Source organism: Streptomyces sp. NPDC093586 (genome assembly GCF_044764905.1).
Taxonomy (GTDB): domain Bacteria; phylum Actinomycetota; class Actinomycetes; order Streptomycetales; family Streptomycetaceae; genus Streptomyces.
On record NZ_JBIWJA010000019.1, the window covers coordinates 1 to 56346 of the forward strand.

Here is a 56346-nt window from a genome sequence, read left to right on the forward strand (position 1 = left end):
GACCGCTGCCGGACCCGCGGCAAGACCCACACCCAGGCCCTCCTCCGCCTGGCCCGGCAACGCATCAGCGTCCTGTTCGCCATGCTCCGCGACGGGACCTTCTACGAAGCGCGCATCCCCGCAGCAGTCACCACATGACCAGCTCGGCTTGACGAAAGACATAGAGGCACCCTCCCAGCGCCGTGTCCTCGGTCCACGCGCACATCAGCAGGCTTCGCTCCGCCCTGGAACCCGGCCGCGGGCGGCAGAAGCAGCCCCAGGTGCTCCGCAGCACCCCCACCGGGTACGCCCTGTCCTTCCCGCCTGAACCGCTGGACTCCATGCGCTTCGAACAGTCCGTGCGCCAGGCGCAGGCGCAGGCGCAGGCGGACGCCGGCCGCGTCGGCGAAGCCCTTCGGGAGACCGAGTGCGCGTTGGCCATGTGGAGGGGCACTCCGCTCGTCGACGCCCGCGTCCACCACTTCGTGGAGGGGGAGAGCGGACGCCTCCAGGGCTTGAAGCTGTCGGCCGAGGAACTGCGTACCGCCTTGCTGCTCCAGGAGAACCGGATCATCGAGGCGGTCACCGGCGCGGAACGGCTCGTCGAACGCGATCCCCTGCGCGAGGCGTCCTGGATCGTGCTCATGCGCGCCCTGTACGCCGCGGGCCGCCCCGCAGAGGCGCTCCGCCGGTACGAGGAGGTACGCGCCCTGCTGGCCCGTGCCCTCGGTCTCGACCCGGGGCCCGAGTTGCGTGAGACGCAGCCGGCCGTTCTGCGTCACGACACGGTGACACTGCGTCGACCTCCTTGCCGTGTCCGGGTCGCCCCGCACGGCGCCCACGGCGTGCTCCCGGAGCGGCCGGCCGGCGTCCGGCCGGACCTGCCGGGCCGGGAAGGTGAACTCGGACGGCTGTCCGAGCTGCTGCGGGGAGCCGCAACCGGCCGCACCAGGTGGGCCGAGGTGTCGGGGGAACCGGGGGTGGGGAAGCCGCGGGTCGCCGAGGAGGTGGCACGGCAAGCCTCCGACACCGGCTGGCACGTGCTGCGGATCTGGTGCGCCGAGGGGAGCTCTCCGGGCGCCCGGGTCCCGGAGCGGCAGCTGCAGCAGCTGGACGGTCAGTTGCGGAGGCCGGCCGGACGCGCGTGCGTCACAGGCCCCACGCTGTGCGTCGTCGAGGACGTCCATCTGGCCTCGGACGACGTGCGGAGGCTGCTGGTCACGTACGCGCGGACGCTGCGCGAGGCGCCGCTCGCGGTGGTATGCACGGTGGCGGACGAATCGGGGCCCGCCACCGAGCGGTTCCTGGCCGAGCTGGCGGGACGCGGTGCTGACGTGATACCGCTCGCTCCCTTGACGGTGGCCGCGGTGCGGCGTGTCGTTTCCGCGGCCACGGACGGCCCTGTGCCCGAGGACGCGGCCCGCAGACTGCACGAACTGAGCGGTGCTAATCCCTTCCTGCTGAACCAGGTGCTCACGCATGCCCGGAACCTCGGGGCAGCCCCGCACTCCGGCCCTTCCTGGTCACGCGTGCCGCCGGCCGTGCGGAGCGTCGTCAGGGCCCGGCTCGCCGAACTGTCGCCTGCCGCGCGGCAGGTCGTCGATCGCGCGGCTGCGATCGGTGACCGGCCAGACATGCGCCTCGTGACCCGGCTGGGCCGAATGCCGCTCGACGAGGCGCTGAGACTGGCGGACCAGGCCGTCGCGGTACGGCTGCTGGCCTGGTCCGAGGAGGCGTCCCCGGACGACGGCCAGGGCTACCGCTTCCCGGCAGGCGTGCTCCGGTGGGCGGTGCTCGGTGAACTGAGTCCCGCACGCCGCCGGACCCCGCACGCCGATGCCGTCACCGCCCGGGCGGTGACCGCGCGGCCGGCGCCGCGGGGCGGATCCGGGCAGCGCCCGCCGGAGCAGCTCGTGTGCCGACGGCCTGCCGAAGTCGAGGCGCACGAGGAGATGGCCGGACAGCCCGCCCGGGGTGCCGGCGAGCAGGCCGCTGACGTGGACGGTGCCCTGCTGGAAGCGATGATCGGGGAAGACCGGGCCGCCGAGGTGTTCGACTGGCTTCGGGCGCTGCCGTTCGCCGGGTACGGCCGCCGGGGCCTGTTCCTGCACGAGCGGGTGAACGAGGCCCTGGACCAGGGACTTTGCCGGCGGGACCTCGACGGCAACGAACGGGTGCATGTTCGCACCGGTCACCGTCTGCTCCAGCGGGCCAGGACCGCTCCCGGGACGGAGGCGATGACCGCGCGCGGAAGGACCGGTCGGGTGACCGTCGTCCCGCTGGGACAAGGCCGCCGGACGCGCCGGCCCGCGCCTTCCCGGCGGGAGGCGCTGTCCCACCCGGCGGCCCGCGGCGGCCGGGAGCGGTCAGTGGGCCGCCTGCCGCCGCTTGCGGTAGTTGGCCACCTTGTGCCGGTTGCCGCACTCGGCCATGCCGCACCAGCGACGATTGGCGGACCGTGAGAGGTCCACGAAGAGACGGGTGCAGTCCTCGTTCGAACATTCCCGTACGCGGGCGAAGTCGGCGCCGCCCAGCAGGCCGACCGCGTCCCGGGCCACCGCGCCGAGCACCTCGTCGACGCCTCCTGTACGGGTGAGGCGACCGTCCTCGTCGAGCTGGTGCCTGGGGAGCGGAAGCCGGGCCGCTTCGTTCACCTCGGCGAGCGCTTCGCGCACCTCGCTGTCCGAGGCCGGCGTCAGGGGCCACGCGCGTACCAGCGTGTACACGGCCTCCCTGAGACGGCAGGTCCTCGACAGGGCGCGTGCGTCCAGCGGACCGGGCGCATCGAGCAGCGTGGCCTGGTGGATCCAGCGGCACAGCTCTTCCGGGGAACGCAGCAGTTCGATGCGCCTGCTGCGTCGCCACAGCAGGGTGCCCGCGAGGTCGAGGGACACCCGCCCGCTGACGAAGACGAAGTCATCCACACCTTCATGGTGCCAGGTGGTCTCCGGTGCCGGCGTCACCGCTCCCGCCCGCCCAGCGCTTCGGCGACGCGGCCGAGGATCTCCTCCAGCACCTGCTGCGAAGTGGCGAAGTTCAGCCGCAGGAACCCCTCGGCATGCGGACCGAAGGGGGTGCCGCCGTCGAGCAGGACCCTGCCCTCCCTGAGCACCTTCTCCACCGGCGGTTCGTCCGGGCCGAGCGGCCGGATGTCCAGCCACGCCAGGTACGTGGCCTCGGGAAGGTGGTGGCGGACCTGCGGGAGCCGGTCGCGCAGCACGTCGTGGACGCGCCGGCGGTTGCGGTCCAGCACGGTCAACAGATCGCGCTGCCAGGTGTCACCGTGTTCCCACGCGGCCAGGGTGGCGATGACACCGAGCGGTGAGACGGTGCCGTACAGGTCGGGCGGTTGTGCGTCACGGAGCGCCAGGAGACGGTCCGGGCCGTAGTGCGTCACGGCACAGCGGACGGCGGCCAGGTTGAACGCCTTGGTCGCGGACGTCAGGGTCACCGTGCGGCGCGCTGCGTCGTCGGACAGGCTCGCGAAGGGGAGGTGCCGGTGCGGGGCGTAGGTCAGCTCGGCGTGGATCTCGTCGCTGATGACGAGCAGATCGTGCCGTCGGGCGATGGCGGCCACCTCGGCGAGTTCGTCGCACGTCAGCACCCGCCCGGTGGGGTTGTGCGGGTTGACCAGGACCAGCGCTGTGCAGGCGGACCGCTTCACCGCGGTGTCCAGGGCGGCGAAGTCCATGCGCCAGCCGTCATCGGTGTCCTCCATCGGGATGGGCACGACCCGCCGGTTCATCGTCCGCAACGTCGCCAGGAAGGGCGGGTAGTTGGGGACCTGTACGGCCACAGCGTCCCCGGCCGACGTCGCGAGGTGAAGGACGAGTTGCAGACACTGGATGAGGTCGGTCTGCTCGCGCACCCGGTGCGCCGACGCGGCCCATCCATAGCGCTCGGCCATCCGTTCGGCGAAGGCGGTGCGCAACGGACTGCCGTCCGGCCAGTCCGGATAACCGAGATCGCGCCGGTCGACGGCCTCGTGCAGTGCGGTCACCACCGGCGGCGGCGTGGGGAAGTCCATGTCGGCCACCCACGCCGGCAGGACGTCCCGTTCCGGGCGGTGCCACTTCACGCTGCCGCGAGCGCGCAGCCAGTCGAGGCCGAGATCGTCGAAGCCGGGAACGTCCCGAGCCGGTGCGGCGGTCATGCCGGACCCCCCGTTCGCAGTAGATCGCGGGTGATCTGCACCTGCCCATGATGCTGGGCCAGTTCCTCCAGTACGTGCAACTGGACGCCCCGCACGCTCAGGGGACGGTCCGGCCCCTCGAACTCGGCAGGTGGTGTGTTGCGCGGCGACTCGGACGGCGGTACCTCACGCAGGTCTGCCCCCAGACGCGCGAAGAGCGCGTCGACCTCCCGGCGCAGGTGTCGTGCGTCCCCCTTCGCCGTGAACTCGGAGGGACGGTCACGGTCGACGCGACGCCCCGCGACGACGTGGCCCAGCCAGTAGTCGGCCACGCCGACGCAGTGGTACGCGATGGCGTAGGGGGAGTTGGCACCGGGCAGGTCCGGCGCGGTGTTGCCGAGGTCGTCACCCAGTTCCTCCAGCGCGCCGAGCATCCCGTCGAAGGCGCGCCGAAGGAAGTACAGGTACTCGTCGTGCTCGTGCACGATGCCTCCCTGTCAGTCGGAGGTATCAGCATCATCAACGATTCAACACCTGTCAATAGGGTGTTCTATAAGCGGGATGAATCATTCTCAGAGAAGTAAAGCTGGGCAAATGGGAATTCAGGGAACTGCTCTGTAACCCGCTTGAAGGGTGTCCATGAGTGAGCGATCGACCAGATGGATGACGTCGATCGCGCAGAAGCGGGCGTGTTCTGTGACAGCTGTGTGCCGGAGCCGTCGTGAAGCCGCCATCGCATCGAACTGATCCGTAGACGCTCCCGTCGTGCTGATCGAAGGGGCGATCACGCAAGGGCGCGGTCACGCGCTCGCCAACCGAGGAGACATCTCGCGAACCACCGTTTCCGTACCGCCTTCACCGTTTCGGCCGCGGTCGGTGCCGGGCTGCTGATGACGGCCGGCCAGGAGGGCCCCGGTGCCGCTGACGCCACCCCGGCGAAGACCGTCGCCGATTCGGCGGCGACGTCTCCTCCTGCGCCGGCGCCCAGCGCCGGCAAGACCGGTGGTCCGGGCGGCCAGGAGAGCCGGACGAGCGGAACCACGGCGGGCACCTCCCGGTGCGGTGGCGCCACCGGCGGCACGGGCCCGGGTCGGGGCTCCGGCGACGGCGGTGCCGGCGACAAGACAGGGTACGGCCAGAGCTGCGGGTCCAATGACCTGCGCTGGTCGGCCACGTCGATGACCCAGGCCGGCGGTTACAACCGGATCAGTGTCAGCGCGAAGCCCGGTATCACCGCGCCCGCGGTCGCCACCATCCACCTCCCCCGGCGGGTGCCCGCGATGATCCACGGCTCGTGGATCCCCGACTTTGCCCTCTGACGCGCACCCGGCCCACCGCGCACACACCGACTCGCACCGACTCGCACCCGACAAGGAGCATCTCCATGGACGACTTCCGCACCCGTGCCACCGCCGGCCCCGCCATCGCCTCGACCGTCATCGCCTCGACCGTCACCGAGGCGGTGCTGCCCGGTGTCGTCGACCCGGACGGCATCCAGGTCCGCACCCGCCCGGCCCGGCCGGCCGGTCCCGGCCGGGTCGGGCCGGCGATGGAGGCCGCCGGGCACAGGAGGATCAGCTGGCAGCAGACCAGCAGCACGGCCAGGATCTCCAGGACGGGGCCGGCCGGCCCGGTGTCGTCCAGCCCCGGTGCAGGGCCAGCAGGCCGGACCCGCGGCGCGCCGCCGACACCGTGCGCGCCGAGGCGGCCGGGCGCACGGTGACCGTGTCGCCGGACGCACGGGGCGGCCCGTGCCGTCGGGACGGGCCGCCCCTCGTCGTCGTGTCAATCTACGGCTTGAGTATCCGGTCGTACGTCGCGGCCGCCATCATCAACTGGCCGTAGCCGTTCGGGTGGGCCGCCATGGAGCCCGCGGCCGGAGCCAGGGACTCGATGAAGCGGCGGTCGCGGGGCTGGCACATGTCGTGCCCGACGGTGGGTGCGTAGGTGTCCGCGTAGGAGACGCCGGTGCCGCCGGCGGCGGCCCGGCGGGCCAGCGCGCGGTTGAGCTTCAGCGTCGTGTCCCGGAGGAAGGCGAAGTCCTGCCGGGCGAACGGCACTTCGGCGCACCCCACACCGTTGTCGGGGAAGAGGGCCGGATACCCGACCACGACGATCTTCGCGTCCGGGCTGCGCCGCCTGATGTCGGTGATCACGTCGCGGACGCGTCCCTCCACCGTGTTGATGCGCTCACCGAGCACGTCCTTGCCGGTGGTGAAGTACCTCTTGCACGGACTGCCGTCCGGGTCCGAGGACTTCACCAGCGCACAGGTGGCGAGCACGTTGGTGAAGCCGACGTCGTTGCCCCCGATGGTCAGGGTGACCAGCTTGGTGTTCGGCGTCAGCGCGTTGATCTGCGGCGGCTTGGAGCCCTGGGCGTTCCAGATGCTGCGTGTCGTGGCACCGCTGCACGTGACGTCCTTGAACGCCCGGTTCTTGCCCGCGGAGGTACCGGCGACGATGGAGGGGTAGCTGCCCGTGGTCCGGTCGCACTCGGCGTCCTTCACTCCCGGGAGGCCGGCCCCCGAGGCGTAGGAGTCGCCCATGGCCACGTAGTTCGGACCGTCGGCGGCCTGGGCCGGCGCCGCGAGGGAGAACAGGCTCGCTCCGGCCACGGCGGTCACCGCGGCCGCCCGGCACACGCCGGACATCCGCTTCGAGTTCTGCGTCATCATGTCCCTGAGGGTCGGTGGGTTGGATGAGCCGGTCTCCGCGGACGCGGTCCGGCGCGGACGTCCCGGCACCCGGGGCTCGTCCGTAGGGGACAACGGGGGATCCGGGGTGCCGGTTCACCCGGCACGGAGGGCGGCGCGCGACTCAGCCGAGGACACCGCGGGCGGTCAGGGCGCGCTTGAGCGCACGCATCGCGTAGTGCGTCCGGGACTTCACGGTGCCGGGTGGCACGCCGAGGAGTCGCGAGGCGTGGAGCACGCTGCGCCCGTTGAAGTACGTCTCCCGCAGCACCTCGCGCTGCTGTTCGGTGAGGTCGTCGAGTGCCTCCCTGACGACGTGCGCGGTCAGCAGCCGGTCCGTGCCGTCACCCACCGGGACGACCACGCCGTCCAGTTGCCGGTGGTCGCCGGCGCGTACCGCCCGGGCCCGGCGTTCGTCGATCACCAGGTTCCTGACGACCCGGAACAACCACGGCCGGATCCCGTCCGGGGTGAGGCCGAGGGAGCCGCTGTGCCGCCAGGCCCGGACGACGGCCTCCTGAAGCAGGTCCTGGGACCGGTGCCAGTCGTTGCCCAGTTGCCGGGCCGCGAAGGACAGCAGATCCTTCCCGTGCGCGGCGTAGACGTCGCGCACGAACCGTTCGGCGTCCTCGACCGGCCCAGCCGTCCGCTCCCTGTTCATGTGACTCTCCCAGCCCTTCGCGGTGACGCGCGTCCGACGCGCTCACCTCTCCATCGGTCCCGGGGGCCCGGACGGTTCACACCGTGGGGAACAGAGAGAAGGCGGGGAACAGGGAGAGGTGATCAGACGAGTCGCTTGCGGCCCCACACGGACACGAAGGCCGTCAGGCCCGCCGTCAGGGCCAGCAGGATGCCCGCGCCGAGCCGCTGCATGCCGCTCATCCGGGAGATCGGCAGGTACTCCACGTTCCGGCCCACGACGTCCGCCGCGCGCAGACACGCCTCGTGCGCCTGGTCGTTCGCCGAGTCCGCGCAGGCGCTCCAGCCCAGCCGGTCCCCGCCCCCGGTCAGGTAGGACTGGCCGACCTGGTACGCGCCGTCCGGCAGCACCGGGAAGGAGCCCTCGGCGGTGACGCCCTGACGGGTGGTGACGGTGACCGGGGCGCCCAGGCTCAGCCGGAAGTGGCTCCAGACGAGCTGCACGGCGACGGCGAAGGCGAAGGTGACCACCATGGACGCCGGCGTGCGGCGCAGCGCCACCCCGATCGCCACACCGCCGACGAAGGTGAACAGGGAGAGGGCGACGAGCACCGGTCCGGTGGTGTCGAACGCGTCCCCCGAGGTCCAGTCCAGCACCGTGGCGGTGCCCTTGACCGGGCTCCACCACCAGCCGAACGCCACGGACAGGGCGACGGTCGCCACCACGATCACCGAGCCGGTCACACCGAGCTTGACGGCCAGCCAGCGGGTGCGGCTGACGGACTGGGCGGTGACCAGCTTGGCGGTGCCGTTCTCCAGGTCGCCCGCGAACAGCGGTGCGCCCGCGAACAGCGGTGCGCCGACGAACACGCCGAGCAGGACGGGGACCAGCCCGGGCGCCAGGGCGACGGGCCGGAAGTCGGACGCGTACGTCTGCAGTCCCTGGCCCAGGTCGTCGACGGTCCTGGCCGGCCAGCCGTGGCCGGTGAGGAAGTCCGTCAGCAGGACCCGCCGGTGGACGATCCATACCAGGCAGAGCGCGGAGGCGCCCAGCACGGTCCAGCTCGCGGTGCGGTGCTGCCGCCAGACGAGCCAGGTCAGTCCGCTCAGCCGGGGGAACCGGGAGGGTGAAGCTGCCCCGGCATCACCGGCACCAGCCCGCAGCCACTTCGAGGTAACCCGAACGTGTCACCGCAAACCGGCCAGGAGCATGAGCGGCTCGCTGTCGGCACATGCCGCCACGTGCCCGGTCGATCGGGGGGTAGGACACGGCCACGGTCACGGCCAAGGCCAAGGCCAAGGCCGGCGAGAGCATGCGGGGGTCCGCGACACCGGGCGCGAACGGAGGCGCGCGCGGTGATCCGGTCCGGCGGCCGACCGCGGCCCACCGCAGGCGGCCCCTGCTCCGTTTGCCGTCCGCGCGGTGGGGGACCCGGCCGACCATGAGCACTACGCCGCACCGCCCCCGGATGAGGCAGAACCGCGTCCTGTGGCTGCTGGACCGCCTGGAGCGGGAGCCCAGGGCCGACGCGCTGATCGCCGCGGTCCGCACGAGGGTGCAGGCCCTGCCCCTCGGCGACGGACGGGACCTCCTGCACGGCAAGGGGCTGGGGCACCCCGCACACCCCCTGATGGTGCAGGTGCCGATCGGCAGCTGGCTGTCGGCGGCGGTACTGGACCTGTACCCCGGCCGCACCCGCGGAGCGGATCTGCTGGTCGGCGTCGGTCTGGCCTCCGCCGCGCCCGCGGCCCTGGCGGGCTGGGTCGACTGGGCGGAGCTGCACCCTCAGCAGCAGCGGGTCGGCCTGGTCCACGCCCTCGCGAACTCGGCGGCCGTCGGCCTGTACGCCGCCTCGCTCACCTGTCGCGTCAAGGGACGCGGCGCGGCGGGCCGGGCCTACGGCTTCCTGGGGCTGACGGCGGTCGCGGTCGGCGGCATGCTGGGCGGCCACCTGGCCTACCGCCAGGCGTCCGGCGCCAACCACGCCGAAGAGGTCCCGCACGTCGTCACCCAGGGCTGGCACCGGATCGGAGCCGTGGCGGAGTTCCCGGTCGACCGACCGGTGCGGCGCAGCGTGGACGACGTCCCGGTCCTGGTCGTCCGGGAGACCGGAGGGGCGGTCCACGCCCTGGCGGAGCGGTGCAGCCACCTCGCCGGGCCGCTCTCCGAGGGCACGGTCAGCGACGGATGCGTCCAGTGCCCCTGGCACGGCAGCGTCTTCCGGCTCTCGGACGGCTGGAACGTCAGGGGCCCGGCCACCGCACCCCAGCCGGCCTTCGACACCCGGATCGCCGACGGCCACGTCGAGATCCGCCTGCGTCGGCAGGACCGGGACGGGCAGGCGCCGGACGAGGGGGAGACAGAGCGGCGGCACACGGTGACCGAAGGTCACGGACACGGCAGCTGACGACCGTCTCGCGGGACGACCGCACGGGCTGCCGCGGCGGACCGGAAGGACGTACCCGGCAAGGACGTACCCGGCAGGGCACGGCCGGCCGCCGGCCGCGGGTCAGCCGCTCCGGCCGCGCGCGTCGGCGCCACGCCGCCGTCCGCGCCGACGGCCGTGCGAGGGGACGCAGGGCATGGGGAGCCCGATCCTCACGTCCCGGACGCCTTCCGAGAAGTGCGCCACGGGTCCGTCGAGCGGCGCCTCTCCGAGGCCCGCCGCGGCGGTCAGCGTCTCCTCCAGGACGGCGACGGTGGCGTGGGCCAGCGGCCACGGCTCGTGCTCGACGGGCGTCTCCCAGAGCATGCCGAGCCGACGGGTGTACGCCCGCCAGCGCGAGGTCAGCCACACCTCGCGCTCCGTCGGCTCGATCGGGTCGCCGCGGCGGACGAGCAGACGGTAGGAGGCGTCGCCGTTCCCTCTCGTACCGGAGTAGGAGACGGTGTCCCCGTCCGTGGAGACGTCCAGGGCGCCCGGATGGTACGGCGCACCGATGGCGCGGGCCGCCACCATCGGGGGGAAGGCGACCTCGACGGACAGGAACCAGAGCCCGTCGCGCCCGTCACGGTGTCGGACGTAGGTCCGCAGGTTGGTCTCCGCGAACGTCGGGAGACCGGGCAGCGCGGCGGGGACGCCGGGCGGGCGTACGTCCGCCATGACGAAGGGCGTGAACCCCACCCACGCGGCGCCGTCGTACTCGTCCACGGCCAGTTCATCGGGCAGCAGCGCCTGTACGGCCTCCGGCCGGTAGGGCCAGTGGACGAACGTCTGCGTCAGCCAGCCGGCCCGCAAGGCGGGCAGGCGCACCCGCCGTTCCGCTCTGTACGCCACCACGGGGGGCGGGTCCCCACGCATGATCGGGGGAAACGCACGGGTGGGAACCCGAGGGTGCCGCCGGCCGCGGCAGCGGTCCGTGTCAGGGCATGGTGCTCTGGGCGAGGATCAGGTCGGTGACCGCGGGCAGGCCGCCTTCGGCAAGGGCGGCGCGTTGCCGGTCCGCGCCGGTGCCGCCCCGCAGGAGCCGGTGGACCAGGGCCGTCACCTGCCGGCTGTCGCCGGACGCGTCGAGTGCGGGGGCGACGTGGCGCAGCAGCTCGTACAGCATCTCGCCGGCCCGGCGTTGCCGGCCACCCGGATCGACCAGGGTGCCGCTCAGTCCGTGGCGGGCGGCGTGCCACATGCTCGCCTGCAGCAGTTCCTGGTCGCAGTCGAGCGCGGGAGCACCGGCGGTGACCTCCGCCAGCGCGGTCTCCACGAGGGCCCGGACCAGGCCCGTGAGCATCACCGCGTCGTCCGCGCGCAGCTGCACGTCCAGGCACCGGACCTCGATGGTGGGGTACCGGGCCGAGAGTCGGGCCTGCCAGTACAGCTGACCGGTGTCCGAGATCAGACCGCTGTCCAGCAGTCGCTGCACGCGCCGGTCGTGATCGGCGATGTCGGCGAAGTGCGGGGGCATGCCGCTGACCGGCCAACGGCTGAAGATCACGGTGCGCCAGCTGGCGAAGCCGGTGTCGTGGCCGTCCCACAGCGGAGAGTTCGCGGACAGGGCGGTGAGGGCCGGCAGCCACACCCGGATCCGGTTCAGGACCTGCACGCCGGTCTCCCGGCTGGAGACGCCGACGTGGACGTGCATGCCGTTGACCAGCTGCTCCGCCACGAGCTGAGGGGCCTGGACGAGCATGGCCCGGTACCGGGCCTGGTCGGTGACGGCCACGGGGCGGCCGTGGCGCAGCGGGGGCGTCGCACAGGCCGCGATCCGGCAGCCGTGCGTCTCGGCGGCCGCCCCGAGGGCGTGCCGCAGCCGCAGCAGGTGCCCCCCGACCTCCTCCAGCGTGCCGCACACCGGCGTGGCCACCTCGACCTGCGCCTGCAGCAGCTCGCACTGCACCTCCCGGTCGGCCACGAGGTGCCCCAGGCCCGCGGCGGCACGCACCTTGTCCCCCAGGGGCGCCGGCAGACCCGTGACCGGGTCGAGCAGCAGGTACTCCTCTTCCACACCGATCGTCGTCATCGATCGCCTTCGGTTCCGCCCGGTTGCCGGGCCGGACATCGATGCGTCCGGCCGGTGCGTTCTCATGGCGAAGGCCGTCCTGGAGGGGGGCCTTCGCGGTGACCGAGTGCCGCAACCACATCGCGGCAAAACATGGCATATCTACACGGGGTGCTCATAGGGGAAAGGCCGCTCGTGCGGTGCGCGGCGCTGCGGCACGGTACCGCGCCGGCGGACGCCGGCCGGTCCCGGCTGCCCGTCCGGAGCCTTCATCCCTCCAGCAGATCACTGACGTAGTCGCGGAGCCGGGGAGGAAGGCCGCCGACGACGATCTCCCGCAGAGGCGAAATGTGGTCGACGTCGACATGGCCGGTGGAGGTGAGTTCGATGACGGCGTGCAACTCGGCCTCCAGGGCGGAGTCGTCCCTCTCGGAGGCGGCGGTCGCCGCCGGCAGTGTCGCCAGGGCCGAAGCCTGGGCGGGCGTGTACGCGCCCACGTGGTCGGTCACCTCGTCGGCCGCGCGTTCTCGTGCCGGTGCGTCGACGGCCAGGATCATTCGCGCCGTGCTGATGAAATCGTGAGACTCCAATGTGAAACACCCACTCGTCACTGGTGCGGAAGCGGGAACCGGGCCGGCCGGCGTGGCCGCGGGTGCAGGTCGCGTGGCGGCTCGCCGGCCTCGGATCGCGGTGGTCACAGTCGGCGGAGGACGGAACTCAGGGTTTCGATCTCCTGCGCGGAGAGCTTATCGGTGAAGTGGCGGCGCACCGCGGCGTCCGGGCCCGGGTGCACGGTGGTGACGGCCTGGCGTCCGGTGTCGGTGCGCACGGCGGGGTTCAGCCCCGGCCGGCGGGGGAGTCGGCGGTGTGCGCCGACGGCGTCGCCGCGGGACGGCGGCGGACGCGCAGCAGGTGGACGCCGGCTCCGGCGGCGGCGAGCAGCGCGACGAGGGCCGCCGCCACGAGAGCGCGGCGGTAGCCGTGGGCCAGGGCCGCGGGGCCGGGGACGGCCCGGCCGGCGGCGGGGCTCGCGAGGGTGGTGAGGGCCGCGAGCCCGAGGGCGCCGCCGACCTGCCGGGAGGTGTTGATCAACCCGCCCGCGATGCCGGCGTGCCGGGGCTCCACGTCCGCGACACCCAGCGCGGTCAGGGGGACGAAGGCCAGGCCCAGACCGGCACCGATGAGGACGGACGGGCCGAGCAGGTCGGCGAGGAAGGTCCCGTCGACGGGAAGCCGGGCCAGCCGCAGCAGTCCGGCCGCGAGCACGAGGAGGCCGGGCAGGAGCGTGCCCCGCAGCCTCCCCGCACCCCAGGACGCCGCCATCAGGGCCGCGGCGAGCGGCACCTGGGTGAGGCCCGCGTCGAGGGGCGGGTAGCCGAGGACCTTCTGCTGGTAGAGCGGGAGGAAGAAGAACGTGGCGACCCAGACCGCTCCGAGCAGCAGCATCAGGACGTTGCCCGTCACGGCCGAACGGTCGCGCAGCAGGGCGGGGGGCAGCAGCGGATCCCGCGTGCGCCGCTCGACGGGCATGAGCATCAGCAGCAGGAACAGTCCGGCCGCCGGGGCGGCGAAGTCCGGCACCGGCAGTCGGCCCCTGGCGCCCAGGCCGAGGACGAGGCGGGTGAGTCCGGCCGTCACGACGAGCGCGCCGGGTATGTCGAGGCGGGCGGTGCGCCCCCGCTCCCCCCGGCTCAGGAGCAGCGGGGTGGCCGCGATCGCGGGCAGGGCGAGGAGCGCGCTGACGGCGAAGACGGCCCACCAGCCCAGGGCGCCGGTGAGCACACCGCCGAGCAGGACGCCCGCGGCTCCGCCCGCCGCGGAGGCCGCTCCCCAGACGCCCAGGGCTTTTCCGCGACCGGGCCCCGGGGGCCAGTGGGCCAGCCACGTCACCGTCGAGGCCGGCGACCTGACCGAGGTGCCCGAGCCGGCCGACTCCGCCGAGGCGGAGACCTTCGTGGTCAACGGCATCACCGCCTGGCAGATGCTCCACCGCCTGGCGAAGGTCCGCCCCGGCCGCACCGTCCTCGTGCACGGCGCGAACGGCGGCGTCGGCTCCACCCTGGTCCAGCTCGCCCGCATCGCCGGCGCCCGGGCCGTCGGCACCGCCTCCGCCAAACACCACGACGCCGTCCGGGCCCTGGGCGCACTCCCCGTCGACCACCGGACACCCGACCTGGAGGAACAACTGCGCGGCCACGCCCCACAGGGCTACGACGCGGTCTTCGACCACGTCGGCGGCGAGGGCATCGTCGTCTCCCACCGCCTGCTCGCCGCCAAGGGCACCCTCGTCTCCTACGGCACCGCCTCCACCCGCGACATCCAGGGCTCCTCCAGAACCCCGGTCCTCAAGCTGCTCGCCCGCCTGACGCTGTGGAACGCCCTCCCGGACGGCAAGGGCGCCCACTTCTACACCATATGGGCCGGCCGGCGCAGGCTCGACACCTTCCGCGCCAGACTGCACGCCGACCTGACCCAGGTCCTCACCCTGCTCGCCGACGGCCGGCTCACCCCCCAGGTCGCCGCACGCGTGCCGCTCACCGAGGTCGGCGAAGCGGTACGGCTCGCGGAATCCGGCACCGTGGTCGGCAAGGTCGTCCTGGTGCCGTAGACACCCAGGGCCGCGAGGCTGCTGCCCCCGACTCCGCCGTCTCATCGTGATGCCTCTCCGCGCCGGGGGCGGACCGGCGACCGCCGCCGGCGCACGACACGTCACAGCGGTGAACGGCATGCCCCGGGCCCCGATGTGCCGGATCCGCACCGTGTCGCCGTGCCGCCTCCGTCTTGGGTATCCGGTCGTATGTCGCGGCCGCCTCGAGTCGTGCGTCATCACGTGTCTGAGGGCTGGTGGACTGGACGGGCCGCTCTCCGCGGACGCGGTCCGGTGTGGCCGCCCCGGTACCCGGGGCTCGTCCGTGGGGGACGACGGGGGCTCGGGGCGCCGGTTCACCCGGCACGGGCGAAGCGCGCGGCTCGGCACAGCGAGCCCCGCGAACGGACGAGCGGCCGCCCACCGCGAGGAGCCTTCCGGGGAACACGGCGGGCGGCCGCTTCGGCAGCCGCGGTCCCAGGTGCGGGAGAGCACGTCGGGCTGCCGCTTCGGAGGCTGGGCAGCGGCCGTCACCGCGGCGCCACAAGACCGGCCGGGCAGTGGTGACGTGCGGGGGCACCACCGCCCGGGCAGGATGAAAGCCTGCCGCTGAGGTGATGTCAGTAATCGACGCGGTCGGACTTGGCCAGCCACGCGTCGAACGGCGCCGTGCGGTGCGGCAGGTCCAGGTGCTCGATCCACGTCGGCCACACCGCCTGGGGCTTCTTGTCGAACAGGTCGTAGAACTTGCGGTCGTCGAAACCGGCCACCGCGGCATCGTGCCGGTCGGCGGAGTAGACGATCCCGTCGACGCGCGCCCACAGCGCGGAGGACAGACACATCGGGCACGGTTCGCACGAGGTGACGAGGACACAGCCCTCGAGCGAGAAGACGCCCAGTTCCCGGCAGGCGGCACGCAGCGCGCTCACCTCGGCGTGCGCCGTCGGATCGAGGGTCGCGGTGACCTGGTTGTTCCCGACCGCGACGATCTGTCCGTCCTTGGCGACCAGCGCGCCGAACGGGCCGCCGCCGTTGCGCACGCTGTCGGTGGCCAGGCTGATCGCCTTCTCCATCCAGGCGTGCTTGAGGTCCTGGACGCTCGCTTCTTGGGTGTGCGCGGTCACGGTCACTCCTTCTCGGAAACGGTGGGGATCTCCCCGTAAGCCCTGCCCATGCGGGACACCGCCGCACCTGCCGGCCCTCGAGGGCGGCGTGCGAAGGGCGGCTCGTGCGAGAAGTACACAGCCTGCCGAGGAGGGTCGGCCAGGGGTGGAAAACATGAAAACCCCGCAGGCGGAGACCGGCTCTTCGTAGAGTCCTACAAGGCCGGTCCGCCGTCGTCCCTGTGGGTTGACTCGAGGTCCGGGCCGGCCGGCCCGGGACGCCCGCCCCGCTCAGCGGCGGTCCCGTTCGAAGGTCATGAGCAGGTCCGCCGCGACACTCACCGCGATCGTGGCGGGTTCCTTGCCGGTGATCCCGGCCAGTCCGATCGGGGTCTTGATCCGGTCGATGGTGGCGGCGTCGTGGCCGCCCTCGGTGGCCAGGCGGTGCCGGAACCGCGCCCACTTGGCGGCCGAGCCGATCAGGCCGATCGAGCCGAGGCCCTCGGTGCGCAGGGCGGCGTCGGCCAGGGCGGCGTCCTCGGCGTGGTCGTGCGTCATGATCAGGACGTGGGTGCCCGGCGCCAGCTCCTCGAGCACCTCCTCCGGCAGCAGTGGCGTGTGGTGCACGTGGACCCGCGCCACCGCGTCCGCCAGCACACCGAGCCGTTCGTCGGTGAGCATGTCGGGCCGGCTGTCGATCAGGTGCAGGTCGAGGTGGTGGCGGGCCAGGACGCGGGCCAGCTCCAGGCCGACGTGACCGACGCCGAAGACCGCCACCGCCGGCACCACCGGCAGCGGTTCGAGCAGGACGGTGACGGCTCCGCCGCAGCACTGCACGCCGTGCCGGTTGGTGACCTTGTCGTTGAGCTTGAACTCCATCAGCTCCGGTTCGGCACCGGGCGTGCCGATCAGTTCGCGGGCCCGGTCGATCGCGACCGCCTCGATGTTGCCGCCGCCGATCGACCCCCACGTCCCGGACCCGCCCACCACGAGTTTGGCACCGGCCTTGCGGGGGGCGTGACCGCGCACGGCCGCGACGGTCACGAGCACGCCGGCTTCCCGGCGGTCCCGCAACCGCGCGACCGCGGCCACCCACGTCATGTCAGGCATTGCTCAGGGCGTCGCTGCCGGCGGGGACCTCGCGGGCGTCGCCGTCGCCCCGGGTACCGCCCCTGCGGGCGGCCTCGATCGCCCAGTAGACGGCCTCCGGGGTCGCCGGGGAGGCGAGCTCCAGGCTGATCCCGGCCGGTCCGAACGCCGCGGCGGCCTGCCGCAGCGCCTCGCGCACCGAGAACGCCAGCATCAACGGGGGCTCGCCGACCGCCTTGGACCCGTACACCGCGCCCTCCTCGGTGGCGTTCTCCAGCAGCGTGACGTTGAACTCCTCGGGCATCTCCGAGAAGCTCGGCAGCTTGTACGTGCTCGCCGCCTGGGTCAGCAGCCGGCCGCGGTTCGGGCCGTCGCCGGTGTCCCAGCGCAGGTCCTCCAGCGTCAGCCAGCCCGCGCCCTGCACGAACCCGCCCTCGACCTGACCGATGTCGATCATCGGGGACAGGCTGTCGCCGACGTCGTGCACGATGTCCACCCGCCGGATGCGGTAGGCGCCGGTGAAGCCGTCCACCTCCACCTCGGTCGCGGCGGCGCCGTGGGCGAAGTACTTGAACGGCGAGCCCCGGAAAGACTTCGCGTCCCAGTGCAGCCCCTCGGTGCGGTAGAAACCGGCCGCCGACAGCTGCACCCGCTGGAAGTACGCGGTGCGCACCAGGTCGTCCCAGGCCAGCTCAGTGTCGCTGCCCAGGGCGCGCGCGACGCCCTCGACGATGCGTACGTCCGAGGCGTTGGCGCCCAGTTGGGAGGCTGCCACCCGGAGCAACCGTTCGCGCAGCTGCTCACAGGCGTTCTTGATCGCACCGCCGTTGAGGTCCGCGCCGGAACTCGCCGCGGTCGCCGAGGTGTTGGGCACCTTGTCGGTGCGCGTCGGGGCGAGGCGCACCTTGTGCAGCGGGATGCCCAGCGTGGTCGCGGCCACCTGCATCATCTTGGTGTGCAGGCCCTGGCCCATCTCGGTGCCGCCGTGGTTGATCAGGACCGAGCCGTCCTTGTAGATCAGCACCAGCGCGCCGCCCTGGTTGAAGGCGGTGAGGTTGAACGAGATGCCGAACTTGATGCCGGTGAGCGCGAGGGCCCGCTTGGTGTGCGGGTGCGCGGCGTTGAAGGCGGCGATCTCCCGCCTGCGGTCGGCGATGCCGGCGTCGTGCTTGACCTGCTCCCAGACGGTGGAGATCCGCTCGGGCTGCGTGACCGGCTGCCCGTACGGCGTCGTCTGGCCCTGGCCCGGCCGGTAGAAGTTGCGCTCGCGCAGCTCCATGGGGTCCAGGCCGAGCAGCGGCGCGCAGCGGCCCATGATGTCCTCGATCACCAGCATGCCCTGCGGTCCGCCGAAGCCGCGGAAGGCGGTGTTGGAGACCGTGTTGGTCCTGGCGATGCGGCCGGCGACGCGCGCGTTGGGGATCCAGTACGTGTTGTCGATGTGGCACAGCGCGCGGGCCAGCACCGGCTCGGACAGGTCCAGGCTCCAGCCGCCGTCCGCGGTCAGGGTGGCGTCCAGCGCCTGGATGCGGCCGTCGGCGTCGAAGCCGATCCGCCACGTGGCGTGGAAGCCGTGGCGCTTGCCGGACATGGTCAGGTCCTGGGTCCGGTTGAGCCGGAACCGGACCGGCCGGCCGGTGAGCCTGGCGCCGAGCGCGGCGACGGCCGCGAACCCGTGCGGCTGCATCTCCTTGCCGCCGAAGCCGCCGCCCATGCGCAGGCACTGCACGGTCACCTCGTGACTGGGCAGGCCCAGCACGTGCGCGACGATCTCCTGCGTCTCCGACGGGTGCTGGGTGCTGCTCTGGACGAACACCTGCCCGTTCTCGTCGACCTGGGCGAGCGCGGCGTGCGTCTCCAGGTAGAAGTGCTCCTGGCCGGCGAACTGGAACTCGCCGGTGAACACGTGCGTCGATTCGGCGAAGCCAGCGTCGACGTCGCCGGCCTCCATCACGGGCCGGGCACCGTGGTAGCTGCCGGCCTCCATCGCGTCCTGCAGCGTGACCAGGGCGGGCAGTTCGTCGAGTTCCACCTCGACGGCCGCCGCACCGAGCCGGGCCGCCTCCAGGGTCTCGCCGAGCACCCAGGCGACCGCGTGGCCGTGGAACATGACCTCGTCGGGGAAGAGCGGCTCGTCGTGCTTCATGCCGGCGTCGTTGACGCCGGGCACGTCGGCCTTGGTCAGGACGCGCACCACGCCGGGCACGGCGAGCGCGGGTTCGGTGCGCAGCGCGGTGATCCGGCCGTGGGCCTTCATGACCTGCACCGGGTAGGCGTGCAGCACGTCCTTGGTGCGGTGGACCAGGTCGTCGGTGTAGAGCGCGGCGCCGGTGACGTGCAGGGTCGCGCTCTCGTGCGGCATCGAGACACCGACGACGGGCTTCTCGGGACGCTCGGACAGATGGCTCATGACGACACCGCCTCGGTGGTGGTCTGTGCGTACAGCTTCAGCAGGCTCTGGCCGAGCATCGCGGCGCGGTAGCCGGCGCTGGCGCGGTGGTCGTCCATCGGCGTGCCCTGGGCCCGCAGCACCCGCGCCGCGGCCTCGACGGTCTCCGTCGCCCACGGCTTGCCCTCCAGGGCCGCCTCGGCGGCGAGGGCGCGGATCGGGGTGGCGGCCACGCCGCCCAGGCCGATGCGCGCCTTGCGGACGACGCCGTCCTCGATGTCGAGCGCGAAGGCGACCGCCACGCTGGAGATGTCGTCGAAACGCCGCTTGGCGATCTTGTGGAAGGCCGTGACGGGCGACAGCGGCAGCGGGATCCGCACCGCGCGGATCAGCTCGCCCGGACGGCGCACGCTCTGCCGGTAGCCGGTGAAGTACTCGGCCAGCGGGACCACCCGCTCACCGTCGGCGTCGGCGAGCACCAGCGACGCCTCCAGCGCGAGCAGCACCGGCGGGCTGTCACCGATGGGGGAGCCGGTCCCCAGATTCCCACCGAGGGTCGCGCTGTTGCGGATGAGCCGGGAGGCGAACTGAGGGAACAGCTCCGCCAGCAGCGGGACGTCACCGTCGAGACGGCGCTCGATCTCGGTGAGCGTCAGTGCCGCACCGATCTCGATGTGGCCGGACCCGACGCGCAGCTCCCGCAGTTCGGGCAGCCGGTCGACGGCGACCAGGCAATCCGCGCGGCGGGAGCGGATGTTCACCTCGACGCCCCAGTCGGTGCTGCCCGCGACCACCACCGCGTCGGGCCGCTCGCGCAGCAGCCGGACCGTCTCGGCCAGGGTGCCCGGCCGCACGAACACGCTGCCGTCCTGGGCGTATTCGGTGGCGACCGGCTCGGGCGGGGACTGCTCGCGGCGCCGCGCCAGCGGGTCGTCCTCGGCGGGCGCGCCGACGGCGAACGCGGCGTCGCGGATCGGGCGGTAACCGGTGCAGCGGCACAGGTTCCCGCTCAGCGCGTGCAGGTCGAAGCCGTTCGGACCGTGCTCGGCGTCGGCGCCGCCGGCCGCGTCGGCGTCCGTGGGGGCGTGCGCGCAGCGGTCGGGCCGGTAGTACTCGGCGGCCATGCTGCAGACGAACCCCGGCGTGCAGTAACCGCACTGGGAGCCGCCGCGCACCGCCATCTCCTCCTGCACCGGGTGCAGCACGGGCGGCGTACCGGGCTCACCGGCGGTGGCGAGGCCCTCGGAGGTGACGATCTCCTGGCCGTCGAGGGACGCGACCGGGACCAGGCAGGCGTTGACCGCCACCCAGTCGGTGGGCTTGTTCACCCCGGGGCGGGCCACCAGGACCGAACACGCGCCGCATTCGCCCTCGGCGCAGCCTTCCTTGGACCCGGTGAGGCCACGTTCGCGCAGGAAATCCAGGACCGTCGTCCGGGGCGCGGCCGGGGAAATCGGTGTGCTCTTTCCATTGACCGTGATCCGTGCCTCTACCATGGCACATCCTCATTTCGGAGCGCGGTCGTACAGATGATGCTCGTCGCCATTTCAGGGGGGCTTTCTCTTTCGGTGGCGCAGCTGAAGCGTGAGAATTCCGGCCGAGAATCAGCATGCGAGGGCATGCCGCGGACGGGTGAAGAGATCAGAGGACACCGGGGCCGTTGATCCGGCACGCCGGGAAAGAGGGGGCTGTTCAGCAGCCGTGTGCTACACGACCCGGGACCCAGACGGTCCGCTGCGCGAGGCGATGCAGGTCGGAGATGATCGACATCCGACTTCGCCTCCTTCCAGCAGCTCACGAGTCGGTCCGGTTGAAAATACGGTGCCGCGGGTCTGCCGGTCAAGACTCTGTCACGACCGATTTCCGCCGCCGTCCCGCACGTCGCGCGAACACCCCCACGCAGGGTGGCGGAGCAGGTCCGTCCCGCGACCACCGCGCACCCGCCTCAGCGAACTCGGCCTCGCACGTACCAGGATCACGGGCCGTATTTCACCGCAGGTGCGGGGGGACGTTCAGGAATTACGCGGACGCATTTCCCTTCCCGGTAATAGGCGCAGGAGTCGGCGCGGTGAGCCCGGCCCCCGTCGGCAGGCATCCCCTCGGTGCCGGGCGCGCCGCCGGGCGGAGACGGGTGACCGCGCGTCAGGAGCCGTTGTCAGTGCCTCCCCCTAGTGTTCGAGCATCAGTCGGGGAGCCTCGCAGAAGGAGCAGAACCATGTCCGCCAACAGGATCCAGCACAAGGTGAACCACGTCGCGCTGGTAGTGGACTGTTCGGGTTCCATGCACCAGCACCAGAGCCAGCTCGTCCGCGTCGTGGACGAGTTCGTGGCCGGCCTGAAGGCCGAGTCGGACAGCCTCGGCCACGAGACCCGGATCAGCCTCTACTCCTTCGACCACCGCGTGGAGAACCTGGTCTGGGACATGGACGTGAAGCACCTGCCGTCCATGCGGGGTCTCTACAAGGTCAACAACGGCGCCACGGCCCTGATCGAGGCCTCCCTCAAGTCCCTGGACGACCTGGGGCACATCTGGGAGGAGTACGGCGAGCACAGCTTCCTCCAGATCGTGGTGACGGACGGCGAGGAGAACGCCTCCGGCGGCGACCGGCGGCACGACGGCGACATGACCATCCTCGGCCCCTGGCTCGACAGGATCACGGCGAAGATGAACGGGCTCCCGGGCCACTGGACGTCCGCGATCCTCGTCCCGAACTCCCTGGCGAAGCGCACCGCCCAGAACTACGGCTTCCCGGCCGGCAACATCGCCATCTGGGACGCGGACTCGCAGAAGGGCGTCGAGGAGGCGATCGGCACCGTGCGGGCCGCCGCCACCAGCTTCCTGAGGGGCCGCGAGCAGGGCGTGCGCGGCACGAAGAACCTGTTCGCCGTCGGCCAGGACATATCCGTCGACGACGTGCGGGCGAACCTCGAACCGATCCCGGCCGACAGGTACCGGCTCCTGAAGGTCGACAAGGAGATCGAGATCCGCCCCTTCGTCGACTCGCACCCGGGCGTGACGTACGAACGCGGCTCCTGCTACTACCAGTTGGGCGCCCGCGCTCTGGTCCAGCCCAACAAGGAGGTCATCGTGGTCGAGAAGAAGACCGATCGCGCCTACACGGGGGACGCGGCGCGCAGCCTCCTGTTCGGCACGGGCGTCCAGGGGACCGTGTCCGTGAAGGCGGGCAACAACCCCGAGCTGGAGGTGTACGTGCAGAGCCGCTCGGTGAACAGGAAGCTCAAGCCGGACACCCGCCTGCTCATCATGCTCTGAGAGCGGTCGCCGCCCGCCTCACCTGTCCGGCGGGAACCACGCCTGGAGGCCCTCCGGGTCGATCGGCGGGGAGATGTGCTCGTTGCGTGATCAGCCACCTGCCGTCCGACCGCCTCGGCCCCGGGCTCGCCCGCACCCATACGGCCGTGCTGAGTCCGTTCCTGCGCGTGCCGGACTCCAGGTGGAGCATGTGCGCGAAGGCGAGGCCCCCCTCACCGCCGCGACGGTGAGCGCGTGCGTCTCCGGACCGATCGGGCCCTCGTGACCGCCGAACCACCGCAGGACGTTGGCGCCGACCTCCGCGCGCCCCGTGAACTGGAGCGGGAGGACGGCGTCGTAGTGGACGATGTCGTCGGAGCAGAGGGACATGAGCCGGCCGATGTCCTTGGTCCGGCTGGCCTCGACGCGCTCTTCCAGCAGTGCCCTGATGTCGGATTCGTGTGCCGTCATCGCGATCTCCTCGAGAAGATCGCGATCTCCTCGAGAAGTGGGTCTGCGGCCGGTTCGCCGGCCGCAGCCCGGCGGCCTGCCGCCAACTGGCCTCCTCGGCCCGCCGCCGTCTGCGCGACGCGCGGCCGCCGTCCCCTCCGTCGCCCGCCGACCTAGCCGCCGGCGTCGTCGGGGACTTCAGGCGGGCGTGGGAGGCCGAAGGACATCGGGACCCTCATCGGCCTCCTCGACCCCGCGGCGACGGCGGTCGGCGACGGCGGCGGACGCGTCACCGCCGTCGCCCACCCGATCGAGGGCGGTGAGCAGGTGGCGCACTTCTTCGTCCGGATCGCCGACAGGGTCTTCGGCCTCGAACTCGGCGAGCGGACCGTCGACGGGCGGCCCGGCCTGGTGGCCGAGCACGCCGGCACGCCGGTGGCGGTGTACGCGTTCGACATCGCCGGAGACCGCATCCGGCACGTCCGGGGCGTGCTCAACCCGGAGACACTCCGCCCCTGGGCCCCGTGACGTCGCACCCCGCCCGGCGCTCAGGACACCGACGCCCGCCGCGGAGCCGGCGGAACGGAGCGGACCGCCGCCCCGCCGCGGACGACCGCTCGAGGGACTACCTCAGCTCCGCGAGCGAGGGGACGACGACGCCGTACCGGTCGGTGATCGTCGCGAGGGCGCCGTCGTGGAGCTGCCGGGCGGTCAGCGACGTGCCTCCCGCGTGCATGGTCCGCAGGGGGCGCGTCGCGCAGGCGTCCGCGACGACGGTGGGCCGGTTGCCCCGCAGGGACGCGCCCTCCGTCGTGAACAGGACGCACATGTGGGTCATGAACCCGGCGATGACGACGTCGTCGTTGCCGGCGGCGTCGACGTGCGCCCCCAGATCCGTGCCGTGGAAGCCGTTCGGGACGTTCTTGACGACGACGGCCTCCCCCTCGACGGGCGCGACGCTCTCGTGGATCCGGCCGGCCTCGGACTCCACGTCGTAGCCCGCCTCCTGGACGTGGATGACCGTCGCGCCGGCCCGGCGGGCCGCGGCCAGCAGCCCGGAGGCGGCCTCCAGCGCGGGCTTCCAGCCGTCGAGCTCCATCACGCCGCCGGTGTAGACGTTCTGGTAGTCGACCAGGATGAGCGTGGCGTTGCCGAGCGACGCGGGCGTCTCGTCGGCGCCGGTGAGTGCTCGCAGGGTCGTCGTGGACATGAACCAACCGCCTAAGGATCGGAGAAGGATGTGAGCGACGCTAACACATGATGTGAGCACTGTGAAGCAGTGTTTTCCGTCAGGCACCTTCGGAGGGGAAACATGCAGCTCCACGGTGTTAGCGACGCTTCCAGGGCTGCTAGCATCACCGCATGTCGACGGCACGAGAGCGCATCCTGGCCGCCACCGAGGAACTGCTCGCGTCCAAGGACGCGCAGGCCATCTCGACCCGGGCCATCTGCGAACGGGCCAAGGTCGGCATGCCCGAGATCTATCGCCAGTTCGGCGACAAACAAGGGCTGCTCACGGCGGTCGCGGGCATCGGCTTCGAGCGTTTCCTCGCGAACAAGCGCCGCAACCCGACGACCGACGACCCGGTGGCGGACCTGCGCACGGCCTGGGACAGCCATGTCTCGTTCGCTCTGGACAACCCTCACCTGTACCGGCTGATGTTCACGCCGGCCCCTCAGGCCGGGCCGCCTGCCATCGAGGAGGCCAGAGCCCTGCTCCTGGCGGCCCTGGAGCGCTGCCGCGCCGCCGGACGACTGCGCGCGCCCCTGGAACTGGCGGGTCAGTCGATCCTCACGGCCAACGTCGGCGTGTGCCTGATGGCCCTCTCCTTCCCCGGGCTCTACGGCGACCCCGGCATCTCCCGTTTCGTACGCGACGCCGTGCTCGGCGCGCTCACGGGCGACGAGCGCGAGGACACGAGGATCACCGAGGGGATCGTCCTCGCCCAGGCGCTGGTCGGCACCCTCACCGGGACCGCGCCCGCCGGCGACGACGCCGTCGAACGCCTCACCCGAGCGCTCCGGCGGTCCGTCCCCAGCGCCGGCGAGTGAACCCCGCCGGCCGTCGGCCGCATTCGTGACGCGGTTCCGGGAAACCGGCCGACTTCGGCCGCGAGCGGTGCCAGGGTGGGAGCGATGCGCACGGACGCACTCGACCGACACCCCGCTGCGAACGGAGCAACCCGATGAGCCGTCACTTCCAGGTCACCTTCGACGCCCACGACCCCCGGGCACTGTCGAGCTTCTGGCGCGACGTCCTGGGCTACGTCCACCCCGGTCCGCCCGGAGTCGACGTGCCCGAGGGCACCGATCCGCTGGCCGCGTGGGACGACTTCCTCGCGCGGATCGGCGTGCCGGAGGGGCAGCGCAACGGCAGATCGGCCATCGAGGACCCGGACGGGCACGGCCCGCGACTGTTCTTCCAGCGGGTCCCGGAGGACAAGACCGCCAAGAACCGGGTCCACCTCGACGTCCGGGCGGCCCCCGGACTCCAGGGGGAGGAGCGGATGGCGGCGCTGGAGGCCGAGTGCGAGCGGCTCGTCGAGCTGGGCGCGACGCGGGTGCGCCGCTTCGAGCCCGAACCCCCGATGAGCGCCGGCTTCATCGTGATGACCGACCCCGAGGGCAACGAGTTCTGCCTGGACTGACGCGGTCCGGCCGCGGCCGGACCGCCGCACCGGGGCGAGCGTCCACGACCCCGGTGCGGCGACCGGTGCCTGCGGGGCCGAGGACGGCTACCGGGCCGGGGAAGCCCCCCGTGCCAGAATGGACGTTCCGCCGTTCCGCCGTCCCGCCGTCCCGCCCCGCGAACCGCCGCCCCGATCCACCGAGGTTCTCCCGTGTCCAAGCCCGTGGCCCGCGAGCCGCAGCGACGCAACGCGCGCTCCAACCGGGCGCGCATCCTGGCCACGGCCCGCCGGGAGCTCGGGCGGAACCCGGACACCACCCTGGAAGAACTGGCGCGGGCCGCCGGCGTCGTACGGCGCACCCTGTTCGGTCACTTCCCGGGGCGCGCGGCGCTGCTGGAGGCCCTCGCCGAGGAGGCCTCCGAGGTGCTGCGGAGCACGATGGCGTCGGCCGCGGAGGGGTCCGGGCCGGCCGAACCGGCCGAGCGTGCCCTCGCGTACTTCCTGCTGATGATGTGGCCCGTCGGCGACCGCTACCGGATGCTGCTGGCGCTGGCCCGGCACGATCTGGGCGCGGAGCGCGTGGCCGAGATCCTCACGCCGGCCCGCGCCGAGGTCACCGCCATCCTGGAGCGCGGCCAGCGCGACGGCGCCTTCCCCGCCCACCTGCCGCCCGCCGTGCTGAGCGCCGGGCTGGAGGCGATGACGGTCGCCCTGCTGGAGCAGGTCAACACGGGCGCGCTGGAGGACGACGGCACCCGGGCCGTCGCCGCCGTGCTCGTGGCGGCGGGTGTGCCGCAGGACCGGGCCCGCACCGTCGTGGAGTCCGTGGCTCCGACGGTCCCCGCGAACCCGACGACCGGCGACTGACCCCCGCGGTTCCGGTCCCGCTTCCCGCGGTTCGGTTTCCCGTTTCCCGCGGTTCCGTTCCCGCTCCTCGCGTGACCGGACCCCCTCACACGGGGCCCGCCCGGCTCCCCGTGCCCGATACGCCGTCCTCGTGGCGGCGTCGGCGGTGACCCCGCCGTGACCGGCGCTGCGATGGCCGCACCGCCCCTGCCGCCCCCGGCGACCCCCTCGATCGGCGCGGCCCGCCCCGTCAAGTCCCGTACGGGTGACGGTGTGCCACGTCGGCCGCCCCGGTGCGCGTGCCGCCGGGGCGCGGCCCGGTTCCCGCTCGGCCCCGCGCGAGATCCGGGTGCGTGCAGTGGGCGCCGGCGGGTACCCGAAGGCTGTTTGCACATCGGTGGGCAAGAATCTACGCTGTGATTAATCTGCACACCGATGGGCAATTAACCTGCCCTCGTACCCGGGAGCCCTTCCATGCCCCTACTGGCCACCACACCCGTCGAGAAGATGACCGGTCCGTATCCACGGCGCTGGTGGGCCCTGATCGTGCTGTGCCTCAGCCTGCTGATCGTCGTCATGGCGAACACGTCCCTGATCGTGGCCGCCCCGGCCATGACCGCCGACCTGGGCCTGAGCAGCAGCGACCTCCAGTGGGTCATCGACGGCTACACCGTCCCGTACGCCGCGCTGATGCTGGTGCTGGGCGCGATCGGCGACAAGTACAGCCGCCGCGGCGCCCTGATCGCCGGTCTGGTGATCTTCGCGGGCGGCTCGGTGATGGGCAGCCTGGTCCACGAGACCGGCCTGGTCATCGCGGCCCGCGCGATCATGGGCGTCGGCGCCGCCGTCGTCATGCCGGCCACGCTGTCCCTGCTGGTCGCCATGTTCCCGAGGGGGGAACGGGCCCGCGCCATCACGGCCTGGACGGCCACCTCCGGACTCGCCATCGCCGTCGGCCCGCTGGTCGCCGGCTGGCTGCTCGGCGACCACTCCTGGGGCTCGACCTTCCTGGTCAACGTCCCCATCGCCGTCCTCGCCGTCATCGGCGCGCTGGTCCTCGTGCCCCCGTCCCGGGCGGCCGGCATGGGCCGCATCGACTACGTGGGCGGTCTGCTCTCCATCGTCTCCGTCGGCAGCCTGGTCTACGCGACCATCGAGGGCCCGCACTTCGGCTGGGGCGCCGGCCCGGTGACCGCGGCCGTCGTCGCGGTCGTCGGCCTGGTGGCCTTCGTGGCCTGGGAACTGCGCCACCCGCAGCCCATGCTGGACGTGCGCCGGTTCCTGCAGCGGCCGTTCAGCGGCTCGATGCTGGCCGTGCTGTTCTTCTTCTTCGGCACCTACGGCGCCATCTACTACTCCACGCAGTTCCTGCAGTTCGTCCTCGGCTACGGTGCCCTGGAGACCGGCGTACGGCTGCTGCCGCTGGCCGGGGCCGTGTTCGTCGGCGCCGTCGTGACCGGGCGCCTGACCCCGAAGCTGGGCGTCAAGGCCATGATCGGGTCCGGCATGGTGATCGGCACCGTCGGTGTCTTCCTGCTCGTCCTCGTCGACAAGGACTCGACGTACTCCGGCTTCCTGGCCCCGATGCTGCTGCTCGGTCTCGCCATCGGCCTCAGTGTCTCCCCGGCCACCGACACCATCATGGGCTCCTTCCCGGAGAGCGAACTCGGCGTCGGCGGCGGCGCCAACGACACCGCCCTGGAACTCGGCGGCTCGCTCGGCATCGCCGTCCTCGGCTCCCTGCTCGGCACCGCCTACCGCGACGAACTGGGCGACCTGGTGGGAGGCCGGCTCCCGGCCGCCGCACTGGACACCGCCCAGGACTCCGTCGGCGGCGGACTCGCGGTCGCCGAGCACGTCGCGAAGTCGTCGTCGGGCGGCCCGCAGCAGGCCCGGGCGCTGGTCGACGCCGTCCACGAGGCGTTCGCCCACGGCGTCGCCGGCACCAGCCTGATCGGCGGGATCATCATGGCCGCCGGCACCCTGATCGTCCTCGCCGTCCTGCCCGGCCACCGCGCCGCCGCACAGCACCGGCCCGCGGACGAGCCGGCTCCGGCCCGGGACGCCGAGTACAGCGACGCGAACTGAACGGCGCCCTGAAACGGGTCAGTCGGCCAGGGCCGCCAGGTCCTCCGCCGTGCGCGGGCCCTGAGCCGGGTCCGCCAGCAGCCCCCGGGCGCACAGCAGCCGCGCCGCCGCCACGCCCCACGGCAGCCGCAGCCCCGCCAGGCCGAGCAGGTCGGTGCGGGCCAGCGTCGCCGCCGTGGGGCCGGTGTGCACCCCCGAGGGGGTGAGCAGGGCGGCGTCGTCCGACCAGCGCAGGGCGAGATCCACGTCGTGCGTGGCCATCACCACCGTGGTGCCGCCCTCCCGCAGCCGGTCGAGGGTGGCCAGCAGTCGCTCCTGCCCGTCCGGATCGAGCCCGGCGGTCGGTTCGTCGAGGATCAGCACCCGGGGCCGCATCGCGACCGCACCGGCGATCGCGGTCCGCTTGCGCTGCCCGTACGACAGCAGATGCGTGGGCCGGTCGGCCAGCGCGGCGATGTCCAGCGCGGCGAGCGCCTCCTCGACCCGGGAGCGGACCTCCGGGTCCGGCAGCCCCAGGTTCAGCGGCCCGAACGACACGTCCTGGGCGACGGACGCGGCGAACAACTGGTCGTCCGGGTCCTGCACCACCAGTTGCACGGTGGTCCGCAGCCGTGTCAGTCCCGCCCGGTCGTACGTGACCGGCCGCCCCTCGACGCTCAACCGCCCGGTGTGCGGCCGCAGTCCGCCGCTGAGCAGCCGCATCAGCGTCGTCTTGCCGCTGCCGTTGCGGCCCAGCAGCGCCAGCGCGCGCCCCTCGCGCACCTCGAAGTCCAGGCCGCTCAGCACCGGTGGCCCCTCCTCGTACCCGAAGGACGCGCCCCGCAGGGAGACCAGGGCCGGTTCGGCGGACTCGTTCACGACAACGGCCTTTCCAGTACGAAGGTGAGGGCGGTCAACGCCGCCAGCAGCGCGACGCTCGCCGCCGTGAAGGGCACGGAGACCCGGGCCTTCGGCACCAGCACGCGCAGCGTGCCGTCGTAGCCGCGCCCGGCGAGCCCGGCCTGGAGCCGCGTCGCCCGGTCGAAGGCCCGCACGAACGCCGTGGCGCCGAGCCCGCCGAGCGAACGCCAGGCGGCGGCCCGGGTGGTGTGCCCCAGCCGCGCGGCCTGCGCCTCGCGGATCCGGCGCACGGAGTCCAGCAGCAGGAAGCTCATGCGGTACGTCACCAGCGCCACGTCCACCACCGGCGCGGGCACCCCCGCCCGCACCAGACGGGGCAGCAGGTCGGACATCGGCGTGGTGAACGCGAACAGCAGCACCCCGAGGGACGCCGCCGACGTACGCAGCAGCAGCTCCCCGGCACGCACCGCACCGCCGTCCGCCACACCCACGAACCCGCCCGGTCCCCCGACCCGCACCAGCAGCGGCAGCGCGCCGGTCACGCAGAACCCCAACGGCACCCGGTACGCCCGCCACAGCCGCCGCGCGGGCACCCCCGCCGGGCCGAGCAGCACGGCCAGCGCCGCGACCAGCACCAGCGCCGCGCCCGGCCAGGGCGGCAGCGAGATCGCGAGCACGGTCAGGCCCAGTCCGAGCACGGCCTTGTCCACGGGGTGGCGGTGGCGCCACCGGCTGCTGTGCGCCGCCGCGTCGATCGGCAGCACTCAGTCCCCTTCGGGAGCGTGCGCGTCCTGCCGGGCGGCGGCCCGGGCCGCGCGCTCCTCGCCCTGCCGCCGTCCCCGGCGCAGACCGAAGTAGTAGGCCAGCACGCCCGCGCCGAGCGCCGCCTGCACGGCGAACAGCGCGGACTCGATCTCCCCGGACGGCGGCTCGTACAGCGGCGAGAACCACGGCTTGTAATCCGGCTGGATCTCCGTGATCGCCGTCTCCGCCTCGGCGTCGGCACCGGCGAACGGCTCCTTCTTGTGGTCGCCGAGGCCGAGCACCAGCGGCAGCACCGCGAGCGCGGCCACGACGGCCAGCAGCAGGACGTTGATCTTCGTGTTGCGGCTCATCGGACGACCGCCTCCTCGCGCTCGCCGGTGCCCGCCGGCAGCACGCCCAGCCGGGCCAGCTCCCCCTTGCTGGACTGCACCAGCAGCCGCATCACGACCACCGTGAGCAGACCCTCGCTCACCGCGAGCGGGATCTGCGTGACGGCGAAGACGGACCCGAACGTGCCGAGTGCGCCCAGGAACCCGCTGCCCGGGTCGGGGAAGGCCAGCGCCAGCTGCACGCTGGTGACGCAGTACGTGGACAGGTCGGCGACGAACGCCGCGCAGAACACCGTGACCATCAGCGGTGCCCCGAACCGGCGCAGCAGGCGGTAGGTGCCGTATCCGGCCCAGGGGCCGGCGATCGCCATCGAGAAGGCGTTGGCGCCGAGCGTGGTCAGACCGCCGTGGGCGAGCAGCAGGGCCTGGAAGAGCAGGGTGATCGTGCCCAGGACCGCCATGACCGGCGGCCGGAACAGGACGGCGCCCAGACCGGTCCCGGTGGGGTGCGAACAACTCCCGGTGACGGAGGGCAGTTTCAGGGCCGACAACACGAACGTGAAGGCACCGGACGCCCCGAGCAGCAGCGTGCTCTCGGGATGTTCCCGGACCTCACGGGTGAGCGACCGTACTCCGTGGACGACGAACGGCGCGGACGCGACACCCCAGGCGATCGCGTGCGCCGGAGGCAGGAAGCCCTCGGCTATGTGCATGGCTCAGCAGACCCTCTCCAGCACCTCGTGGATGGACGACGCGCCTTGGCCGGTCTCCTGGCTGACGGGTACCACCGCCCGAACTCCGCCTTCCCGGGTTGCAAGAACCCAGTGGCTGCCCGTGAGGGCCGGAGCCGGACTTCCCGATCACAGTGGCGAGGGCCGCACCGGTACTTCACCGGATTTCCCGTTCACCAAGGCGTGGCGACAGTAGTGCGCCCACGAGGGTGGTGACAAGCGGGCCTCCCCGCTGCCGGCCCCGGTCCGGCCCGTACCCGCGGGTGCTTTCCGCGCCGACGCTCCGTCATGGGCGGCAGCCGTCCTCGCCGGACGTGGCGAAGATCTCCTCACGCCTGCGGCGGCGGGCGCGGTGCCGGGGCGTCACGGGCGGTCCCCTCGGCCGTGCGCCGGACCACCCGGGAGCGCAGCTGCTGCCCCAGCGCCGTTCCGGCGGCGGTGAGGAAGACGAAGCTGTAGAGGATCTGCAGGATGGCCACGACCCGTGCCGTCTGGCCCCGGGGCGTGATGTCCCCGTAGCCGACGGTGGCGAGGGTGACGACGGTGAAGTACAGGGAGTCGACGCGGGTGCGCAGTCCGCTGAACTCGCCGGGCTGTTTGGCCAGGGTGTAGTAGGCCGCCGCGAAGACGTGCACCGACAGCAGGACCAGCAGCGCGATGACCACGCCGGGGTGGGTGCCGGTGCGGTCGGTGAGGACGTGGCGGATCTGCCGCAGCAGCAGCGCGGCCACGACCGCCAGGGCCAGGCCGAACAGCAGCCAGCTCAGTACGGGCCGGTCGGGGCCCAGCCGGTCGAGCGGCAGCAGGAAGTAGGCCACGACCAGACCCACGGCCGCGCAGGCCCGCACCAGCCAGGGCCGCGCGGAACGCCAGGAGACGCCGGGCCGGGCCCGGCCCTCCCGCCCGCCGCCCCCGCGTGCGGTCACCGGTCCGACTCCGCGCCGGGACGCGCCGGTGCCGGTGCCGCCGTCTCCGGCGGGTCGCGGCGGACCACCTGGGCGACGACGAACGCGACCACCGACGCGACGACGATCAGCGGCATCTGGTCGTGCGCGTCCCTGCCCATCAGCAGCACCGCGAGCACCGAACTGGCCAGCGGCAGCCCCGTCACCGCGGCCGCGGCGGCGGAGATGCCGAGGGCGAGGGCCGGGGTCGCGCCGAAGCCGGGCAGGCCCGAGCAGGCCATGGCCGTCGCCGTGCCCAGCAGCACCGACGGGAAGATCGGACCGCCGCGCAGACTGCCCAGCGAGATGCCCCACGCCAGCCCCTTGCACACGACGAGCGCGACCAGCGCGCCCACGGACCAGGCGTGCGGATGCGCGGCGAGCTGGGCGAGGGCGGCCTGTCCCGACAGCGCCGCCTCCGCCGGCGAACGGCCGGTGATCAGGGCGTACGCGGTGATGCAGACACCGACCGCCGTGGCACACAGGACGGTGCGGACGGCCGTGCGCTGCCGCGTCCAGGTGACGGTGCGGCGGCCGAGCGCGCGGCCCAGCGTGACGAGCACGGCGATCAGCGCCGCCGTCGGGACGCCCCACAGGAAGTCACCCGCGTCGGGACCGGTGCTCGGCGGCACGTGCGGCAGCGACAGCGCGCCGATCCTCAGACCGGTCCACTGCCCGAAGCCGGTGAAGACCAGCGCGCCCGTCGCGCTGGCCAGCAGACAGGGCAGCAGCAGCGCGACCATCCGGGCGCCGGCGAGCCCCGCGCCTTCGATGAGCAGGACGGCCGCGGCCACCGGACCGCCGAGGATGGTGGAGATCGCGGCGGTGGAGCCGGCCGTCGCCAGGATCGCGCTCGCCCTCGGATCCGCGTCCGCGCCCGTCCGCCGCAGCGCGAACAGCGCGAGCCCGCTGCCGACGGCCATCAAAGGCGCCTCGGGGCCCAGGACCACACCGAGCGGCAGGGTGGCCAGTGCGGCCAGGACGGTACCGGGCAGCGCCTTCGGCCCGACGGGCGCGCCGCCCAGCCCGTTCACCGGCAGATGCCCGCCGCCGCCCGGCATCCGGGTGACGATCGGCGCCAGGATCAGCCCCGCCAGCACCAGCGCGGGCAGCGCCCACCACCAGGGCGGGGTGCCGTACCCGGCGGCCCTCGGCAGCGACGTCCACACCCAGTGCTGGAGCTCGTGCTGGAGGCCGACGAAGAAGAAGCAGGCCAGCGCGACGGGAACGCCGAGCAGCACGCACAGCAGCAACAGCCGCAGATAGCCGGGGCTGAGCAGGGTGCGCCGCAGGGACTGCTCGGCCCGGGCCGGGACGGCGTTCGCCGGTGCGGCCGACGGGCCCTCGGACGCCGTCACGGGCCCGGCCGGCGCGCTGCCGGCGCGGGCCCGGCGAGCGGCGGCAGGGGATGAGTCGTCACGGGCCCTCCCATCGGTCCGCCCACCTCTCGACGCCGGCCCGACGGCCCCGTCGCGTGTCGGACAGGTTCGATTCCTGACTGTCCAGTCAACGCGAGGCGGCCCGGGGCCGCATGCCACGGACCACCCTCCGGGGCACCGGCACCGGCACCGGCACCGGCACCGGCACTGGCACCGGCAGAGGCTGAGGTCCCCGCCCCGGCACCGGCACCGAGCGGCACGGCTGCGCCCTCCCGGACCCCCGGTGCGCCGGCCCGGCGCCGAGCGGAGCGGTGACGTGCTGCAGGGGCTTCCGCGCCGCGCACCGGCGCGGGCCTCCGTGCTGCCCGTCGGGGCCGGGCCGCACGGGGTTCCCGGCGGGGCGGCGCCGCTCCGCTCGGACAGTCGCACGGCGGACCGGATCCGGCCCCGCTCGGCCCACGGGGCGGCGGCGGGGCGTGGGGGCCCGTGTGGCGGCGGCGGGGGTGCGAGTTCGCGTGGCGGTGGCGGGGGCGTGGAGGGACGCGGAGCGGCGGCGGGGCGTGGCCCGCGGGACGATGGCGGCAGAGACGTGGCCCGCCGGACGGCGGCAGGGGCGTGGCCCGCGGGAGGCCCGGGGGCCGGCGTCCCCCGGTCGCCGGCCCGCTCAGCGGTGCCGCAGGCCCCGGACCAGGGCGGTCCCCGCGCCGACGGCGGCCAGCCCCGTGCCGGCGAGGGCCAGCGCCCGTGCCCGGCGGCCGGGAGGCGCGGGGCGAGCGCCCGGCGCCGTGCCGTACGCGCTGCCCGGTACGCCGGTGTCCCCGGCGGAGCCGGGCAGCGCCGAGGCCAGCAGCTCCGCCAGGTGCACGCCCTCGTGGCCGCCGCTGTCGAGCTCGTGGATCTGGGTGCGGCAGCTGAACCCGTCGGCGAGCACGACGGTCTCCTCGTCCTCCTCCCGCAGCCGCGGCAGCAGCACCCGCTCCGCGCAGGCCTCGCTGACGTCCAGATGGCCGCGTTCGAAGCCGAAGTTGCCGGCCAGCCCGCAGCAGCCGGAGTCCAGCCGCTCGACGTCCACCCCGGCCCGGCGCAGCAGCTCGCGGTCGGCGTCCCAGCCCAGGACCGCGTGCTGGTGGCAGTGCACCTGGGCCAGCGCCTTCGCGGACCGCTCGGGCACCCGCGGCGGCTCGTAGCCGGGGGAGTGCTCGGTCAGCAGCTCCGACAGCGTCACCGTCCGCTCGGCCAGCCGGCGCACGTCCTGGTCGGCGGGGAACAGCTCCACCGCGTCCGCGCGGAACACGGCGGTGCAGCTCGGCTCGAGGGCCACCACCAGGCCGCCCGCCCGCACATGCGGGGCCAGGCTGCGCACGGTCCGGGCGAGGACCCGCTCCGCCGTGCCGAGCTGCCCGGTGGAGATCCAGGTCAGCCCGCAGCACAGCGGCCCGGCCGGCAGCTCCACCCGCCAGCCCGCGTGCTCCAGCACCCGTACGGCCGCCTCCCCGATGTGCGGGTGGAAGTGGTCGGTGAAGGTGTCCGGCCACAGCAGCACGGTGCCGCGCCGCCCGTCGCCCTCCGGCTCGTGCCGGGCGAACCACTGCTGGAACGTCCGCTCCGCGAACAGCGGCACCTCCCGGTCCGCCAGGCCCGCGACGGCCACGGCGGCCCGGGACAGCACCGGCGTGTGGGTGAGCGCGTTGACGACCGGCCCGAGCCGGGTGCGGCCCACGACCCGCGCGAGCACCGGCAGCCAGCCCATCGACCAGTCGGAGCGGGGCCTGCGCCAGGGACGGCCCGCGTAGTGGTGGGACAGGAATTCCGCCTTGTACGTGGCCATGTCCACGTCCGCCGGACAGTCCTTCCTGCAGCCCTTGCAGGCCAGGCACAGATCGAGGGCGTCCTTGACCGCCTCCGAGCGCCAGCCGTCCCGGACCGCCGCGTCCCCGTGCCCGTCGAGCATCTCGAACAGCAGCCGCGCCCGGCCCCGCGTCGAGTGCTCCTCCTCCCGGGTCACCTGGTACGACGGGCACATCACCGTGCCGTCGCTGGTGTGCTGGCGGCACTTGCCGACGCCGACGCACCGGTTGGCGGCCTGGGAGAACGACCCACCGTCGTGAGGGAACCGGAAGTGCAGGTCGCGGGGCTCGTACGGGGCCCAGTCGCCGCCCAGGCGCAGGTTCTCGTCGAGCCGGTACGGTGCCACGACCTTCCCGGGGTTCATCCGGTCCAGCGGGTCGAAGACCGCCTTCAGCCGGCCGAACGCCTCCACCAGCCCGTCGCCGAACATGCGCGGCAGCAGCTCGCCCCGGCTCTGCCCGTCCCCGTGCTCGCCGGACAGCGACCCGCCGAACTCGACGACCAGGTCGGCGGCCCGCTCCATGAACCGGCGGTACGTCGCCACCCCGTCCGCGGTGTACAGGTCGAAGGGGATGCGGGTGTGCACGCAGCCCTGCCCGAAGTGGCCGTACAGGCTGGGCCCGGTGTCGCTGAGATAGCCGAACTCCTCGAACAGGTCCCGCAGCCGGCGCAGATAGGCGCCGAGCTTCTCGGGCGCCACCGCCGAGTCCTCCCAGCCCTCGAAGGTGTCGCGCCTGCCGGGGATGTGGGCGGTGGCGCCCAGCCCGGCCTCGCGGACCTGCCACAGGTCCTGCTCGTGCGCCGGGTCGTCCATGAACGCGCAGTCGGCGTCGTGCTCGGAGCGGTGCACCGCCGCCAGCATCCGGTGGGCCCGCGCGTCCGCCTCCTCCCTGGTGTCGCCGCCGAACTGCACCATCAGGTAGGCGTCGCCGTCGGGCATCTCGGCCAGGGCCTGCTCGTTGAGGCGCTTGATCCGCTCGTCGCGCACCAGCCGGGCGTCGACGCCCTCCAGCGCGATCGGCTCGTGCGGCAGCACGTCGGGCACCGCGTCGGCGGCCTTGTCGATGCTGTCGAACCCCAGCACCACCAGGGTCCGCTCCTTCACCACCGGCACCAGCTCCAGCTCCGCCCGCAGGACGGTGACCAGCGTCGACTCGCTGCCCACCAGCAGTCCGGCCACGTCGAAGCCGTACTCAGGCAGCAGCGAGTCCAGGTTGTAGCCCGAGACCCGGCGGGGGATGTCCGGGAACCGGCGGCGGATCTCGTCGGCGTACGTGTCGCGCAGGGCCCGCAGCCGCCGGTAGACCGTCGCCCGCAGATCGCCCTGCCGCTCGATCTCGGCGTACTCCTCGTCGCTGGTCTCCCCGCACCAGAAGCGGGTGCCGTCGTAGAGCAGCACCTCCAGGCGGGCGATGTTGTCGACGACCTTGCCGTGCGCCTGCGCGGTGGCCCCGCAGGAGTTGTTGCCGATCATGCCGCCGAGGGTGCAGTTGGCGTGGGTGGCGGGTTCGGGGCCGAAGCGCAGGCCGTGCGGCGCGAGCCGCCGGTTGAGGTCGTCCAGCACGATCCCGGGCTGCACCACGCAGGTCCGCGCGTCCGTGTCCAGGGACTCCACGCGCGTGCAGTACTTCGACCAGTCGAGCACCACACCGGCGTTGGTGCACTGCCCGGCCAGGCTGGTCCCGCCGCCCCGCGACAGCACCGGGGCGCCGAAGTCCCGCGCCACGGCCACCGCCTCGGCGCCGGCCTCGGGGGTGCGCGGGACGACCACGCCGATCGGCGTCTGCCGGAAGTTGGAGGCGTCCGTCGAGTACGCGGCCCGGCTCCCCGCGTCGAACCTGACCTCGCCGTCGACCCGTGCGCGCAGGGCCGCCTCGAGCGCGGCCGTGTCGACCGGCGGCGGGGCTCCTTCGCGCACGACGGGTTCGGGCAGATCCAGCGTGCCCATGGCGCCCTCCTCGGCTCGGCGAGATATCGAGATGTGCGGTGCGACGGCCGCGGACCGGCCGTACGCGCGGTGCGGCAGCCGGCGGGTACCCCGCCGCAGGTCGCGGCAACCGCCGGTGGCGGTGGGCGCCGGGACGGGCGCGGATCGTGTCGCTGTTGGGCCGAACGGGTGAGTTGGCGTAAGAATTGGCTGGTGCACGCATTGAAGGCGAGTGGAATCGGGGGAGCCGGTGAACAGCTACGACGTCACCGATGAACAGTGGGAAGGGCTCGCCCAGGTCGTTCCGTTGCGCGGGCGCGACGCCTGGCCGTCGTCGGTCGGCCATCGCGCGATGCCGGAAGCGGAGACGGAGGCTCGCCGCCGTTTCGTCGTCCTGCGGGTCAACGTCTTCGCGGACGCCCGCGAGGTCGCCGAGACGCTGATGGCCGGCATCCCGGTGCTGCTGGACCTGACCAACGCCGAGACCGAGGTCGCCAAGCGCGTCCTGGACTTCAGCACGGGCGTCGTCTTCGGCCTGGCCAGCGGCATGCACCGGGTCGACCGCAACGTGTTCCTGCTGACGCCGGCCGGGACCGAGGTCAACGGCCTGATGGAGGGTGCGGCGGGGGTTCCGGGGATGTGACGGCACCCAGGGCCGGGCCGGGGACGCTTCGGCGAAGCCACCCGGCGGCCGTCGGGCATGTCCCCGGAACCGGTCGAGGGGAGCGCATGTCCCGGCAGAGCACCGCGCAGGCGGTGTGACGCCGGGGCGTCCGCTCCCCTCGCCGTTCCGCCCGGGACGCACCGGCGGCGTCCCGGAGCGGGGCCGGACGATGCGGTGCGCCGCGACCGGTGCGGCACGGGACCGCCCCGGCACCAGCGTGCGACACGCGCCCCGGTCCGACGCGCCCGTCCCCCGTTCGTAGGAACGCCGCCCGGGCGGAACGGTTCGCCCGGAACGCGGAGCCCTACGGTCCGGACATGGCCGTGTCACCCGCGCCGACGGCGTCCGCGCCGACGGCGCCCACCGTCCCCGTCCCCGCTCCCGCGCACCCGGACCGACCGCGCGTCACGGAACTGCGGCTGTCCGCGTTCGCCCGGCACCGGTGTGCCGAGATCCCGCTCGAGCCCCTCACCCTGCTCGCCGGCCCCAGCGGCTGCGGCAAGACCAGCGCCCTGCGGGCCTACGAGGCGCTCGCCCGGCTCGGCGGCGGCGCGGACCTCGGCACGGTCTTCCCCGACCCGGTCGCCTGCGTCCCCGAACGGGCCCGGCCCGACGCCCAGCGGCGCCGTGGCTTCCGCATCGGCTGCACGGTCGACGGCCCCGAGGGCCCCGTGCGCCTCGACGTGGCCGTGCAGGCGGAGCCCGAGCTGCGCATCGTGGGGGAGCGGCTGACGGCCGGCGGAACCGTCCTGCTGCAGACCGCCCTGCGCGACCCCGGCCGGCGTGCCGTGCAGGCCGCCTGGCACACGGCCGGTTCGGCGCCGGTCACGCGTGCCCCGCTGCCCGACGACCGGCTCGGCACCCCGCTGCTGCCGCTGCGCGTGGCCGGCAAGACGGACGGGCAGCGCAGGGTACTGGCGGCGGCCGAGCAGACGGTGGTCGCCCTGCGCTCCGTCTTCGCCTGCGACCCGCGCCCCGCCCGGATGCGCGAGCCCGTGCCCACCGGCTCCGGGCGGCTGCTCGGCGGCTGCGACAACCTCGCCGACGTGCTGTGGCGCACCCGGGCCGAGTGCGGCCGGCGGCACGCCCGGTTCGTCGCCGCCGTGCGCACCGGATGCGCCGGCCCGGTCGCGGACGTCCTGGCCGAACCGGTCGCCGGCGGGATGGTCCGCGCGCTGCTGGACCGGGGCGACGGCATCCGCACCGGACTCCCGCGTCTCGGCTACGGCGAGCTGCGCTACCTCGCCCTCGCGCTCGTGCTGTTCACCGGCCCCGGCGTCCTGGAGGTCGACCCGGCCGGCGAGGTGCCCGCCGCGCTGCAGACGCTCACCGTCCTCGCCGACGGCCTCGACCGCGGCCTGGACGTGCGCCAGCGCGCCGAACTGCTCCACCTGGCGGCCCGGATGTGCGACCGCGGCCACATCCGCCTCGTCGGCGCCGTCGCGGACGCCTCGTGGGCGGCGGCGGTACCGGGGGTCTCGGTGGTACACCTGAGGCCGTGACCGATCATCCCCGCCCTTCCCCGGACCTGGCGGCGCTGCGGCGCAGACTGGCCGAGTTCGCCGCCGCCCGGAACTGGCAGCCGTACCACACCCCGAAGAACCTGGTCGCCGCCCTCAGCGTGGAGGCCTCCGAACTCGTCGAGATCTTCCAGTGGCTGACACCCGAGCAGTCGGCCCGCGTCATGGACGACCCCGGGACCGCGCACCGCGTCCGGGACGAGGTCGCCGACGTCCTGGCATATCTGCTCCAGTTCTGCGAGGTGCTCGGCATCGATCCGCTCGCCGCGCTGGACGCGAAGATCGACCGCAACGAGTCCCGGTTCCCCGCGGACGGCGAGCCGGAAGAGCACGGGGACTGACGCCGGGGAGGAACACAGGGGAGGCATACACTCCGCTATCACTCTTCGTAGTCATATCCGAGTCCGTTGTCTCATTGTTGTCCGAATTTTCTGCCCAGCTCTGGCTTTTCGTCCCACACGCCTTCACTCTGGGTAGTGGACAACGGAGTTCGGGCGGACGCGCCGCGGGGCGCGTCGGAGCAGACGGGGGCAGCGCATGGACGCGGTGCGGCTCATCGTGACGAGCGGGCGTGCCCTGGCCGCCGGCGGCGGGGTGCCGGAAATCCTGACGGAGGTGTGGCAGGCGCAGGCCCTCGCCCAGGCGATCGGCAGCCGGCTGGCGGTCCACGGACCGCCCGAACTGCGCGGCGAGGCTCTGGGACTGACCGAACTGGCGGGCCGCGGCTGCGGAGTGCTGCGCACCCCGGACCTCGCCCCGGGCGAGCTGCGTGCCGCCCGGCTCACCGAGCTGGGCGACGCCCGCCAGGCCCTGATGTGTCTCGGCACCCTCCTCGGCGAGGTCGGCATCGCCCTCGTCGGCGTCGCCTGCGCGGTGGACGACGAGGGCGTGTACTGGCAGTGCATGGAGGCCATCGACGCGGCGGACGAGTCGCGGGACCGGGTCCGGGAGATGCTGCGCAAACTGGCGGACCGGGACGCGGCGTTACCGGAGCGGGAGGCGGGATAGCCCCGGCCTCCCGGGCGGATGGCCGGACGCCGTTCACCCGGCAGGACCGGGTACGCGCCGCGGCACGCGGGAGCCTGTCCGACGGACGCCGTGCGACCAGGCAGGATGGAAGGCATGGAACTCCGTATCTTCACCGAGCCCCAGCAGGGGGCCACCTACGACACCTTGCTCACCGTCGCGAAGGCCACCGAGGACCTCGGCTTCGACGCCTTCTTCCGCAGCGACCACTACCTCGCCATGGGCTCCGCGGACGGCCTCCCCGGCCCCACCGACGCCTGGATCACCCTCGCCGGCCTCGCCCGCGAGACCAAGCGCATCCGGCTCGGCACGCTCATGACCGCCGGCACCTTCCGGCTCCCCGGCGTGCTCGCCATCCAGGTCGCGCAGGTCGACCAGATGTCCGGTGGCCGCATCGAGCTGGGCCTGGGCGCCGGCTGGTTCGAGGAGGAGCACAAGGCGTACGGCATCCCCTTCCCGAAGGAGAAGTTCGCCCGCCTCGAGGAGCAGCTGGCGATCGTCACCGGCCTGTGGGCCACGGAGGCCGGCAAGACCTTCGACTTCCACGGGAAGTTCTACGACCTCACCGGGTCGCCCGCGCTGCCCAAGCCCGCGCAGGCGAAGGTCCCCGTGCTCATCGGCGGCCACGGCGCCACCCGCACCCCGCGTCTCGCCGCGCAGTACGCCGACGAGTTCAACATCCCGTTCGCCTCGATCGAGGACACCGAGCGCCAGTTCGCCCGGGTGCGGGCCGCCGCCGAGGAGGCCGGGCGCGGAGCCGACGCGCTGACCTACTCCAACGCCCTCGTCGTCTGCGTCGGCAAGGACGACGCCGAGGTCGCCCGCCGCGCCGCCGTGATCGGCCGTGAGGTCGACGAGCTGAAGGCCAACGGCCTGGCGGGCTCCCCGGCCGAGGTCGTCGACAAGATCGGCCGCTACGCCGCCGCCGGCGCCCAGCGGATCTACCTCCAGATCCTCGACCTCGACGACCTGGACCACCTGGAGCTGATCTCCTCCCAGGTGCAGACGCAGCTGTCCTGACCCCCCGCGATAAACGAAGGCGCCGGCCGGCCCCCTTGTGGGATGGTGTGACCGTCGTCCTGCCGAGCCCCCAGGATCAGTACTCCTGGGGGTTCTCGCGTACGACGGCACAGTTGTGTCCGTCCAGCCGGAGAGGCCCTCCGCATGTTCCTGACCCTCACCACCACCGGTACCCCCGAGCGCCCCGCGACCGACCTCGGCTTCCTGCTGCACAAGCATCCCGACAAGGCGCAGGCGTTCTCCACCTCCTTCGGCACGGCCCACGTGCTCTACCCCGAGGCGGAGGAACAGCGCTGCACGGCGGCGCTGCTGCTGGAGGTGGACCCGGTGGCCCTGGTCCGGCGCGGCAAGGGCAAGGGCCGGGGCGGCGCCCCCGACGCGGCACTCGCGCAGTACGTCAACGATCGGCCCTACGCGGCCTCCTCCCTCCTCGCCGTCGCACTGAGCAACGTCTTCTCCAGCGCGCTGCGCGGCGTGTGCAAGGCGCGCCCCGAGCGTGCCGCCGAGCCGCTCCCGCTGCGTGTCGAGGTGCCGGTACTGCCCGCCCGCGGCGGCCCCGACCTGGTACGCCGCCTGTTCGAGCCGCTCGGCTGGGCGGTGAGCGCGGAGCCCGTCCCGCTGGACACCGCGTTCCCCGAGTGGGGCGACTCCCGGTACGTGCGGCTGACGCTGGAGTCGGACGCGCTCACCCTGTCCGAGGCGCTGCGCCACCTCTACGTCCTCCTCCCGGTGCTGGACGACGCCAAGCACTACTGGGTCGCCCCGGACGAGGTGGACAAGCTGATGCGGGCCGGCGGAGCCTGGCTGTACCACCACCCCGAGGTCAGGCTCATCACCAACCGCTACCTGTCCCGGCGTTGGTCGCTGACCCGCGAGGCGATGGACCGGCTGGAACTCGTCCGGCTGGCCGAGACCGACGACAGCGTCGTCGAGGAGATCGACAACGCCGTCGCGCAGGAGGTGGCCCCGGAGACCGAGGAGAAGCCCACCCCGCTCGCCGTGCAGCGCCGCGAGGCGATCCTCGCCGCGCTGCGGGACGGCGCCGCCGCCCGCGTCCTCGACCTCGGCTGCGGCGAGGGCCACCTGGTGCGCGAACTGCTCAAGGAGCCGCGGTTCACGGAGATCGTCGGTGTGGACGTGTCGGTGCGCGCCCTGACCATCGCCTCCCGGCGGCTGAAGCTGGACCGCATGGGCGAGCGGCAGGCCGCGCGCGTACAGCTCCTCCAGGGCTCCCTCGCCTACACCGACAAGCGCCTCAAGGGCTACGACGCCGCCGTGCTCAGCGAGGTGATCGAGCACGTCGACCCGCCGAGGCTGTCCGCGCTGGAGTACGCCGTCTTCGGCTCGGCCCGCCCCCGCACCGTCGTCGTCACCACGCCGAACGTGGAGTACAACGTGCGCTGGGAGTCCCTCCCGGCCGGCCACGTCCGCCACCGCGACCACCGCTTCGAGTGGACCCGCGAGGAGTTCCGCACCTGGGCGCACGCGGTCGCCGAACGGCACGGCTACGGCGTGGGGTTTTGCCCCGTCGGACCCGACGACCCCGAGGTGGGCCCGCCCACCCAGATGGCCGTGTTCACCCTGGCCGCGAACGGCCCGGGGACGGCCGGCGACCCGAAGACCGCGAGCGCCCCGAAGGCCGCGAACGAGAAGGAGGCGAAGGCCGCATGACCACCCCCGGCACCACCGACACCACCGTGCGAGCCCGCGCCCTGCCGGTCACCGACCTCTCCCTCGTCGTGCTGATCGGCGCCTCCGGCTCCGGCAAGTCCACCTTCGCCCGCCGCCACTTCACGCGCACGGAGGTCATCTCCTCCGACTTCTGCCGAGGGCTGGTCGCGGACGACGAGAACGACCAGAGCGCGAGCCGGGACGCCTTCGACGTCCTGCACTACATCGCCGGCAAGCGGCTCGCCGCCGGCCGCCGCACCGTCGTGGACGCGACGAACGTGCAGCAGGACGCCCGGCGCCGGCTCATCGACCTGGCCAGGAAGCACGACGTCCTGCCGATCGCCATCGTCCTCGACGTGCCCGAGCAGGTCTGCGCCGAGCGCAACGCCGCCCGCACCGACCGCGCCGACATGCCCCGCCGGGTCATCCAGCGCCACACCCGTGAACTCCGCCGCTCCCTGCGCCACCTGGAGCGCGAGGGCTTCCGCAAGGTGCACGTCCTGCGCGGCACCGAGGAGGTCGAGCACGCCACCGTCGTCACCGAGAAGCGGTTCAACGACCTGACCCACCTCACCGGCCCCTTCGACATCATCGGCGACATCCACGGCTGCGCGTCCGAGCTGGAGGCCCTGCTCGGCAAGCTCGGCTACACCGACGGCGTCCACCCCGAGGGCCGCACCGCCGTCTTCGTCGGCGACCTCGTCGACCGCGGCCCGGACAGCCCCGGCGTACTGCGCCGCGTGATGGCCATGGTGAAGTCGGGCAACGCGCTGTGCGTGCCCGGCAACCACGAGAACAAGTACGGCCGGTACCTCAAGGGCCGCAAGGTCCAGCCCACCCACGGACTCGCCGAGACCATCGAGCAGATGGACGGCGAGAGCGAGGAGTTCCGCGCCGAGGTACGGGAGTTCATCGACGGCCTGGTCAGCCACTACGTCCTCGACGGCGGCCGGCTCGTGGTCTGCCACGCCGGTCTGCCGGAGAAGTACCACGGCCGCACCTCCGGCCGGGTCCGCAGCCACGCCCTGTACGGCGAGACCACCGGCGAGACCGACGAGTTCGGGCTGCCCGTGCGCTATCCGTGGGCGGAGGACTACCGGGGCCGCGCGGCCGTCGTCTACGGCCACACCCCCGTCCCCGAGGCCACCTGGCTCAACAACACCATCTGCCTGGACACCGGCGCCGTCTTCGGCGGCAGGCTCACCGCGCTGCGCTGGCCCGAGCGCGAGCTGGTCGACGTCCCCGCCGAGCGGGTCTGGTACGAGCCGGCCAGGCCGCTGCGCACCGAGGCGCCCGGCGGGCACGACGGCCGGCCGCTGGACCTGGCGGACGTCCAGGGCCGCCGGGTCGTGGAGACCCGGCACGCGGGCCGCATCACCGTGCGCGAGGAGAACGGGGCGGCGGCCCTGGAGGTCATGAGCCGCTTCGCGACCGACCCCCGGCTGCTGCCGTACCTCCCGCCGACCATGGCGCCGACCGCCACCTCGGGGGTGGACGGCTACCTGGAGCACCCGACGGAGGCGTTCGCGCAGTACGCGGCCGACGGGGTCGCGCGGGTCGTGTGCGAGGAGAAGCACATGGGCTCGCGGGCGGTGGCCCTGGTGTGCCGCGACGCCGAGACGGCCCGCGCCTGCTTCGGCGTGGACGGACCCACCGGGTCCCTCTACACCCGCACCGGCCGGCCCTTCCTCGACGACGCCTCCCTCACCGAGGCGATCCTCGACCGGCTGCGCACGGCGATCGGCGAGGCCGGCCTGTGGGACGAGCTGTCCACCGACTGGCTGCTGCTGGACGCCGAGCTGATGCCGTGGTCGCTGAAGGCGTCCGGGCTGCTGCGCTCCCAGTACGCCGCCGTGGGCGCCGCCTCCGGCGCGGTGTTCCCGAGCGCGCTGGCCGCCCTGGAGAGCGCCGCGGCGCGGGGTGTCGACGTCTCCGGCCTGCTGGACCGCCAGCGCGCCCGCTCCGCCGACGCCGCCGCGTTCACCGACGCCTACCGCCGCTACTGCTGGAGCACCGACGGCCTGGACGGCGTCCGCCTGGCCCCGTTCCAGATCCTCGCCGTGCAGGGCCGCAGCCTGGCCGCCGTTCCGCACGACGAGCAGCTCGCCCTCATCGACCGGCTCGTCGAGCACGACGGCAGCGGCCTGCTGCAGACCACCCGGCGGCTGTACGTCGACACCGGCGACCCCGAGTCGGTACGCGCCGGCACCGACTGGTGGCTGGAGATGACCGGCCGTGGTGGCGAGGGCATGGTCGTCAAGCCCGTCGAGGCCGTCGTCCGCGACGAGAAGGGCCGCCTGGTGCAGCCCGGCGTCAAGTGCCGGGGCCGCGAGTACCTGCGGATCATCTACGGACCCGAGTACACGCGTCCCGACAACCTGGCCCGGCTGCGGCAGCGGTTCCTGAACCACAAGCGGTCCCTGGCGATCCGCGAGTACGCCCTCGGCCTGGAGGCCCTGGACCGGCTCGCGGACGGCGAGCCGCTGTGGCGGGTGCACGAGGCGGTCTTCGGCGTCCTGGCGCTGGAGTCGGAGCCGGTCGACCCGCGGCTGTGACACCCTCCCGGCCGGCCCCGCGGACGGGCCGGCCGGGACCGACACGCACGGGTCCGCGCGAGCGGGGGGTGAACACGCGCCCGAATGGTCAGGATGGAGGCATGGGATTCCACGTCGACTCCGAGGCCGGGCGGCTCAGCCGCGTCATCCTGCACCGGCCGGATCTCGAGCTCAAAAGGCTCACCCCCAGCAACAAGGACGCCCTTCTCTTCGACGACGTGCTCTGGGTGCGCCGGGCACGCGCCGAGCACGACGGGTTCGCCGACGTGCTCCGCGACCGCGGGGTCGAGGTGCACCTCTTCGGCGACCTGCTCGCCGAGACCCTTCGGGTCCCGGCGGCCCGGCGGCTCGTCCTGGACCGGGTCTTCGACGAGAAGGAGTACGGAGTGCTGGCCACGGACCACCTCCGGGCCGCCTTCGAGACCCTGCCCGCCCCCGAGCTCGCCGAGGCCCTGGTCGGCGGGATGACCAAACGGGAGTTCCTGGAGGCGCACACGGAACCGGCCTCCGTGCGCTTCCACGTGATGGAGCTGGACGACTTCCTGCTCGGACCGCTGCCCAACCACCTCTTCACCCGCGACACCTCGGCCTGGATCTACGACGGCGTCTCCATCAACGCCATGCGCTGGCCCGCCCGGCAGCGCGAGACGGTCCACTTCGAGGCGATCTACCGGCACCATCCGCTCTTCCGCGACGAGACGTTCCCCCTGTGGTCCGAGGGGCAGGCCGACTACCCCTCCACCATCGAGGGCGGGGACGTGCTGGTCATCGGCAACGGCGCCGTGCTCATCGGCATGAGCGAGCGGACCACCCCCCAGGCCGTGGAGATGCTCGCCCACAAGCTGTTCGCGGCCGGCTCCGCGCGCACGATCGTGGCCCTCGACATGCCCAAGCGGCGGGCCTTCATGCACCTCGACACCGTGATGACGATGGTCGACGGCGACACCTTCACCCAGTACGCCGGGCTCGGCATGCTGCGCTCCTACACCATCGAGCCGGGCGTGGGGGAGAAGGAGCTGAAGGTCACCGACCATCCGCCCGAGCACATGCACCGCGCGATCGCCGCCGCGCTCGGACTGGGCGAGATCCGCGTCCTGACCGCGACGCAGGACGTCCACGCGGCCGAGCGAGAGCAGTGGGACGACGGCTGCAACGTCCTGGCCGTCGAGCCGGGCGTCGTCGTCGCCTACGAACGCAACTCCACCACCAACACGCACCTGCGCAAACAGGGCATCGAGGTGATCGAGATCCCGGGCAGCGAGCTGGGCCGGGGCCGGGGCGGACCGCGCTGCATGAGCTGTCCGGTGGAACGCGCGGCCGTGTAGAGAAGATCAGGCTGTATAGAAATTCAGAAGTTCGTATAGACTTCCAGGAGTCCCTGTACCTGCACCTCTGGAGCGCCCCCATGGCGACAGTCCCGACCGCCCTCGCCGGCCGCCACTTCCTCAAGGAGACCGACTTCACCGCGGACGAGTTCCGCGGCCTGGTCGAGCTGGCCGCGGAGCTGAAGGCCGCCAAGAAGGCCGGGAGCGAGACACCGTACCTGCGGGGCAGGAACATCGCGCTGATCTTCGAGAAGACCTCCACGCGCACCCGCTGCGCGTTCGAGGTCGCCGCCGCCGACCAGGGTGCCTCGACCACGTACCTGGACCCGTCGGGCTCGCAGATCGGCCACAAGGAGTCGGTGAAGGACACCGCCCGCGTGCTCGGGCGGATGTTCGACGGCATCGAGTACCGCGGCGACAGCCAGCGGAAGGTCGAGGAGCTGGCCGCCCACGCCGGGGTGCCCGTCTACAACGGCCTCACCGACGACTGGCACCCCACCCAGATGCTCGCCGACGTGCTCACCATGACCGAGCACAGCACCAAGCCCCTGACGGAGATCTCCTTCGCCTACCTCGGCGACGCCCGCTTCAACATGGGCAACTCCTACCTGGTCACCGGCGCCCTGCTCGGCATGGACGTGCGCATCGTCGCCCCGAAGGCCTACTGGCCCGCCCAGGAGATCGTCGAGGAGGCCCGCGAGCTCGCCGAGACCAGCGGGGCGCGCGTCACCCTCACCGAGGTCCTGGACGAGGGCGTCCGCGGTGCCGACTTCGTCGCCACGGACGTCTGGGTCTCCATGGGCGAGCCCAAGGACGTCTGGGCCGAGCGGATCGCCGCGCTGTCCCCGTACGCGGTGACCATGGACGTCCTGCGCGCCACCGGCAACCCGGACGTGAAGTTCCTGCACTGCCTGCCGGCCTTCCACGACCTGGGCACCAAGGTCGGCCAGGAGGTCCTCGAGGCCCACGGTCTCGACTCCCTCGAGGTCACGGACGAGGTCTTCGAGTCCGCGCACTCGGTCGTCTTCGACGAGGCGGAGAACCGGCTGCACACCATCAAGGCCGTCCTCGTCGCCACCCTCGCCTGAGCAGCACCGATAGGCTGACCGGCGGCCCGGAGCCACCCCTTCCGCGCCGCCGGCCCGCGACCACCGTCGCGCCCCCGCACCACCAGAAACGAGCACCACCCGCAATGCCCGCTCACCGCATCAAACCGCCCGCGCTCCTCGTCGCCGAATCCGGCGCCGACCGCGAAGGCCACGGCCTCAAGCGCACCATGGGGCTGTTCCAGCTCGTCTGCTTCGGCGTCGGCGCCATCGTCGGCACCGGCATCTTCGTCGGCCTGTCCGACTCCGTCGCCGCGGCCGGCCCGGCCGTCGTCGTCTCCTTCGTGCTCGCCGCGATCACCTGCGTCTTCACCGCGTTCGCCTTCGCCGAGCTGGGCGGCGCGATCCCCGTCTCCGGCTCCTCGTACTCCTTCGCCTACGCCGGCCTCGGCGAACGCACGGCCTTCCTGGTCGGCTGGTGCCTCCTGCTGGAGTACGGCGTGTCGGTGTCCGCGGTCGCGGTCGGCTGGAGCCAGTACGTCAACGAGCTGCTGGACAGCGTCGTCGGCCTCCGGCTGCCGCACGCCCTCTCCGCCGGCCCCGGCGACGGCGGCCTGGTCAACCTCCCCGCGGTGATCGTCATCGCCCTGGCCTGCGTCCTGCTGGTGCGGGGCGTGCGCGAGAGCGCCCGGGCCACCGCCGCGATGGCCGTGCTCAAGCTCGCCGTCCTCGTCGCCTTCTGCGCCATCGGCTTCTCCGCGTTCGAGGACGGCAACCTCACCCCGTTCTCCCCGGCCGGCCTCGGCGGCATCGGCGCCGGCACCACGGCCGCCTTCTTCTCGTACATCGGCTTCGACGCCATCACCACCGCCGGCGAGGAGGCCAAGAACCCGCGCCGCGACATCCCGATCGCGATCCTCGTCTGCATCGGCCTGGTCACCCTGCTGTACTGCGCGGTCGCCCTCGCCGCGATCGGCGCCGTCGGCGGGCCCGAGGTCGGCGACCGGCCGGCCGCGCTGTCGTACGTCGTGGACCGGGTCACCGGCTCGGCGATCGGCGGCGGCGTCGTCGCCTTCGGCGCGGTCGTGGCCATCGCCTCGGTGGTGCTCGCCGTGATGTACGGCCAGACCCGCATCCTGCTGTCCATGTCCCGCGACGGACTCGTCCCGCCGGTGTTCGAGAAGGTCTCGCCGCGCACGGCCACGCCCGTCGCCGGCACCCTGATCGTCGGCACCGTCTTCGCGCTCCCGGCCGCCTTCGCCCCGCTGGACGCGGTGGTCAACCTGTGCACCATCGGCACCCTGGCCACGATGGCCGCCGTCAACGTCGCGGTGATCGCCCTGCGCCGCCGCGAGCCGGGCCTCGCCCGCACCTTCCGCGTCCCGCTGTACCCGGTGACGCCGCTGCTCGGCGTCGGCTTCTGCCTCTACCTGATCTACGAGACGGGCGCCACGACCTGGCTCCAGTTCGCCGTCTTCCTCGCGGTGGGCCTGCTGGTCTACTCGGCCTACGGGCGCCGGCACTCCCGGCTCGCCCGGACCGCGCTCACTCCTGAGGACGCCGCTGAGCGGGTACCCCAGGAAGCCTGAACCAGACCGCCTTGCCGGAGTCGGTGGGGCGGTGGCCGCAGGACGAGCTCAGGGCGCGGATCAGCAGCAGACCGCGCCCGTGCTCCTGCCAGGGGTCGGGCGGCTCCTTGCCGGGGTGCGTGAGGTCGCCCGGCGGCCGCGGATCGGGGTCGTGCACCTCGACCTGGCAGCCGGTCGGCAGCAGCTCCACCACCAGCTCGATCGGCGCCCCGCCGCCGGTGTGCTCGACGGCGTTGGCGACCAGCTCGGCCGTCAGCAGCTCCGCGGTGTCGCTGTCGGCCGTGTGCTCCAGCTCGGCCAGGGCCGTGCGCACCAGGGCACGGGCCACCGGCACGGCCGCGGTGGTGTGCGGCAGCGCGAGGCGCCAGAGGGCGGGGGCGGATGGGTGATCGTGCACGGCGAGTCCGTTCTGGAGCAGGCGGTCCTGTCCTGCTGTCAACCTCATGAATGGTACGGCGCCGCCCGGCGGAGCCCTTCGACGGGCACCACGCGGGACCTCCGGCCTCGGCACCGGGCGGCCCACCCAGGGGAACGTCCGCCCTCGCCCGGGTGCTCCCGTTGTCACGCCGTTGTCGACGTCCGGTGACGGATGTGACGGAAGACGATCGTCCGTAACCCACCCCCACCTGGCCTATCGCGCACTCATGACGACAGTCACAGAACAGTGATAGCGTCGATGGGCAGCGCTCAGTGATGCCGTGCCCGTCCCAGGAGGCCGCCCGTCATGAGTCCCTTCACCGGCTCCGCCGCCCGCACCCCCGACTGGCGGCACCTGCGCGTCGATCTCACCGACGGTGTCGCCACCGTCACCCTGGCCCGCCCCGACAAGCTCAACGCGCTGACCTTCGAGGCCTACGCCGACCTGCGCGACCTGCTCGCCGAACTGTCCCGGGAGCGGTCCGTACGGGCCCTGGTGCTGGCCGGCGAGGGGCGCGGCTTCTGCTCCGGCGGCGACGTCGACGAGATCATCGGCGCCACCCTGTCCATGGACACCGCGCGGCTCCTGGACTTCAACCGGATGACCGGCCAGGTGGTGCGGGCGGTGCGGGAGTGCCCGTTCCCGGTGATCGCCGCGCTGCACGGCGTCGCGGCCGGGGCGGGCGCCGTCCTCGCCCTGGCGGCCGACTTCCGCGTCGCCGACCCCAGCGCCCGCTTCGCCTTCCTCTTCACCCGCGTCGGCCTGTCCGGCGGCGACATGGGCGCCGCCTACCTGCTGCCCCGGGTCGTCGGCCTCGGCCACGCCACCCGCCTGCTGATGCTCGGCGAACCGGTGCGGGCGCTCGAGGCCGAGCGGATCGGCCTGATCAGCGAGCTCACCGACGAGGGCCACGCCGACGAGGCCGCCCGCACCCTCGCCCGCCGCCTCGCCGACGGCCCGGCCCTGGCGTACGCCCAGACCAAGGCCCTGCTGACGGCCGAGCTGGACATGCCCCTGGCGGCGGCGGTGGAACTGGACGCCTCGACCCAGGCGCTCCTGATGACCGGCGAGGACTACGCGGAGTTCCACGCGGCCTTCACGGAGAAGCGCCCGCCGAAGTGGCGAGGGAGGTAGGCGGAATGCTCTCGACCGAGGGGACCGGTCCCACCCCGGGAGCGCGGGGCGGTGCCGATCAGCGGCTCCGGGGCGGGGCGCGACCGGCCACGACGGCGCCGCGCCCGCCGGCGGACACGAGCCACCCCCTGCGCGTGGCGATCATCGGCGGAGGCCCCGGCGGCCTCTACACCGCCGCCCTCCTCAAACGCCTCGCCCCCGACCGCGAGGTCACCGTCTGGGAACGCAACGCCCCCGACGACACCTTCGGCTTCGGTGTCGTCCTCTCCGACGAGACCCTCGGCGGCATCGAACACGCCGACCCGGAGGTCTACGCGGCCCTCCAGAGGGACTTCGTCCGCTGGGACGACATCGACATCGTCCACCGAGGCACCCGCCAGACCTCCGGAGGACACCGCTTCGCGGCCCTGGGCCGCCGCCGCCTCCTGGAGATCCTGCACGCCCGCTGCCGCGCCCTCGGCGTGGACCTCCGCTTCCGCACCGAGGCCCCGCACCCGGACCGGCTCGCGCGGGCCTACGACCTCGTCGTCGCCGCCGACGGGGTGCACAGCACCACCCGGGACGCCTACGCGGAGGTGTTCCGCCCGCGCGTCACCGCCCACCGCTGCCGTTACATCTGGCTGGCCGCCGATTTCCCCTTCGACGCCTTCCGGTTCGAGATCGCCGAGACCGAGCACGGCGTGATGCAGCTGCACGGCTACCCGTACTCCCGCCCGTCACCCGACCACCACCCCTCAACGAGGCCCTCCGGGCCGCAGGACGAATCCGCGTCCACCGTCATCGTCGAGATGCGCGAGGAGGTGTGGCGGGCGGCCGGCTTCCACGAGCTGGGCGAGCGCGAATCCGCCGACCGCTGCGCCGAGATCTTCGCCGACGCCCTCGGCGGCCGGCCGCTCAGGTCCAACAAGTCGGCGTGGACCACCTTCCGCACGGTCGTCAACGAACGCTGGTCGCACGGCAACGTCGTCCTCCTCGGCGACGCCGCCCACACGGCCCACTTCTCCATCGGCTCCGGCACCAAGCTCGCCGTCGAGGACGCCCTCGCGCTCGCCGCCTGCCTGGACGAGCAGCCCTCGCTCAAGGAGGCCCTGGCCGCCTACGAGGAGGAGCGGCGCCCCGTCGTCGCCTCCACCCAGCGGGCGGCCCGCGCCAGCCTGGAATGGTTCGAGGACCTCGCCCGGTACCTGGACCAGCCGCCCCGCCGCTTCGCCTTCAACCTGCTCACCCGCAGCCGCCGCGTCACCCACGACAACCTGCGGCTGCGCGACCCCCGCTTCACCGAGTCCGTCGAGCGCGAGTTCGGCTGCCCGCCCGGCACACCCCCGATGTTCACCCCGTTCCGGCTGCGCGGCCTGACCCTGCGCAACCGCGTCGTCGTCTCCCCGATGGACATGTACTCCGCCACCGACGGCGTCCCCGGCGACTTCCACCTGGTCCACCTGGGCGCCAGGGCGCTGGGCGGCGCCGGACTGGTGATGACCGAGATGGTGTGCGTCAGCCCGGAGGGCCGCATCACCCCCGGCTGCGCCGGCCTCTACACCGGACGGCAGGCCGAGGCATGGCGGCGGATCACCGACTTCGCGCACGCCCAGGCGCCCGGCACCGCGATCGGCGTCCAGCTCGGACACAGCGGACGCAAGGGCTCGACGCGGCTGATGTGGGAGGGCATGGACGAGCCGCTCCCGGACGGCAACTGGCCCCTCGTGGCCGCCTCCCCGCTGCCGTACCGGCCGGACGGCCAGACCCCGCGCGAGCTGACCCGTGCCCAACTGACCGACGTGAGAGAGCAGTTCGCGTCCGCCGCCGCGCGCGCCGCGCGCGCCGGGTTCGATCTGCTCGAACTGCACTGCGCCCACGGCTATCTGCTCTCCGGCTTCCTCTCCCCGCTCACCAACCTCCGCACCGACGCCTACGGCGGCACCCTGGAGAAACGGCTCCGCTTCCCGCTGGAGGTCTTCGACGCCGTACGCGGCGTGTGGCCGGGGGACCGGCCCATGACCGTGCGGATCTCCGCGACCGACTGGGCCGAGGGCGGCACGAGCGCCGAGGAGGCCGTGGAGATCGCCCGCGCCTTCGCCGCGCACGGCGCCGACGCCATCGACGTGTCCACCGGGCAGGTCGTGTCCGACGAACGGCCGGAGTTCGGGCGGTCGTACCAGACGCCCTTCGCGGACCGCATCCGGCACGAGGCGGGCGTCCCGGTGATCGCCGTCGGCGCGATCTCCTCCTGGGACGACGTCAACTCGCTGATCCTGGCCGGACGCGCCGACCTGTGCGCCCTCGCCCGCCCCCACCTGTACGACCCGCACTGGACGCTGCACGCGGCGGCCGAACAGGGCTACGCGGGCCCGGGCGCCGTCTGGCCGGCGCCGTACCGGGCGGGCAGCCGCCGCCCGCAGACCGGGCGCACCGACGCCCCCAAGCCCCGGCTGGCGTTGCGCGACCGGCCCGCTCGGGACGCGTAGTCCCCGGCCGCGCACATCGCACGCGACGGCGGTGGGCTCCGGTGCGCCGGAGCTCCTCTCAGGCCGGCTCCTGGGCCACGAAGCCGGCCCCGGCGTCCCGGAGTCGCTCGTGCAGCGCCCGGAAGACGGCCGCCGAGCGGGTGCCGGGCCAGTCGGCGGGCAGCAGCCGGGCCGGCAGGCCCGGATCGGTGTAGGGGAGGTGGCGCCAGGAGTCCAGGGCCAGGAGGTAGTCCCGGTACGCCTCCTCGGGCGGGGTGTCCGGGCGGCGCTCCCAGTCGTGCAGCACGCGCGCGTGGCGGTCGAGGAACGCCTCGTGCGCCTCGGCGATCGCTGCCAGGTCCCACCACCGCGCCACCGCCTCGGCGGTCGGGGAGAAGCCCAGGTGCTCCCCGCGGAAGAAGTCCACGTAGGCGTCCAGGCCCAGGCGGCCCAGCGTGTGCCGGGACTCCTCGTACAGCCGGGCCGGGGCGATCCACACCCCGGGGGCGGCGGTGCCGAAGCCCAGACCGGCCAGACGGGAGCGCAGCACGTGCCGTTTCTGCCGCTCCGTCTCGGGCACGGAGAACACGGCGAGCACCCAGCCCTCGTCGGCGTAGGGCGCGGTGGCGTAGATGCGCCGGTCCCCGTCCTCCAGCAACTGCCGTGCCCCGGCGGACAGTTCGTATCCGGCCGCGCCGCTCGCCGTGCGGGCGGGCAGCAGTAGCCCGCGCCGCTTCAGCCGCGACACCGACGATCGTACGGAGGGCGCGTCCACCCCCACCGCGGCCAGCAGCCGGATCAACTCGGCGACGGGCACCGGGCCCGGCGCGAAACGGCCGTACGCGCCGTAGAGCGTGACGATCAGGGACCTCGGGGTGTGCTGCGCGTGCTGGTCGGACACGTTGATCATCTTAGGCCGTCGGCATCAGCCCTGGTCACCCCGGACGTCGGAGGAGGTCAGGAGCCGGTACCGCTGGAGCTTGCCGGTCGCCGTGCGCGGCAGCGCGTCCCGGAAGTGGATCTCCCGCGGGCACTTGTACGGCGCCAGCTCGGACAGGAGGTGCGCGCGCAGGGCCTCGGTGTCCGGCTCGGCGCCGTCCCTCAGCACCGCGTGGGCCACCACGACCTGTCCGCGCGCCGCGTCGGGCCGGCCCACCACCGCCGCCTCCACCACGTCCGGATGCCGCAGCAGCGCGTCCTCCACCTCCGGCCCGGCGATGTTGTACCCGGCGGAGATGATCATGTCGTCGGCGCGTGCCACGTACCGGAAGTACCCGTCGGGATCACGGACGTAGGTGTCCCCGGTGACGTTCCAGCCGCCCTGCACGTACTCCCGCTGCCGCGGATCGGCGAGGTAGCGGCAGCCGACAGGGCCGCGCACCGCCAGCAGTCCGGGCTCCCCGTCCGGTACGGGCACGCCGTTCTCGTCCTGCACGCGCGCCTGCCACCCCGGCACCGGAACGCCCGTGGTGCCGGGGCGAACGGCGTCGTCGGCCGCCGAGACGAAGATGTGCAGCAGTTCGGTGGCGCCGATACCGTTGATGATGCGCAGGCCGGTGCGTTCGTGCCAGGAGTGCCAGGTGGCCGCCGGCAGGTTCTCGCCCGCCGAGACGCAGCGCCGCAGACACGTCACGTCGTAGGCGTCCACCTCGTCCAGCATCGCCCGGTAGGCCGTCGGTGCGGTGAACAGCACCGACACCCGGTGCTCGGCGATCGCGGGCAACAGCTGCCTCGGGCCCGCCTGTTCGAGCAGCAGCGCGCTCGCCCCGGCCCGCATCGGGAAGATCACCAGCCCGCCGAGCCCGAAGGTGAAGCCGAGCGGTGGACTGCCCGCGAAGAGGTCGTCCGCGCGCGGCCTCAGGACGTGCCGGGAGAAGGTGTCGGCGACGGCGAGCACGTCTCGGTGGAAGTGCATGCACCCCTTGGGGCGCCCGGTGGTGCCCGAGGTGAAGGCGATCAGCGCGACGTCGTCGGCCGCGGTCGCCACGGCCGGGAACGGGACGTCCGGCGCGGCGCCGGCTTCCGTGCGGACCAGCAGGTCGTCGGGTGCGTCCCCGCCGTACGTCGCGATCCGCAGGCCCGGGACCTCCGCCTTCGCGAGATCGTCGACGGCACGGACGTCGCACAGGGCGTGCCGCACGCGGGCGATCCCGCAGATCGTGCTCAGCTCGTGCGGGCGCTGCTGCGCCAGCACGGTGACCGCCACCGCGCCCGCCTTCAGCACCGCCAGCCAGCAGGCGGCCAGCCACGGGGTGGTGGGGCCGCGCAGCAGCACCCGGTTGCCGGGCACGACACCGAGGTCGCCAGTGAGCAGATGCGCGATCCGGTCGACGCGGGCCCGCAGCTGCCCGTACGTCCAGACCTCCCCGGACGCGGTGCGGAAGACGGTGCGGTCGTCGGGCGGGCCGGTGAGCAGCTCGGCGGCGCAGTTCAGCCGGGCCGGGTAGCGCAGCTCCGGCAGGTCGAAGCAGAGTTCGGGCCACTGGTCGGGGGGCGGCAGGTGCTCGCGCGTGAACGTGTCGACGTGGGCGGAGAGGCGCGGTCCGGCCCGGTGCGGTGCCGGGTGGTGGGGATCTGCGGCGCGCGGATCTGCGGCGTGCGGATCTGCCATGGCGGTTCGCCCCCTTTGTCGTGGTGGGCTCGCGCAACGAGCGTATCGTGTTGGTGACGGCAGTCAACGGTGCGCGATAACCTCGGATGTGGCCCGGTGGGCAGGGGAGCAGGGGAAGGGACCGGCGATGACCGCATTCTCGCTCGAACCGGCACAACTCGCCTGGTGCGAGCACCTGCGCACCCTGGCGGCCGAACGGCTGCGCCCCTTGGCCGACAAGGGGGAGCCGGGCCACGTCAACCGTC

General features: G+C 73.3%; 51 protein-coding genes, 1 pseudogene and 1 riboswitch (1 of these 53 only partly in view). Of the genes and pseudogenes, 25 read left to right on the forward strand and 27 right to left on the reverse strand.

Going from position 1 to position 56346, the window contains the following annotated elements:
* Positions 1-138, forward strand: a pseudogene (locus tag ACIRFH_RS20380) (IS110 family transposase); the annotation flags it as partial.
* A 44-nt stretch (positions 139-182) separates the two neighbouring features.
* A complete protein-coding gene (locus tag ACIRFH_RS20385; protein ID WP_403522462.1) occupies positions 183-2441 on the forward strand; it encodes a BTAD domain-containing putative transcriptional regulator in 2259 nt (752 codons plus the stop codon).
* On the opposite strand, the gene ACIRFH_RS20390 is transcribed toward ACIRFH_RS20385, so the two are convergent.
* Genes ACIRFH_RS20390 through ACIRFH_RS20400 form a run of 3 tightly spaced genes read right to left on the reverse strand, consistent with a single transcriptional unit; the run spans position 2346 to position 4596 of the window.
* Entirely contained in the window at positions 2346-2903 is a 558-nt protein-coding gene (locus ACIRFH_RS20390; RefSeq protein WP_403522465.1) for a CGNR zinc finger domain-containing protein, read from the reverse strand. The two genes, ACIRFH_RS20385 and ACIRFH_RS20390, sit on opposite strands and share 96 nt — an antisense overlap.
* Before the next feature lie 35 nt (positions 2904-2938).
* On the reverse strand, positions 2939-4132 hold the full coding sequence (locus ACIRFH_RS20395; RefSeq protein ID WP_403522467.1) for a MalY/PatB family protein: 1194 nt from the start codon (positions 4130-4132) through the stop codon (positions 2939-2941).
* Positions 4129-4596 carry a DinB family protein gene (locus ACIRFH_RS20400; RefSeq protein WP_403522470.1) on the reverse strand — a complete coding sequence of 156 codons (468 nt, stop codon included), beginning with the start codon at positions 4594-4596 and terminating at the stop codon, positions 4129-4131. The genes ACIRFH_RS20395 and ACIRFH_RS20400 overlap by 4 nt, the downstream gene beginning before the upstream one ends.
* 405 nt (positions 4597-5001) lie before the next feature.
* On the opposite strand from ACIRFH_RS20400, the gene ACIRFH_RS20405 reads away from it, so the two are divergent.
* Together ACIRFH_RS20405 and ACIRFH_RS20410 are read left to right on the forward strand one after the other, a co-directional pair.
* A complete protein-coding gene (locus ACIRFH_RS20405; RefSeq protein ID WP_403522473.1) occupies positions 5002-5430 on the forward strand; it encodes a hypothetical protein in 429 nt (142 codons plus the stop codon).
* Between the two features lie 65 nt (positions 5431-5495).
* A complete protein-coding gene (locus ACIRFH_RS20410) occupies positions 5496-5834 on the forward strand; it encodes a hypothetical protein (RefSeq protein ID WP_403522475.1) in 339 nt (112 codons plus the stop codon).
* 67 nt (positions 5835-5901) lie between these two features.
* On the opposite strand, the gene ACIRFH_RS20415 is transcribed toward ACIRFH_RS20410, so the two are convergent.
* The 3 genes from ACIRFH_RS20415 to ACIRFH_RS20425 all read right to left on the reverse strand — a co-directional run bounded on the left by ACIRFH_RS20415 (position 5902) and on the right by ACIRFH_RS20425 (position 8499).
* A complete protein-coding gene (locus ACIRFH_RS20415; protein ID WP_403522478.1) occupies positions 5902-6786 on the reverse strand; it encodes an SGNH/GDSL hydrolase family protein in 885 nt (294 codons plus the stop codon).
* A gap of 142 nt (positions 6787-6928) precedes the next feature.
* Entirely contained in the window at positions 6929-7465 is a 537-nt protein-coding gene (locus ACIRFH_RS20420; protein WP_403522481.1) for a sigma-70 family RNA polymerase sigma factor, read from the reverse strand.
* Positions 7466-7587: 122 nt separating this feature from the next.
* Positions 7588-8499, reverse strand: a complete 912-nt coding sequence (locus ACIRFH_RS20425; RefSeq protein WP_403522484.1) for an ABC transporter — start codon at positions 8497-8499, stop codon at positions 7588-7590.
* 386 nt (positions 8500-8885) lie between these two features.
* Between ACIRFH_RS20425 and ACIRFH_RS20430 the strand changes: the two genes are divergently transcribed.
* Positions 8886-9851, forward strand: a complete 966-nt coding sequence (locus tag ACIRFH_RS20430; RefSeq protein ID WP_403522486.1) for a Rieske 2Fe-2S domain-containing protein — start codon at positions 8886-8888, stop codon at positions 9849-9851.
* Positions 9852-9953: 102 nt separating this feature from the next.
* Here the strand turns inward: ACIRFH_RS20430 and ACIRFH_RS20435 are convergent, their stop codons facing one another.
* From ACIRFH_RS20435 to ACIRFH_RS20455, 5 genes are all read right to left on the reverse strand, one after another.
* Positions 9954-10745, reverse strand: a complete 792-nt coding sequence (locus ACIRFH_RS20435; RefSeq protein WP_403522489.1) for a YqjF family protein — start codon at positions 10743-10745, stop codon at positions 9954-9956.
* Between the two features lie 61 nt (positions 10746-10806).
* Complete coding sequence (locus tag ACIRFH_RS20440) at positions 10807-11901, reverse strand: glutamate--cysteine ligase (RefSeq protein WP_403522492.1); 1095 nt, start codon at positions 11899-11901, stop codon at positions 10807-10809.
* A 248-nt stretch (positions 11902-12149) separates the two neighbouring features.
* Positions 12150-12437: a hypothetical protein gene (locus ACIRFH_RS20445; RefSeq protein ID WP_403522495.1), complete on the reverse strand. Its 288-nt coding sequence runs from the start codon at positions 12435-12437 to the stop codon at positions 12150-12152.
* Positions 12438-12574: 137 nt separating this feature from the next.
* Positions 12575-12709 carry a hypothetical protein gene (locus ACIRFH_RS20450; protein ID WP_403522497.1) on the reverse strand — a complete coding sequence of 45 codons (135 nt, stop codon included), beginning with the start codon at positions 12707-12709 and terminating at the stop codon, positions 12575-12577.
* An 8-nt stretch (positions 12710-12717) separates the two neighbouring features.
* Entirely contained in the window at positions 12718-13842 is a 1125-nt protein-coding gene (locus ACIRFH_RS20455) for an MFS transporter (RefSeq protein ID WP_403522500.1), read from the reverse strand.
* On the opposite strand from ACIRFH_RS20455, the gene ACIRFH_RS20460 reads away from it, so the two are divergent.
* Positions 13796-14488 (forward strand): zinc-binding dehydrogenase, encoded by a 693-nt coding sequence (locus ACIRFH_RS20460; RefSeq protein WP_403522502.1) that lies wholly within the window; start codon positions 13796-13798, stop codon positions 14486-14488. The genes ACIRFH_RS20455 and ACIRFH_RS20460 overlap by 47 nt on opposite strands.
* A 599-nt stretch (positions 14489-15087) precedes the next feature.
* On the opposite strand, the gene ACIRFH_RS20465 is transcribed toward ACIRFH_RS20460, so the two are convergent.
* The 4 genes from ACIRFH_RS20465 to ACIRFH_RS20480 all read right to left on the reverse strand — a co-directional run bounded on the left by ACIRFH_RS20465 (position 15088) and on the right by ACIRFH_RS20480 (position 20544).
* The gene (locus tag ACIRFH_RS20465; RefSeq protein ID WP_403522505.1) at positions 15088-15597 is read right to left on the reverse strand and encodes a nucleoside deaminase; all 510 of its coding nucleotides are present in this window, start codon (positions 15595-15597) and stop codon (positions 15088-15090) included.
* 264 nt (positions 15598-15861) lie between these two features.
* Positions 15862-16671 (reverse strand): xanthine dehydrogenase accessory protein XdhC, encoded by an 810-nt coding sequence (gene xdhC, locus ACIRFH_RS20470; RefSeq protein WP_403522804.1) that lies wholly within the window; start codon positions 16669-16671, stop codon positions 15862-15864.
* Position 16672: 1 nt separating this feature from the next.
* Positions 16673-19069, reverse strand: a complete 2397-nt coding sequence (gene xdhB, locus ACIRFH_RS20475) for a xanthine dehydrogenase molybdopterin binding subunit (protein WP_403522508.1) — start codon at positions 19067-19069, stop codon at positions 16673-16675.
* A complete protein-coding gene (locus tag ACIRFH_RS20480; protein WP_403522511.1) occupies positions 19066-20544 on the reverse strand; it encodes a xanthine dehydrogenase small subunit in 1479 nt (492 codons plus the stop codon). The genes xdhB and ACIRFH_RS20480 overlap by 4 nt, the downstream gene beginning before the upstream one ends.
* 719 nt (positions 20545-21263) lie before the next feature.
* On the opposite strand from ACIRFH_RS20480, the gene ACIRFH_RS20485 reads away from it, so the two are divergent.
* Positions 21264-22322 (forward strand): VWA domain-containing protein, encoded by a 1059-nt coding sequence (locus tag ACIRFH_RS20485; protein WP_403522514.1) that lies wholly within the window; start codon positions 21264-21266, stop codon positions 22320-22322.
* Between the two features lie 90 nt (positions 22323-22412).
* Here ACIRFH_RS20485 and ACIRFH_RS20490 read toward each other — a convergent pair whose 3' ends face one another.
* The gene (locus ACIRFH_RS20490) at positions 22413-22772 is read right to left on the reverse strand and encodes a hypothetical protein (RefSeq protein WP_403522517.1); all 360 of its coding nucleotides are present in this window, start codon (positions 22770-22772) and stop codon (positions 22413-22415) included.
* 306 nt (positions 22773-23078) lie between these two features.
* Here ACIRFH_RS20490 and ACIRFH_RS20495 point away from each other — a divergent pair, with 306 nt between their 5' ends.
* A complete protein-coding gene (locus tag ACIRFH_RS20495) occupies positions 23079-23279 on the forward strand; it encodes a hypothetical protein (RefSeq protein WP_403522520.1) in 201 nt (66 codons plus the stop codon).
* Positions 23280-23376: 97 nt separating this feature from the next.
* On the opposite strand, the gene ACIRFH_RS20500 is transcribed toward ACIRFH_RS20495, so the two are convergent.
* Positions 23377-23961: an isochorismatase family protein gene (locus tag ACIRFH_RS20500; RefSeq protein WP_403522523.1), complete on the reverse strand. Its 585-nt coding sequence runs from the start codon at positions 23959-23961 to the stop codon at positions 23377-23379.
* A 152-nt stretch (positions 23962-24113) separates the two neighbouring features.
* On the opposite strand from ACIRFH_RS20500, the gene ACIRFH_RS20505 reads away from it, so the two are divergent.
* The 4 genes from ACIRFH_RS20505 (at position 24114) to ACIRFH_RS20520 (ending at position 28315) form a co-directional block, all read left to right on the forward strand.
* Positions 24114-24803 carry a TetR/AcrR family transcriptional regulator gene (locus ACIRFH_RS20505; RefSeq protein WP_403522526.1) on the forward strand — a complete coding sequence of 230 codons (690 nt, stop codon included), beginning with the start codon at positions 24114-24116 and terminating at the stop codon, positions 24801-24803.
* 134 nt (positions 24804-24937) lie between these two features.
* Positions 24938-25399 carry a VOC family protein gene (locus ACIRFH_RS20510; RefSeq protein ID WP_403522529.1) on the forward strand — a complete coding sequence of 154 codons (462 nt, stop codon included), beginning with the start codon at positions 24938-24940 and terminating at the stop codon, positions 25397-25399.
* 192 nt (positions 25400-25591) lie between these two features.
* Complete coding sequence (locus ACIRFH_RS20515) at positions 25592-26248, forward strand: TetR/AcrR family transcriptional regulator (protein ID WP_403522531.1); 657 nt, start codon at positions 25592-25594, stop codon at positions 26246-26248.
* 453 nt (positions 26249-26701) lie between these two features.
* Positions 26702-28315: an MFS transporter gene (locus ACIRFH_RS20520; protein ID WP_403522534.1), complete on the forward strand. Its 1614-nt coding sequence runs from the start codon at positions 26702-26704 to the stop codon at positions 28313-28315.
* 18 nt (positions 28316-28333) lie between these two features.
* On the opposite strand, the gene ACIRFH_RS20525 is transcribed toward ACIRFH_RS20520, so the two are convergent.
* The 7 genes from ACIRFH_RS20525 to ACIRFH_RS20555 form a co-directional block, all read right to left on the reverse strand.
* On the reverse strand, positions 28334-29173 hold the full coding sequence (locus ACIRFH_RS20525) for an ATP-binding cassette domain-containing protein (RefSeq protein ID WP_403522536.1): 840 nt from the start codon (positions 29171-29173) through the stop codon (positions 28334-28336).
* Complete coding sequence (gene cbiQ, locus ACIRFH_RS20530; RefSeq protein WP_403522539.1) at positions 29170-29919, reverse strand: cobalt ECF transporter T component CbiQ; 750 nt, start codon at positions 29917-29919, stop codon at positions 29170-29172. The genes ACIRFH_RS20525 and cbiQ overlap by 4 nt, the downstream gene beginning before the upstream one ends.
* Positions 29920-30270, reverse strand: a complete 351-nt coding sequence (locus ACIRFH_RS20535; protein WP_403522542.1) for an energy-coupling factor ABC transporter substrate-binding protein — start codon at positions 30268-30270, stop codon at positions 29920-29922.
* Entirely contained in the window at positions 30267-30962 is a 696-nt protein-coding gene (locus ACIRFH_RS20540) for an energy-coupling factor ABC transporter permease (RefSeq protein WP_403522545.1), read from the reverse strand. The genes ACIRFH_RS20535 and ACIRFH_RS20540 overlap by 4 nt, the downstream gene beginning before the upstream one ends.
* A gap of 29 nt (positions 30963-30991) precedes the next feature.
* A riboswitch (cobalamin riboswitch) is annotated at positions 30992-31176 on the reverse strand.
* A gap of 133 nt (positions 31177-31309) precedes the next feature.
* Entirely contained in the window at positions 31310-31831 is a 522-nt protein-coding gene (locus ACIRFH_RS20545) for a potassium channel family protein (protein WP_403522807.1), read from the reverse strand.
* A 71-nt stretch (positions 31832-31902) separates the two neighbouring features.
* Complete coding sequence (locus ACIRFH_RS20550; protein ID WP_403522548.1) at positions 31903-33282, reverse strand: chloride channel protein; 1380 nt, start codon at positions 33280-33282, stop codon at positions 31903-31905.
* Between the two features lie 685 nt (positions 33283-33967).
* Positions 33968-37099: an FAD-binding and (Fe-S)-binding domain-containing protein gene (locus ACIRFH_RS20555; protein ID WP_403522550.1), complete on the reverse strand. Its 3132-nt coding sequence runs from the start codon at positions 37097-37099 to the stop codon at positions 33968-33970.
* Between the two features lie 229 nt (positions 37100-37328).
* On the opposite strand from ACIRFH_RS20555, the gene ACIRFH_RS20560 reads away from it, so the two are divergent.
* The 10 genes from ACIRFH_RS20560 to ACIRFH_RS20605 all read left to right on the forward strand — a co-directional run bounded on the left by ACIRFH_RS20560 (position 37329) and on the right by ACIRFH_RS20605 (position 49494).
* A complete protein-coding gene (locus ACIRFH_RS20560; protein WP_403522553.1) occupies positions 37329-37721 on the forward strand; it encodes a cell division protein SepF in 393 nt (130 codons plus the stop codon).
* A 338-nt stretch (positions 37722-38059) separates the two neighbouring features.
* A complete protein-coding gene (locus tag ACIRFH_RS20565; RefSeq protein ID WP_403522555.1) occupies positions 38060-39244 on the forward strand; it encodes an ATP-binding protein in 1185 nt (394 codons plus the stop codon).
* A complete protein-coding gene (locus tag ACIRFH_RS20570; RefSeq protein WP_403522558.1) occupies positions 39241-39603 on the forward strand; it encodes a nucleotide pyrophosphohydrolase in 363 nt (120 codons plus the stop codon). Before ACIRFH_RS20565 ends, ACIRFH_RS20570 begins: the two co-directional genes overlap by 4 nt.
* A 196-nt stretch (positions 39604-39799) precedes the next feature.
* Complete coding sequence (locus ACIRFH_RS20575) at positions 39800-40270, forward strand: DUF6099 family protein (RefSeq protein WP_403522561.1); 471 nt, start codon at positions 39800-39802, stop codon at positions 40268-40270.
* A 114-nt stretch (positions 40271-40384) separates the two neighbouring features.
* Positions 40385-41308, forward strand: a complete 924-nt coding sequence (locus ACIRFH_RS20580) for an LLM class F420-dependent oxidoreductase (RefSeq protein ID WP_403522564.1) — start codon at positions 40385-40387, stop codon at positions 41306-41308.
* A 144-nt stretch (positions 41309-41452) separates the two neighbouring features.
* Positions 41453-42979: a 3' terminal RNA ribose 2'-O-methyltransferase Hen1 gene (locus tag ACIRFH_RS20585; RefSeq protein ID WP_403522567.1), complete on the forward strand. Its 1527-nt coding sequence runs from the start codon at positions 41453-41455 to the stop codon at positions 42977-42979.
* The gene (locus ACIRFH_RS20590) at positions 42976-45534 is read left to right on the forward strand and encodes a polynucleotide kinase-phosphatase (protein ID WP_403522569.1); all 2559 of its coding nucleotides are present in this window, start codon (positions 42976-42978) and stop codon (positions 45532-45534) included. Before ACIRFH_RS20585 ends, ACIRFH_RS20590 begins: the two co-directional genes overlap by 4 nt.
* Before the next feature lie 101 nt (positions 45535-45635).
* Positions 45636-46859 (forward strand): arginine deiminase, encoded by a 1224-nt coding sequence (locus ACIRFH_RS20595; protein ID WP_403522572.1) that lies wholly within the window; start codon positions 45636-45638, stop codon positions 46857-46859.
* An 80-nt stretch (positions 46860-46939) separates the two neighbouring features.
* Positions 46940-47947, forward strand: coding sequence for an ornithine carbamoyltransferase (gene argF / locus ACIRFH_RS20600; RefSeq protein WP_403522575.1), 1008 nt, complete (start codon positions 46940-46942; stop codon positions 47945-47947).
* Between the two features lie 104 nt (positions 47948-48051).
* Complete coding sequence (locus ACIRFH_RS20605) at positions 48052-49494, forward strand: amino acid permease (protein ID WP_403522578.1); 1443 nt, start codon at positions 48052-48054, stop codon at positions 49492-49494.
* Here ACIRFH_RS20605 and ACIRFH_RS20610 read toward each other — a convergent pair.
* Positions 49451-49939 (reverse strand): ATP-binding protein, encoded by a 489-nt coding sequence (locus tag ACIRFH_RS20610; protein ID WP_403522581.1) that lies wholly within the window; start codon positions 49937-49939, stop codon positions 49451-49453. The genes ACIRFH_RS20605 and ACIRFH_RS20610 overlap by 44 nt on opposite strands.
* A 279-nt stretch (positions 49940-50218) precedes the next feature.
* On the opposite strand from ACIRFH_RS20610, the gene ACIRFH_RS20615 reads away from it, so the two are divergent.
* Both ACIRFH_RS20615 and ACIRFH_RS20620 read left to right on the forward strand, forming a co-directional pair.
* Entirely contained in the window at positions 50219-51046 is an 828-nt protein-coding gene (locus tag ACIRFH_RS20615) for an enoyl-CoA hydratase family protein (protein WP_403522584.1), read from the forward strand.
* 5 nt (positions 51047-51051) lie between these two features.
* The gene (locus ACIRFH_RS20620; RefSeq protein ID WP_403522587.1) at positions 51052-53511 is read left to right on the forward strand and encodes a bifunctional salicylyl-CoA 5-hydroxylase/oxidoreductase; all 2460 of its coding nucleotides are present in this window, start codon (positions 51052-51054) and stop codon (positions 53509-53511) included.
* A gap of 58 nt (positions 53512-53569) precedes the next feature.
* Here ACIRFH_RS20620 and ACIRFH_RS20625 read toward each other — a convergent pair whose 3' ends face one another.
* Positions 53570-54400 (reverse strand): PaaX family transcriptional regulator C-terminal domain-containing protein, encoded by an 831-nt coding sequence (locus tag ACIRFH_RS20625; RefSeq protein ID WP_403522590.1) that lies wholly within the window; start codon positions 54398-54400, stop codon positions 53570-53572.
* A gap of 15 nt (positions 54401-54415) precedes the next feature.
* Positions 54416-56164 carry an AMP-binding protein gene (locus tag ACIRFH_RS20630; RefSeq protein WP_403522810.1) on the reverse strand — a complete coding sequence of 583 codons (1749 nt, stop codon included), beginning with the start codon at positions 56162-56164 and terminating at the stop codon, positions 54416-54418.
* 64 nt (positions 56165-56228) lie between these two features.
* On the opposite strand from ACIRFH_RS20630, the gene ACIRFH_RS20635 reads away from it, so the two are divergent.
* Positions 56229-56346, forward strand: partial view of an acyl-CoA dehydrogenase family protein gene (locus tag ACIRFH_RS20635; RefSeq protein ID WP_403522593.1) — the start only. The gene runs 1220 nt beyond the window's last position; the window shows 118 of its 1338 coding nt (coding positions 1-118); the start codon lies at positions 56229-56231; its stop codon lies beyond the right edge, outside the window.

What these genes read in the sequence shown, in the direction of transcription:
- ACIRFH_RS20585 (WP_403522567.1), top strand. Translation starts at nt 41,453, where the DNA reads ATGTTCCTGACCCTCACCACCACCGGTACCCCCGAGCGCCCCGCGACC.
- ACIRFH_RS20610 (WP_403522581.1), bottom strand. Translation starts at nt 49,939, where the DNA reads ATGAGGTTGACAGCAGGACAGGACCGCCTGCTCCAGAACGGACTCGCC.
- ACIRFH_RS20440 (WP_403522492.1), bottom strand. Translation starts at nt 11,901, where the DNA reads ATGACGACGATCGGTGTGGAAGAGGAGTACCTGCTGCTCGACCCGGTC.
- xdhB (WP_403522508.1), bottom strand. Translation starts at nt 19,069, where the DNA reads ATGAGCCATCTGTCCGAGCGTCCCGAGAAGCCCGTCGTCGGTGTCTCG.
- ACIRFH_RS20395 (WP_403522467.1), bottom strand. Translation starts at nt 4,132, where the DNA reads ATGACCGCCGCACCGGCTCGGGACGTTCCCGGCTTCGACGATCTCGGC.
- ACIRFH_RS20510 (WP_403522529.1), top strand. Translation starts at nt 24,938, where the DNA reads ATGAGCCGTCACTTCCAGGTCACCTTCGACGCCCACGACCCCCGGGCA.
- ACIRFH_RS20480 (WP_403522511.1), bottom strand. Translation starts at nt 20,544, where the DNA reads ATGGTAGAGGCACGGATCACGGTCAATGGAAAGAGCACACCGATTTCC.
- ACIRFH_RS20410 (WP_403522475.1), top strand. Translation starts at nt 5,496, where the DNA reads ATGGACGACTTCCGCACCCGTGCCACCGCCGGCCCCGCCATCGCCTCG.
- ACIRFH_RS20620 (WP_403522587.1), top strand. Translation starts at nt 51,052, where the DNA reads ATGCTCTCGACCGAGGGGACCGGTCCCACCCCGGGAGCGCGGGGCGGT.
- argF (WP_403522575.1), top strand. Translation starts at nt 46,940, where the DNA reads ATGGCGACAGTCCCGACCGCCCTCGCCGGCCGCCACTTCCTCAAGGAG.
- ACIRFH_RS20535 (WP_403522542.1), bottom strand. Translation starts at nt 30,270, where the DNA reads ATGAGCCGCAACACGAAGATCAACGTCCTGCTGCTGGCCGTCGTGGCC.
- ACIRFH_RS20565 (WP_403522555.1), top strand. Translation starts at nt 38,060, where the DNA reads ATGGCCGTGTCACCCGCGCCGACGGCGTCCGCGCCGACGGCGCCCACC.
- ACIRFH_RS20420 (WP_403522481.1), bottom strand. Translation starts at nt 7,465, where the DNA reads ATGAACAGGGAGCGGACGGCTGGGCCGGTCGAGGACGCCGAACGGTTC.
- xdhC (WP_403522804.1), bottom strand. Translation starts at nt 16,671, where the DNA reads ATGACGTGGGTGGCCGCGGTCGCGCGGTTGCGGGACCGCCGGGAAGCC.
- ACIRFH_RS20595 (WP_403522572.1), top strand. Translation starts at nt 45,636, where the DNA reads ATGGGATTCCACGTCGACTCCGAGGCCGGGCGGCTCAGCCGCGTCATC.
- ACIRFH_RS20435 (WP_403522489.1), bottom strand. Translation starts at nt 10,745, where the DNA reads ATGCGTGGGGACCCGCCCCCCGTGGTGGCGTACAGAGCGGAACGGCGG.
- ACIRFH_RS20415 (WP_403522478.1), bottom strand. Translation starts at nt 6,786, where the DNA reads ATGATGACGCAGAACTCGAAGCGGATGTCCGGCGTGTGCCGGGCGGCC.
- ACIRFH_RS20575 (WP_403522561.1), top strand. Translation starts at nt 39,800, where the DNA reads ATGGACGCGGTGCGGCTCATCGTGACGAGCGGGCGTGCCCTGGCCGCC.
- ACIRFH_RS20445 (WP_403522495.1), bottom strand. Translation starts at nt 12,437, where the DNA reads ATGATCCTGGCCGTCGACGCACCGGCACGAGAACGCGCGGCCGACGAG.
- ACIRFH_RS20590 (WP_403522569.1), top strand. Translation starts at nt 42,976, where the DNA reads ATGACCACCCCCGGCACCACCGACACCACCGTGCGAGCCCGCGCCCTG.
- ACIRFH_RS20625 (WP_403522590.1), bottom strand. Translation starts at nt 54,400, where the DNA reads ATGATCAACGTGTCCGACCAGCACGCGCAGCACACCCCGAGGTCCCTG.
- ACIRFH_RS20500 (WP_403522523.1), bottom strand. Translation starts at nt 23,961, where the DNA reads ATGTCCACGACGACCCTGCGAGCACTCACCGGCGCCGACGAGACGCCC.
- ACIRFH_RS20615 (WP_403522584.1), top strand. Translation starts at nt 50,219, where the DNA reads ATGAGTCCCTTCACCGGCTCCGCCGCCCGCACCCCCGACTGGCGGCAC.
- ACIRFH_RS20520 (WP_403522534.1), top strand. Translation starts at nt 26,702, where the DNA reads ATGCCCCTACTGGCCACCACACCCGTCGAGAAGATGACCGGTCCGTAT.
- ACIRFH_RS20485 (WP_403522514.1), top strand. Translation starts at nt 21,264, where the DNA reads ATGTCCGCCAACAGGATCCAGCACAAGGTGAACCACGTCGCGCTGGTA.
- ACIRFH_RS20580 (WP_403522564.1), top strand. Translation starts at nt 40,385, where the DNA reads ATGGAACTCCGTATCTTCACCGAGCCCCAGCAGGGGGCCACCTACGAC.
- ACIRFH_RS20490 (WP_403522517.1), bottom strand. Translation starts at nt 22,772, where the DNA reads ATGACGGCACACGAATCCGACATCAGGGCACTGCTGGAAGAGCGCGTC.
- ACIRFH_RS20540 (WP_403522545.1), bottom strand. Translation starts at nt 30,962, where the DNA reads ATGCACATAGCCGAGGGCTTCCTGCCTCCGGCGCACGCGATCGCCTGG.
- ACIRFH_RS20405 (WP_403522473.1), top strand. Translation starts at nt 5,002, where the DNA reads ATGACGGCCGGCCAGGAGGGCCCCGGTGCCGCTGACGCCACCCCGGCG.
- ACIRFH_RS20430 (WP_403522486.1), top strand. Translation starts at nt 8,886, where the DNA reads ATGAGCACTACGCCGCACCGCCCCCGGATGAGGCAGAACCGCGTCCTG.
- ACIRFH_RS20505 (WP_403522526.1), top strand. Translation starts at nt 24,114, where the DNA reads ATGTCGACGGCACGAGAGCGCATCCTGGCCGCCACCGAGGAACTGCTC.
- ACIRFH_RS20555 (WP_403522550.1), bottom strand. Translation starts at nt 37,099, where the DNA reads ATGGGCACGCTGGATCTGCCCGAACCCGTCGTGCGCGAAGGAGCCCCG.
- ACIRFH_RS20605 (WP_403522578.1), top strand. Translation starts at nt 48,052, where the DNA reads ATGCCCGCTCACCGCATCAAACCGCCCGCGCTCCTCGTCGCCGAATCC.